Origin of the sequence: Chryseobacterium antibioticum (genome assembly GCF_012927325.1) — a bacterium.
Taxonomy (GTDB): domain Bacteria; phylum Bacteroidota; class Bacteroidia; order Flavobacteriales; family Weeksellaceae; genus Chryseobacterium; species Chryseobacterium antibioticum.
The window spans coordinates 57,110-114,780 of sequence record NZ_JABBGI010000018.1; the positions used below are offsets into that span (position 1 = coordinate 57,110).

General features: G+C 37.5%; 61 protein-coding genes and 1 riboswitch (2 of these 62 running past the window's edge). Of the genes, 26 read left to right on the top strand and 35 right to left on the bottom strand.

What is annotated here, in order from left to right:
* The 5 genes from thiE to HHL23_RS14665 form a co-directional block, all read right to left on the bottom strand.
* Nucleotides 1-68 carry the 5' portion of a thiamine phosphate synthase gene (gene thiE / locus HHL23_RS14645; RefSeq protein ID WP_169235537.1) on the bottom strand. The gene continues 568 nt to the left of window position 1, outside the view, so the window shows 68 of its 636 coding nt (coding positions 1-68); its start codon is at nt 66-68; the stop codon falls past the left edge of the window.
* Nucleotides 65-862 carry a hydroxyethylthiazole kinase gene (gene thiM / locus HHL23_RS14650; protein ID WP_185194878.1) on the bottom strand — a complete coding sequence of 266 codons (798 nt, stop codon included), beginning with the start codon at nt 860-862 and terminating at the stop codon, nt 65-67. Before thiM ends, thiE begins: the two co-directional genes overlap by 4 nt.
* A 61-nt stretch (nt 863-923) precedes the next feature.
* Nucleotides 924-1,016, bottom strand: a riboswitch (TPP riboswitch).
* 42 nt (nt 1,017-1,058) lie between these two features.
* On the bottom strand, nt 1,059-2,900 hold the full coding sequence (locus tag HHL23_RS14655) for a carbon starvation CstA family protein (protein ID WP_169235538.1): 1,842 nt from the start codon (nt 2,898-2,900) through the stop codon (nt 1,059-1,061).
* 211 nt (nt 2,901-3,111) lie between these two features.
* Nucleotides 3,112-3,495, bottom strand: a complete 384-nt coding sequence (locus HHL23_RS14660; protein WP_169235539.1) for a DUF3037 domain-containing protein — start codon at nt 3,493-3,495, stop codon at nt 3,112-3,114.
* Nucleotides 3,482-4,255: a HipA family kinase gene (locus HHL23_RS14665; protein WP_169235540.1), complete on the bottom strand. Its 774-nt coding sequence runs from the start codon at nt 4,253-4,255 to the stop codon at nt 3,482-3,484. Before HHL23_RS14665 ends, HHL23_RS14660 begins: the two co-directional genes overlap by 14 nt.
* A gap of 145 nt (nt 4,256-4,400) precedes the next feature.
* On the opposite strand from HHL23_RS14665, the gene HHL23_RS14670 reads away from it, so the two are divergent.
* Both HHL23_RS14670 and HHL23_RS14675 read left to right on the top strand, forming a co-directional pair.
* On the top strand, nt 4,401-5,243 hold the full coding sequence (locus HHL23_RS14670; RefSeq protein ID WP_169235541.1) for an alpha/beta hydrolase family protein: 843 nt from the start codon (nt 4,401-4,403) through the stop codon (nt 5,241-5,243).
* A 64-nt stretch (nt 5,244-5,307) separates the two neighbouring features.
* A complete protein-coding gene (locus tag HHL23_RS14675; protein ID WP_169235542.1) occupies nt 5,308-5,820 on the top strand; it encodes a hypothetical protein in 513 nt (170 codons plus the stop codon).
* A gap of 305 nt (nt 5,821-6,125) precedes the next feature.
* On the opposite strand, the gene HHL23_RS14680 is transcribed toward HHL23_RS14675, so the two are convergent.
* The 8 genes from HHL23_RS14680 to HHL23_RS14715 form a co-directional block, all read right to left on the bottom strand.
* Nucleotides 6,126-6,950 (bottom strand): flavin reductase family protein, encoded by an 825-nt coding sequence (locus tag HHL23_RS14680; RefSeq protein WP_169235543.1) that lies wholly within the window; start codon nt 6,948-6,950, stop codon nt 6,126-6,128.
* 62 nt (nt 6,951-7,012) lie between these two features.
* A complete protein-coding gene (locus tag HHL23_RS14685; protein ID WP_169235544.1) occupies nt 7,013-7,420 on the bottom strand; it encodes a GxxExxY protein in 408 nt (135 codons plus the stop codon).
* A 24-nt stretch (nt 7,421-7,444) separates the two neighbouring features.
* Complete coding sequence (gene fahA, locus HHL23_RS14690; RefSeq protein WP_169235545.1) at nt 7,445-8,692, bottom strand: fumarylacetoacetase; 1,248 nt, start codon at nt 8,690-8,692, stop codon at nt 7,445-7,447.
* A gap of 78 nt (nt 8,693-8,770) precedes the next feature.
* Nucleotides 8,771-9,229 (bottom strand): hypothetical protein, encoded by a 459-nt coding sequence (locus tag HHL23_RS14695; RefSeq protein WP_169235546.1) that lies wholly within the window; start codon nt 9,227-9,229, stop codon nt 8,771-8,773.
* Between the two features lie 70 nt (nt 9,230-9,299).
* Nucleotides 9,300-10,430 (bottom strand): 4-hydroxyphenylpyruvate dioxygenase, encoded by a 1,131-nt coding sequence (hppD, locus tag HHL23_RS14700; protein ID WP_169235547.1) that lies wholly within the window; start codon nt 10,428-10,430, stop codon nt 9,300-9,302.
* Between the two features lie 236 nt (nt 10,431-10,666).
* Nucleotides 10,667-11,461: a hypothetical protein gene (locus HHL23_RS14705; RefSeq protein WP_169235548.1), complete on the bottom strand. Its 795-nt coding sequence runs from the start codon at nt 11,459-11,461 to the stop codon at nt 10,667-10,669.
* A 130-nt stretch (nt 11,462-11,591) separates the two neighbouring features.
* On the bottom strand, nt 11,592-12,866 hold the full coding sequence (locus HHL23_RS14710; protein WP_169235549.1) for an acetyl-CoA hydrolase/transferase family protein: 1,275 nt from the start codon (nt 12,864-12,866) through the stop codon (nt 11,592-11,594).
* 27 nt (nt 12,867-12,893) lie between these two features.
* Complete coding sequence (locus tag HHL23_RS14715) at nt 12,894-14,081, bottom strand: homogentisate 1,2-dioxygenase (RefSeq protein ID WP_169235550.1); 1,188 nt, start codon at nt 14,079-14,081, stop codon at nt 12,894-12,896.
* Nucleotides 14,082-14,202: 121 nt separating this feature from the next.
* Between HHL23_RS14715 and HHL23_RS14720 the strand changes: the two genes are divergently transcribed.
* Nucleotides 14,203-16,272, top strand: coding sequence for a TonB-dependent receptor plug domain-containing protein (locus tag HHL23_RS14720; protein WP_169235551.1), 2,070 nt, complete (start codon nt 14,203-14,205; stop codon nt 16,270-16,272).
* Nucleotides 16,269-16,730: a thioredoxin family protein gene (locus HHL23_RS14725; protein ID WP_169235552.1), complete on the top strand. Its 462-nt coding sequence runs from the start codon at nt 16,269-16,271 to the stop codon at nt 16,728-16,730. The genes HHL23_RS14720 and HHL23_RS14725 overlap by 4 nt, the downstream gene beginning before the upstream one ends.
* 152 nt (nt 16,731-16,882) lie before the next feature.
* Here the strand turns inward: HHL23_RS14725 and HHL23_RS14730 are convergent, their stop codons facing one another.
* Both HHL23_RS14730 and HHL23_RS14735 read right to left on the bottom strand, forming a co-directional pair.
* Complete coding sequence (locus HHL23_RS14730) at nt 16,883-17,353, bottom strand: cupin domain-containing protein (protein WP_169235553.1); 471 nt, start codon at nt 17,351-17,353, stop codon at nt 16,883-16,885.
* Nucleotides 17,354-17,356: 3 nt separating this feature from the next.
* Nucleotides 17,357-18,346, bottom strand: a complete 990-nt coding sequence (locus HHL23_RS14735; protein ID WP_169235554.1) for an NADP-dependent oxidoreductase — start codon at nt 18,344-18,346, stop codon at nt 17,357-17,359.
* Between the two features lie 91 nt (nt 18,347-18,437).
* Between HHL23_RS14735 and HHL23_RS14740 the strand changes: the two genes are divergently transcribed.
* Nucleotides 18,438-18,815: a winged helix-turn-helix transcriptional regulator gene (locus tag HHL23_RS14740; protein WP_169235555.1), complete on the top strand. Its 378-nt coding sequence runs from the start codon at nt 18,438-18,440 to the stop codon at nt 18,813-18,815.
* 228 nt (nt 18,816-19,043) lie between these two features.
* On the opposite strand, the gene HHL23_RS14745 is transcribed toward HHL23_RS14740, so the two are convergent.
* Nucleotides 19,044-19,409: a DUF1304 domain-containing protein gene (locus HHL23_RS14745; RefSeq protein WP_169235556.1), complete on the bottom strand. Its 366-nt coding sequence runs from the start codon at nt 19,407-19,409 to the stop codon at nt 19,044-19,046.
* Between the two features lie 67 nt (nt 19,410-19,476).
* Here HHL23_RS14745 and HHL23_RS14750 point away from each other — a divergent pair, with 67 nt between their 5' ends.
* The 3 genes from HHL23_RS14750 (at nt 19,477) to HHL23_RS14760 (ending at nt 20,996) form a co-directional block, all read left to right on the top strand.
* Nucleotides 19,477-20,049 (top strand): Crp/Fnr family transcriptional regulator, encoded by a 573-nt coding sequence (locus tag HHL23_RS14750; protein ID WP_169235557.1) that lies wholly within the window; start codon nt 19,477-19,479, stop codon nt 20,047-20,049.
* A 63-nt stretch (nt 20,050-20,112) separates the two neighbouring features.
* A complete protein-coding gene (locus HHL23_RS14755) occupies nt 20,113-20,544 on the top strand; it encodes a DoxX family protein (protein ID WP_228464776.1) in 432 nt (143 codons plus the stop codon).
* Nucleotides 20,545-20,552: 8 nt separating this feature from the next.
* Complete coding sequence (locus tag HHL23_RS14760; RefSeq protein ID WP_169235559.1) at nt 20,553-20,996, top strand: carboxymuconolactone decarboxylase family protein; 444 nt, start codon at nt 20,553-20,555, stop codon at nt 20,994-20,996.
* Between the two features lie 84 nt (nt 20,997-21,080).
* Here the strand turns inward: HHL23_RS14760 and HHL23_RS14765 are convergent, their stop codons facing one another.
* The 7 genes from HHL23_RS14765 to HHL23_RS14790 form a co-directional block, all read right to left on the bottom strand.
* Nucleotides 21,081-22,052, bottom strand: coding sequence for a cyclase family protein (locus HHL23_RS14765; RefSeq protein WP_169235560.1), 972 nt, complete (start codon nt 22,050-22,052; stop codon nt 21,081-21,083).
* Between the two features lie 76 nt (nt 22,053-22,128).
* On the bottom strand, nt 22,129-23,112 hold the full coding sequence (locus HHL23_RS14770; protein WP_169235561.1) for an aldo/keto reductase: 984 nt from the start codon (nt 23,110-23,112) through the stop codon (nt 22,129-22,131).
* Nucleotides 23,113-23,358: 246 nt separating this feature from the next.
* Nucleotides 23,359-24,033: a type 1 glutamine amidotransferase domain-containing protein gene (locus HHL23_RS14775; protein WP_169235562.1), complete on the bottom strand. Its 675-nt coding sequence runs from the start codon at nt 24,031-24,033 to the stop codon at nt 23,359-23,361.
* Nucleotides 24,034-24,112: 79 nt separating this feature from the next.
* A complete protein-coding gene (locus HHL23_RS14780) occupies nt 24,113-24,400 on the bottom strand; it encodes a putative quinol monooxygenase (protein WP_169235563.1) in 288 nt (95 codons plus the stop codon).
* Nucleotides 24,401-24,402: 2 nt separating this feature from the next.
* Nucleotides 24,403-24,819, bottom strand: coding sequence for a Rossmann-fold NAD(P)-binding domain-containing protein (locus HHL23_RS22540; protein ID WP_228464777.1), 417 nt, complete (start codon nt 24,817-24,819; stop codon nt 24,403-24,405).
* 23 nt (nt 24,820-24,842) lie between these two features.
* Entirely contained in the window at nt 24,843-25,286 is a 444-nt protein-coding gene (locus tag HHL23_RS22545) for an NAD(P)H-binding protein (RefSeq protein WP_228464779.1), read from the bottom strand.
* The gene (locus tag HHL23_RS14790; protein WP_169235564.1) at nt 25,283-25,900 is read right to left on the bottom strand and encodes an NAD(P)H-dependent oxidoreductase; all 618 of its coding nucleotides are present in this window, start codon (nt 25,898-25,900) and stop codon (nt 25,283-25,285) included. Before HHL23_RS14790 ends, HHL23_RS22545 begins: the two co-directional genes overlap by 4 nt.
* A gap of 188 nt (nt 25,901-26,088) precedes the next feature.
* On the opposite strand from HHL23_RS14790, the gene HHL23_RS14795 reads away from it, so the two are divergent.
* The 3 genes from HHL23_RS14795 (at nt 26,089) to HHL23_RS14805 (ending at nt 29,057) form a co-directional block, all read left to right on the top strand.
* The gene (locus HHL23_RS14795; RefSeq protein WP_169235565.1) at nt 26,089-26,835 is read left to right on the top strand and encodes a metallophosphoesterase family protein; all 747 of its coding nucleotides are present in this window, start codon (nt 26,089-26,091) and stop codon (nt 26,833-26,835) included.
* A gap of 222 nt (nt 26,836-27,057) precedes the next feature.
* On the top strand, nt 27,058-27,993 hold the full coding sequence (locus HHL23_RS14800; RefSeq protein WP_169235566.1) for an alpha/beta fold hydrolase: 936 nt from the start codon (nt 27,058-27,060) through the stop codon (nt 27,991-27,993).
* A gap of 143 nt (nt 27,994-28,136) precedes the next feature.
* A complete protein-coding gene (locus HHL23_RS14805) occupies nt 28,137-29,057 on the top strand; it encodes a LysR family transcriptional regulator (protein WP_169235567.1) in 921 nt (306 codons plus the stop codon).
* Here HHL23_RS14805 and HHL23_RS14810 read toward each other — a convergent pair.
* Entirely contained in the window at nt 29,010-29,453 is a 444-nt protein-coding gene (locus tag HHL23_RS14810; RefSeq protein WP_228464782.1) for a GNAT family N-acetyltransferase, read from the bottom strand. The two genes, HHL23_RS14805 and HHL23_RS14810, sit on opposite strands and share 48 nt — an antisense overlap.
* Nucleotides 29,454-29,478: 25 nt before the next feature.
* Nucleotides 29,479-29,913, bottom strand: coding sequence for a GNAT family N-acetyltransferase (locus tag HHL23_RS14815; protein ID WP_262889247.1), 435 nt, complete (start codon nt 29,911-29,913; stop codon nt 29,479-29,481).
* A gap of 279 nt (nt 29,914-30,192) precedes the next feature.
* On the opposite strand from HHL23_RS14815, the gene HHL23_RS14820 reads away from it, so the two are divergent.
* From HHL23_RS14820 to HHL23_RS14830, 3 genes are all read left to right on the top strand, one after another.
* Nucleotides 30,193-31,068 (top strand): aldo/keto reductase, encoded by an 876-nt coding sequence (locus HHL23_RS14820; RefSeq protein ID WP_169235569.1) that lies wholly within the window; start codon nt 30,193-30,195, stop codon nt 31,066-31,068.
* A gap of 115 nt (nt 31,069-31,183) precedes the next feature.
* Nucleotides 31,184-31,894 carry a DNA alkylation repair protein gene (locus HHL23_RS14825; RefSeq protein WP_194306309.1) on the top strand — a complete coding sequence of 237 codons (711 nt, stop codon included), beginning with the start codon at nt 31,184-31,186 and terminating at the stop codon, nt 31,892-31,894.
* Between the two features lie 183 nt (nt 31,895-32,077).
* On the top strand, nt 32,078-33,079 hold the full coding sequence (locus HHL23_RS14830; RefSeq protein WP_228464783.1) for an NAD(P)H-dependent flavin oxidoreductase: 1,002 nt from the start codon (nt 32,078-32,080) through the stop codon (nt 33,077-33,079).
* A gap of 110 nt (nt 33,080-33,189) precedes the next feature.
* Here the strand turns inward: HHL23_RS14830 and HHL23_RS14835 are convergent, their stop codons facing one another.
* The 10 genes from HHL23_RS14835 to HHL23_RS22840 form a co-directional block, all read right to left on the bottom strand.
* Nucleotides 33,190-34,527: a UDP-N-acetylmuramate--L-alanine ligase gene (locus HHL23_RS14835; RefSeq protein WP_169235570.1), complete on the bottom strand. Its 1,338-nt coding sequence runs from the start codon at nt 34,525-34,527 to the stop codon at nt 33,190-33,192.
* Between the two features lie 2 nt (nt 34,528-34,529).
* Nucleotides 34,530-34,970, bottom strand: coding sequence for a hypothetical protein (locus HHL23_RS14840; RefSeq protein WP_169235571.1), 441 nt, complete (start codon nt 34,968-34,970; stop codon nt 34,530-34,532).
* 15 nt (nt 34,971-34,985) lie between these two features.
* Complete coding sequence (locus tag HHL23_RS14845; protein WP_169235572.1) at nt 34,986-35,792, bottom strand: lysophospholipid acyltransferase family protein; 807 nt, start codon at nt 35,790-35,792, stop codon at nt 34,986-34,988.
* Nucleotides 35,793-35,819: 27 nt separating this feature from the next.
* The gene (locus tag HHL23_RS14850) at nt 35,820-36,449 is read right to left on the bottom strand and encodes an NUDIX hydrolase (RefSeq protein ID WP_169235573.1); all 630 of its coding nucleotides are present in this window, start codon (nt 36,447-36,449) and stop codon (nt 35,820-35,822) included.
* Between the two features lie 387 nt (nt 36,450-36,836).
* A complete protein-coding gene (locus HHL23_RS14855) occupies nt 36,837-37,484 on the bottom strand; it encodes a response regulator transcription factor (protein WP_169235574.1) in 648 nt (215 codons plus the stop codon).
* A 229-nt stretch (nt 37,485-37,713) separates the two neighbouring features.
* Nucleotides 37,714-38,184, bottom strand: a complete 471-nt coding sequence (locus HHL23_RS14860; protein ID WP_169235575.1) for an OsmC family protein — start codon at nt 38,182-38,184, stop codon at nt 37,714-37,716.
* A gap of 10 nt (nt 38,185-38,194) precedes the next feature.
* On the bottom strand, nt 38,195-39,121 hold the full coding sequence (locus HHL23_RS14865; protein WP_169235576.1) for a PD40 domain-containing protein: 927 nt from the start codon (nt 39,119-39,121) through the stop codon (nt 38,195-38,197).
* A gap of 197 nt (nt 39,122-39,318) precedes the next feature.
* The gene (locus HHL23_RS14870; protein WP_169235577.1) at nt 39,319-40,878 is read right to left on the bottom strand and encodes an Rne/Rng family ribonuclease; all 1,560 of its coding nucleotides are present in this window, start codon (nt 40,876-40,878) and stop codon (nt 39,319-39,321) included.
* Nucleotides 40,879-41,246: 368 nt separating this feature from the next.
* Nucleotides 41,247-41,537, bottom strand: coding sequence for an HU family DNA-binding protein (locus HHL23_RS14875; RefSeq protein WP_002984212.1), 291 nt, complete (start codon nt 41,535-41,537; stop codon nt 41,247-41,249).
* 138 nt (nt 41,538-41,675) lie between these two features.
* On the bottom strand, nt 41,676-42,347 hold the full coding sequence (locus tag HHL23_RS22840; protein WP_169235578.1) for a LuxR C-terminal-related transcriptional regulator: 672 nt from the start codon (nt 42,345-42,347) through the stop codon (nt 41,676-41,678).
* A gap of 180 nt (nt 42,348-42,527) precedes the next feature.
* On the opposite strand from HHL23_RS22840, the gene tssO reads away from it, so the two are divergent.
* The 12 genes from tssO to HHL23_RS14940 form a co-directional block, all read left to right on the top strand.
* The gene (gene tssO, locus HHL23_RS14885; protein WP_169235579.1) at nt 42,528-43,061 is read left to right on the top strand and encodes a type VI secretion system TssO; all 534 of its coding nucleotides are present in this window, start codon (nt 42,528-42,530) and stop codon (nt 43,059-43,061) included.
* A gap of 16 nt (nt 43,062-43,077) precedes the next feature.
* On the top strand, nt 43,078-43,602 hold the full coding sequence (locus HHL23_RS14890; RefSeq protein WP_169235580.1) for a type VI secretion system transmembrane protein TssO: 525 nt from the start codon (nt 43,078-43,080) through the stop codon (nt 43,600-43,602).
* Nucleotides 43,603-43,651: 49 nt separating this feature from the next.
* Nucleotides 43,652-44,560, top strand: coding sequence for a PKD domain-containing protein (locus tag HHL23_RS14895; RefSeq protein WP_169235581.1), 909 nt, complete (start codon nt 43,652-43,654; stop codon nt 44,558-44,560).
* A gap of 45 nt (nt 44,561-44,605) precedes the next feature.
* On the top strand, nt 44,606-47,005 hold the full coding sequence (gene tssR / locus HHL23_RS14900) for a type VI secretion system protein TssR (protein WP_169235582.1): 2,400 nt from the start codon (nt 44,606-44,608) through the stop codon (nt 47,003-47,005).
* 410 nt (nt 47,006-47,415) lie between these two features.
* Nucleotides 47,416-47,820 (top strand): type VI secretion system tube protein TssD, encoded by a 405-nt coding sequence (gene tssD / locus HHL23_RS14905; protein WP_185194879.1) that lies wholly within the window; start codon nt 47,416-47,418, stop codon nt 47,818-47,820.
* 323 nt (nt 47,821-48,143) lie between these two features.
* Nucleotides 48,144-50,639, top strand: a complete 2,496-nt coding sequence (locus tag HHL23_RS14910) for an ATP-dependent Clp protease ATP-binding subunit (RefSeq protein ID WP_169235583.1) — start codon at nt 48,144-48,146, stop codon at nt 50,637-50,639.
* A gap of 88 nt (nt 50,640-50,727) precedes the next feature.
* Nucleotides 50,728-51,606 carry a lytic transglycosylase domain-containing protein gene (locus HHL23_RS14915; RefSeq protein WP_169235584.1) on the top strand — a complete coding sequence of 293 codons (879 nt, stop codon included), beginning with the start codon at nt 50,728-50,730 and terminating at the stop codon, nt 51,604-51,606.
* 355 nt (nt 51,607-51,961) lie between these two features.
* Nucleotides 51,962-52,372, top strand: a complete 411-nt coding sequence (tssD, locus tag HHL23_RS14920; RefSeq protein ID WP_175550372.1) for a type VI secretion system tube protein TssD — start codon at nt 51,962-51,964, stop codon at nt 52,370-52,372.
* A gap of 225 nt (nt 52,373-52,597) precedes the next feature.
* On the top strand, nt 52,598-54,772 hold the full coding sequence (locus HHL23_RS14925) for a type VI secretion system Vgr family protein (protein WP_169235585.1): 2,175 nt from the start codon (nt 52,598-52,600) through the stop codon (nt 54,770-54,772).
* 4 nt (nt 54,773-54,776) lie between these two features.
* Complete coding sequence (locus HHL23_RS14930) at nt 54,777-55,838, top strand: LysM peptidoglycan-binding domain-containing protein (protein WP_169235586.1); 1,062 nt, start codon at nt 54,777-54,779, stop codon at nt 55,836-55,838.
* Between the two features lies 1 nt (nt 55,839).
* Entirely contained in the window at nt 55,840-56,409 is a 570-nt protein-coding gene (locus HHL23_RS14935) for a hypothetical protein (RefSeq protein ID WP_169235587.1), read from the top strand.
* A gap of 43 nt (nt 56,410-56,452) precedes the next feature.
* Nucleotides 56,453-57,671 carry the 5' portion of a hypothetical protein gene (locus HHL23_RS14940; RefSeq protein WP_169235588.1) on the top strand. Its footprint extends 125 nt past the window's final position, so only the first 1,219 of its 1,344 coding nucleotides appear in the window; it begins with the start codon at nt 56,453-56,455; its stop codon lies beyond the right edge, outside the window.

Sequence of the window (57,671 nt, forward strand, 5' to 3'; positions counted from 1 at the left end):
TTTCTCCCCTTACAGTCAGCTTCGGAAATAACCAGATAAAGGTGATAGGGAAAAGGATTTAAGCTCATTTTCGCTCTATCTTTAAACGGTTGAAGAATTCCTGTTCAGTAATATTGTACAGTTTATCGATGAGGTTGATCTGAAGACTTCCCGGGCCTTTGCTTTCTTCAGCGGCTATTTCCCCAGCGATACCAATTAACGCCATTGCAGCAGCTACGGCCAGTACTCTATCTTCTGCAATTCCTATAAATGCACCAATTAATGCTGTAGCAGAACATCCTAGGCCTGTAACTTTAGTCATGAGCGGATGCCCGTTTTTAATAAAAATTTCCTGTTGGTTATTGAGAATAATATCTGTTTCACCGGAAATACAGACAATCGTACCGTATTGGCTCACAAGACTGCGGGCAGCATCAATAGCTTCGTTACTTTGCGCAGTGCTGTCTACTCCTTTGGTAGCGGTCGTGTTGACTTTTGCCAGCGCAATAATCTCAGAAGCATTTCCTCTGATGACCGCAGGTTGATAGGGTAAAAGTTGATTTAAAACCTGATCCCTGAAAGAAGTAGCTCCGGCGCCAACAGGATCTAAAACCCACGGCTTCCCGGTTGAATGGGCTGTTTTAGCTGCCAGGATCATAGATTCTGACCAATATTCATCCAGAGTGCCAATATTGATCACCACCGAATGCGAGATGCCAATCATTTCCTGAATTTCAGATTTTGCATGCGCCATAATAGGAGAGGCTCCTGCAGCCAAAAGAGCATTGGCCGTATTGTTCATCACCACATAATTGGTGATATTATGAACAAGAGGAGATTTCTGTCTGACAAGCTGTACCAGTTCCCAAAGAATTTTTTCCATTATTATCATTTAAAATAAAAATAGCTTCAGGAAAAATCCAAAACAAAAAGTACACTGCGAACAATGTCATTTTGCTTTTCCCTACGTCGGTGTTAGCCGTATCAGGTTCAAAGGGACTCTCTCAATTCTTTTCAGAATACCCCTAAAGCAAAACAAATGTATAAAAATTATCAGAGCATGCAAAAACTCACAAGGATTATCTTTCTACAAGCTCTTTCACAGGCTCTCCGTAATAATCTGTTACTGTGGTTTTGATCTGCAAGAGCTGATACCACTTTATAAATGCTCCAATGAATACAATCAACATCAGAACCATAGCTGTTACGGCTAACGCTGCCAGCAGATATTGTTCTTTGGGAAGATAGATTGCAGTGACCTGGATATAACCCGCCCAAAAGGTGATTCCAGCCATAAAAACTCCTGGAATTGCTGAACATAATGCATATTTCCCCCTGTTCATTCGGATCAGCATCGTTGTACAGACAATAAGTCCGCAGGCTGCCAGTAATTGATTACTGATTCCAAATAATGGCCAGATACTGCTTACATTACCAGTAAATACCAAATATCCCCAAGCAAAGGTAAATAAGAGACTGCTGATAATAATTCCGGGAATCCAGTTTTTATCATTGAATTTAGGAATCACAGAACCCAGCATTTCCTGTAAGAAGAAACGGCCTACTCTTGTTCCGGCATCAATAGCAGTAAGAATGAACACCGCTTCAAACATGATGGCGAAATTATACCAGTAAGCAGTCAGTTGATCCATGTACGGGATTTTATTGAAAATATGGGCCATTCCCACCGCTAAGGACACCGCTCCACCTGTTCTTCCGTGAAGTTCAATGCCTATTTTTTGTGAATAATAATCGATGTCTACCCCGTGCAGAGCAGGATGGGCTGCCAGGAAGGCGTCATAAGATTCCTTCGGCGTATTGATGGCAAAATAATCACCGGGCATTAAGGTACATGCTGCGATCAAAGCCATTAAAGCGACAAAGCCTTCTACAAGCATCGCTCCATAACCCACAAAAAGGATTTCTTTTTCTTTGTTAAGCATCTTAGGCGTTGTTCCGGTTGCAATGACTGCGTGAAACCCTGAAATCGCTCCACAGGCAATCACGATAAAAATAAAAGGAAGTACAGGACCGCCGATAACGGGTCCTCCACCATTCACGAATTCTGTAAGGGCAGGCATCTGGATCGTTGGATGAATGACAATTACACCCACAGCAAGCATAATGATCGTTCCTATTTTCAGATAGGTTGAAAGATAATCTCTCGGTACAAGAAGCAGCCAAACAGGAAGTACAGAAGCCAGGAAACCATACAATGGGATAGCAATCGAAATGGTTTTTATATCCCATGTAAACAGGTTATTCATCGTTTCGTTTTGCATTAAACTGTGGCCACCAATGATTCCGGCAATTAATAGTATACCTCCCAAAATACTGGCGAAAAGCACACTGTTTTTTCTATATCTCATGATGAGCCCCATGATCACTGCAATAGGCATTGTGATCACAACGGTAAAAAGAGACCAGGAAGCCTCATGCATTGCATTGATACAGGCCAATGATAAACCGGCCAATGTAAGAATCAGAATGAATAATATAGCAAAACCGGCAACCGTTCCTGTAGTCTTTCCAATTTCCTTAGAAGCAATAGTAGCAAGGCTCTGTCCTTTATGTCGTACAGAAGCGAATAAAACGACCATATCATGTACACCACCGCCTAAAACACATCCGATAAGGATCCACAGTGCGCCGGGAAGATACCCAAACTGAGCAGCCAGAACGGGTCCAACTAGTGGTCCGGCTGCGGCAATGGCAGCAAAATGATGCCCAAAAAGAACATTTTTGTTGGTGGCTACATAATCTTTTCCGTCTGCAAATTCTACGGCAGGCGTTGTATTTTGATCGTTAAGCCGGAGTACTTTATTGGCAATGAAAATACCGTAAAAACGGTAAGCGATCGCAAAGATCAGTACCGATACAAATATTAGAGTGAGTGCATTGGTGTTATTCAGAAAATCCATACCATTTGTTTTTTAAGAATGAATAATTAAAAATATTGGATATTTTGTTAAGAATAATTTAAACAAAAGCCAAGTTAATTATTTTAGGCATAAAAAATGATGATATGTATACTAATTTAGCAAATTTGTGTTTTACAGTTTATTTTTATAATGTATGGTGTTGATTTATAATTTAATATCGTATTGTGTGATTATAAATGTATATTAAATGTTATTTTACTAATTCATCAAAAAGTTTATCAAAAGTCTTTTCCAGGTCTTTGGATTTTCCCGGATGAGGTCTTGAAGTCTGAACTACAGAACTTCTTACGGCCGTCAGCCATCGGAAACGCTCCGGAATATCCATCAGGGCGATGGGACCTCCTTCTTTGTCACCGTTTGCGATTTTTTGGAAGCTTTCCAAGTTCTGGATAATATCATCATAATCAATTTTGCTGTGCATCAGCCTGAATTTATCCTGACACAAGTAGAATTCCACGCGGATAAATTTCTCTTTTTTGGAGAACATCACGAGTCCGATGTTGAAAAATTCTTCTCTTTCAACTTTCGGTACCAAGCGTATGACGGCGTATTCGTATATTTTATCCTCTTGCATTTTTCGCTTCGTTTACAAAGATTTGAGAATTTTCTAACCTGGTTTTCATGAACTGGAAATAGACCTCACGGATCTCTTCCGGTGTTTCGTCTGCATCATTCCATTGGAGCCAGTCTTCAGGAATTAAATTGACGATTTCCCTGAATAATGTATCATTCAATACTTGGTGGGCAAACTGATCAGCTTCATCCAACCTATTGGCTTTTGGAAGCAGGACGTGATCTTTCACATATTTGAAAGGTGTTTTGGCTGCTGCATCAAAATTCTGCCACGAATGGTGGAAATAAAATGATGCTCCATTGTCGATGACCCAAAGCTCCTTATGCCACATCAGGAGATTCGTATTTCTGAAAGTACGGTCGATATTGGTGATGAATGCATCCAGCCAGACAATCTTTGAGGCCAGAACCGGATCAATCTTTACGCCAGGATCATAGGTGATAGAACCTGAAAGATAATGAAGTCCCAGATTCAGTCCTTCTGAAAATTTCAGCAATTCCTGGATTTCCTCATCAGCTTCCGTTCTTCCAAAGTCAACATCCAGGTTCACGAATACCAACTCCGGGATCTTCAATCCTAAAGCTTCTGTGATCTTACCACCCAGAAGTTCGGAGATCAGCATTTTTACTCCGTGGCCTGCGCCGCGAAATTTCAGTACATATTTAAAATCATCATCAGCTTCTGCCAAAGCAGGAAGAGATCCACCTTCCCTCAGGGGCAGGATGTAACGCATGACGGTTACCGTTCTTAAATCCAGCATACCGCAAAATTAAGGTTATTTTTTGATAACTTGTGATCTGTGCGAGCGGGAACGAAAATAAGATTAAAACAAAAGGGCTAAGGATTTTTTCATTAATTTAGATTCGTATGAAATACCACAAACAGTACATAAAAGTTTTAATTGTATGAAATTGATAAAAGATAGTAACATAAAGCTTGAAAACCCTGAGACCAGAGATTTTCTGGCTGATGCATTGTATCCTGAAACTGATGAAAAATTACCGTTGGTGATCTTTGTTCACGGTTACAAAGGTTATAAAGACTGGGGTGCCTGGAATCTGATGGCAGAAAAGTTTGCGGAAGCTGGCTTTTTCTTTGTGAAATTTAATGCTTCCCATAACGGAACTACTGTTGAAGATCCGAATAATTTTGCTGATCTGGATGCTTTCGGGAACAACAATTATTCTAAGGAACTTTCCGATCTTGGTGTTGTCATTGATCATTTTGTGAAAAATTCTCATGTAGATGATCAGAAAATAATTCTGATCGGGCATAGCAGAGGAGGAGGAATCTCCATTGTAAAGACATCTGAAGATGAAAGGATCAATGGTTTGATTACACTGGCCAGCGTAGATAGTCTGGAACGGTTCCCAAAAAATGAAGCTCTGGAAAACTGGAAAAAAGAAGGCGTCTATTATGTGCTGAACGGGCGTACCAAACAGGAGATGCCACATTACTATCAGTTTTATGAAGATTTTGAGAATCATATTCACCGTTTTGACGTGGAAAGAGCGACAGAAATGGCAAAAGCTTATGTATTGATTATTCATGGAACCCAGGATGAAAGTGTAAGTGTAACAAATGCAGAACATCTTCACCTTCTCAATCCCAATTCAGAATTGTTCTTAGTTGAAAATGCAGATCACACGTTTGGATCAAAAGAACCGTGGACGGAAAAAGAACTTCCGGAAAATTTGAAAATCGTAACTGAAAAATGCATTGATTTCATCAATAAAAATTTGAAGTAAAGTTAATAATGGAATAAATTTTGAGGATTAACGTTCTAATTATTAATCACATTTTTAAATTATTATGAAAAAATTGATCGTAGGCGCATGTGCGTTCTCATTATTCGCTGTAATCTCATGCAAAAAGGAAGCAAAAGCGGACGTATCTTCTACCGGTACAGATTCTTTGGCGACAACAATGCCTAAGGATTCTGTAACCACACCAAAAACAGACTCCGTAACTTCAACACCTGCAACAGCTTCCACAGATAATATCCTGACTAAAAATACGGGGAAATATCCTAATGATATTAAACTGTTTGAAGATAAAAGTTTTGCCAACAGAGTTAAAAAACTTACCGGAGCACAATATGATGAAATGCTTAAAAATTTCAACGTAGAATCTCCTATTGTATCTGAAAATGGAATCTATAAAGTAACAGGCTGTAAACAACACGACTGCCCCGGATATTTAACATCAATCTTTTATGATTCCAAAAATGACAACCTGAATGTGTCTATTGATAAAAACGGGAAAGTAGCGGATTTTGCTGAGAAAGGGAAAATTACAGTTACTGAAGCATTAAAGTCTAAGTAACCCCAAACAAGAAAAACTGTGTTATCATTGGGAGTATAAAACCCTGCAAATTGGATAAACGACAAAGAACCAGACTTCTACTTAAAACAGTTAGATTGTAAGTTTAGCGTCTTTGCGAATTCCAACACTATAAAGTAGCAGATTTTTTTTTAACGCAAAGTTTTAAGATCAGGATTACTTATTTAGGAAAGCAAAGGATTAATCAACAAGTTGATTGGATGAAGCGAACTGACGAGTAGTTACATTTTACAGCTAAGAAAATAAATAAAAACCAGCCTACGTTAGGCTGGTTTTGTTTTGTGGAATTATTGTATAGTTAAAAGCGTCCAGGCTTCATCAATCTTACTTTGCAACAGTAATTTCTGAGCGTTTGTATGAACGTTTTCATCTGCATGGAAATCTCCTGCGGGAAGTACCTCTACATTGGCAAGCATTCCCAAATCATTTCCTGTAAATATTTTACTGTATTTGATGGAGTTAGGAAGAAGATCAAACCCGATTCCTTTTGTGACCAAAGGTTTCGGAACCTCAAAAAGGCTGTTCTCATTGCTTCTCGAATATAAATTGCCTCCTAAACGGGCCACCATATCCAGTTTTTGCTGATCTAAATTTCCTGCTTCATTCAGATATTCTTCCCTGATATGAATTTTCTGAACCTCACAGATCACCAGATTTCCTGCTCCGCCCTGGTCTCCCAGAGATTTTACTTCTAACACTTTGCATTCAAAGTTTACGGGACATTCTTCAATCAGTTTGGGCTGTACCAGATCCGCATCTTTCATGGTCAGTCCGGATTTGATGAATTCATTCACTCCGGTTTCGTATTCTGTAGAAGCTAAAGAGATCTGCTGTACAATGGGAAAATTCACTGTTCCAATGACTACTTCAGGAACTTCCAGAACATTTTCCAGAGTATGTTTAGTGGTATTGTCACGTACTCTCCTGGATGGTGAAAAAATCAAAATCGGAGGAACCGTACTGAACATATTAAAAAAACTGAATGGTGATAAATTAATAGTTCCGTTTTTATCTACCGTAGATGCCAGGGCAATCGGACGCGGCGACACGGCAGTCTGCATAATGGTCTGAAGCTGTACGGGGGATAATTCGGATGGGATAACTGTTTTCATTGTTTATTATTAACCACAAAAGTCACAAAAGTTTTTTAAGTAAAATCAATAGTTTTTAAAGTTCAAAAAAGCATATTGTAATACTTATTTATAATAGTTTCCTGGCCTTCATGATACAAGTTTTTTACATTAAAATTGACTAAGATTCCTTTGGGTTTCTTCATTAAATTAATATAATTTAGAATTTGAGAGCGGTGAATATCATTGAATTCCACAACCGATTTTAATTCGACAACAATTAGATCTTCAACAAGGAAGTCACAAAAAAAGTCGCATTTTATTTCTTTTCCTTTATAGACTACAGGAACTTTCAGTTCAGATTTAAAATTAATGTTTCTTAATCTGAATTCTTCTTCTAGACATTTATGATATACACTTTCTAATAAACCGGCGCCTAAAATTTTGTGAACTTCTATGCAGGCGCCGTTTATTTTGTATGTCAGATCAGTTAAATATGACTGTGTGACCATGTAAATCTTTTGTGACTAAAGTATTTAAACCGTTGGAATAATTTTACCGGAAACTTCACCGAAACCTACTCTTATACCGTCTTTTTCAGACCATGCTTTCATGGTAACGGTGTCGTTATCTTCGATGAATTTTCTTTCCTGACCGTCTTTCAACTGTAAAGGATTTTGGCCTTTCCAAGTCAGTTCCAGCATAGATCCGAAAGATTTTGGATCGCTTCCTGAAATAGTTCCGCTGGCATATAAATCTCCAACTTCCACATTACATCCGTTGATCGTATGATGTGCCAGTTGCTGAGTCATGTTCCAGTACATGAATTTATAGTTACTTTCTGAAATCAGGTTCTCTTCGCCGTTCTCAGGTTGTAAATACACTTCAAGATTGATGTCATAATTTTTATCGCCTTCAAACTGTAAATAGTCTAAAACTTCAGGATCCTGTTTTGGAGAAGCTGTTCTGAATGGCTCCAGTGCTTCCAGTGTAACTACCCATGGAGAAATAGATGAACCGAAGTTTTTGCCAAGGAAAGGTCCCAGTGGAACATATTCCCAAGCCTGGATATCTCTTGCTGACCAGTCATTGAATACCACCATTCCGAAGATCGCCTCTTCAGCATCCTTTGTGGAAATACTTTCGCCCATATCCGAATTTCTGTTTAGAATAAAGGCCATTTCCAGTTCAAAATCCAGTTGCTTGCTTGGTCCGAAAACTGGTTTTTCTGCATCTGCAGGTTTTGTCTGACCTTTAGGACGGTTAATGTCCGTTCCTGAAACTACAATGGAGGAAGCTCTTCCATGGTAACCTACCGGAAGATGTTTCCAGTTGGGAAGTAAAGCATTTTCCGGGTCGCGGAACATTTTTCCTACGTTTGTTGCGTGTTCGATGCTGCTGTAAAAATCTGTGTAATTCGCGATGTGTACAGGCATCATCATTTTTACTTTGTCGAGATCATAGAATGCATCTACAATAGTTTTTTCGTCTTTAGACAAAATTGAGCCTTCTTGCAGAAGCTCCTGGATTCTGGTACGTACTGCGTTGGTAACCGGTTTTCCAAGTTCGATAAACTCGTTGAGTGTATACGCTTCAAAAACATTATCGTCTAATCCTTTAATGTTTTCAAAATAGCCAAGATCGTACAGAGTGGCAAGATCTACTACCTGATCTCCGATTCTTGTACAGCATCCGATATATTCTTTGTTAAAAACTGTTACTCCGAAAGGAATATTATGTATAGAAAAATCTGAATCCGAAGAATATTCTACAAATGATTTCATAAAGTTTTAGAATTAAATTAAGTTGTAAGATAACAAATCTACAGAGATCTGCTATCCTGATTTGATGTCTGTGGGAATTTATTTCGCTTTGGAATAAGAAGCCTCATCTATCCATCTGTCTTTTGTATTGACATCAATAAGATACAGAATATCGTCTTGCTTGGTGAGCAGTAAAGTTTTAGTCACAGGCATCGGAACTTTTTTGTTTTCAAGCTTATCTGCCCTAAGGGAAACGATATTTTTTCTTCTGACAATGTCGCCGGTAAAAACGTTTGAACTGCTTTCTCCGGTAGCTTTATCATCAAAAACTTCTACATAGGTAGCCTGGTTTCCTTTAATAACAATAAAATCTCTTTCCGTGTGATCTTCTGCATCTTTAATGAAGACAAACTTCTTGTTGTCAATATTTTCATTTTCAAGATGTTGATTGATACCTTTTCTTTCTTCCAGGCGGTTAAGGATTTCATTAAGGCTTCCATATTGAGCATTAAGTCCCAATGTTCCAAAAAATAAAATCCCCATTAAAATTTTTCTCATAATATGTGTTTTTAAAAAAAAGTTTTGTCAAGACTTTTCATCCTGACAAAACTCGTACTGTATTGTAAAATTAAAGATTTCCTCTTCTGTCTTGCTCTCTTTCCAGTGCTTCGAACAATGCTTTAAAATTTCCGGCACCAAAACTCTGTGCACCGTGTCTTTCAATGATCTCGAAGAACAGGGTAGGACGGTCTTCTACAGGCTTCGTAAAGATCTGAAGTAAGTATCCTTCTTCATCATGATCAATAAGGATGCCTAAGTCCTGTAATTTTTTAAGATCTTCATCAATATGGCCAACTCTTTCAGGAACCATATCATAATAAGCTTCTGGTGGAGCTGAAAGGAATTCTACACCACGTTTCTTCAATTCAGTAACGGTGTGGATGATATCCCTTGTCGCTACAGCGATGTGCTGTACACCTTCTCCTTCATAGAAATCAAGATATTCTTCTACCTGAGATTTCTTTTTACCTTCTGCCGGTTCGTTGATCGGGAATTTTGCAAATCCGTTTCCGTTTGACATTACTTTAGACATCAATGCAGAATATTCCGTATTGATTTGCTTGTCGTCAAAAGAAAGGATGTTCACAAAGCCCATTACTTTTTCGTACCATTCTACCGTAGGGATCATTCTGTTCCAGTCTACATTTCCTACACAGTGGTCTACATATAATAAACCAGCGTCTTCAGGATTGTAAGCACTTTCCCATTTTTCATACCCGGGCATGAAAGCTCCTTTGTAATTTTTTCTTTCGATGAACATGTGGATTGTCTCTCCGTATGTATAAATTCCGGACATTCTTACCTCACCTTGCTCATCTGTTAAAGTTACAGGCTCCAAATAGGGTTTTCCGCCTCTCTTGGTAGTTTCTTCAAAAGCTTCGTAAGCGTCATCTACCCAAAGTGCCAAAATTTTCACTCCATCACCGTGTTTTTTTACGTGTTCGCTGATAGGTGAATCGGATTTAAGCCCTGTTGTTAATACCAATCTTATCTTCCCCTGTTGAAGAACATAAGAAGCGCGGTCCCTTACTCCTGTTTCAGGACCAGCATATGCTACAGACTGAAAACCGAAAGCGGTTTTGTAATAATGAGCAGCCTGTTTAGCATTTCCTACATAAAACTCAATGTAATCTGTACCGTTGATCGGCAAGAAATTCTCAGCTTGAGCAATTTTTTCGGCAAATGTAAGTGTTGACATATTTCTATTTTTACTTTTATTTTAATGGTATGCAAATTACAAAAATCTTATAAATAGCGAAAGTATTCAAATGGATTCCTTGAATATACTTAACATAAAGTTAAAGAAGAGTTCATTTAAGTATATTTAAGTTTAATTATAATGAAATTGGATGTCTACATTTGTTAATACAAAGAACAAGTGGAAAAAAAATATTTTCGAAAACAGGAAAGCCGTAGAATTTTCTACGGCTTTTCTTATTGTTCTGTATCTACTTTTCTGTTAAGTCTTCCTGCATCAGGATTATAATTATCCCAAATCTTCCAGACATTGTCTATTTTACGGATAAAATAGATCTGGGTATTGAGCTGATTAACGAAATGTTCTTCGCCCGTTTCGCCTACTTTGAACAAAAGATTCCAGAATTCCTGGGTCTCCAGTATTTTCTTGTCTGGCTCATCTGTAACAAGATGAATATCAAAAACTTCATAGTTTGAACGGTTGTTTTTGGTCACCAGCTGAAAGTCTCTTTCACATAATTCTCTGCTGAACTGTGAAGTTCTTTCTAAAAATGGAGAACCGTTAAATACCAGTTCTTTAAAAAATTCCGTTTTATGTTCCGGAAAATGTTTGTAGAATTCAAAAGCGGTAGCGCAATAGTCATACACCATTTTCGTGAGAAATTCAAGACCGTCTCCTAATTCCTTCTCGTTATTTTTAAGTTTTACAGATTGTATGTAGTTATTTAAATCTTTGTAACCGAGGAAAATGCAAATTTTGTCCAGTGTTTTCAGGAACCGGAGATCATTATGGGTTTTGTCCTGATAATCATTTTCGAAAAAGCGTTGCAAAGTAACGTGCGATATCGTATTTCCTATTTCAAATTTTTTCCCGCCTTTCAGTTCTTCAGCGTCAGATAATTCATCTTTTATAATTTCAGAAAGAATAATATAATGGCTTCTTTTCCATTCACTTACATTCCCCAAAACAGAATTCCTTACTTTTAAATGCTTTTCAACTTCTTCCCGTATCGAATTATATATCGTTTTCAATTTCCCTTGGTTTTAAATGAGTTTATCAAAAACACTGCCAAAATGTTAAAGCTTTTTTAAGATTTGTATTGTTTTCGTTAATAACGTCTTGGCTAAATTCATGAAAAATAGTCACCGTGAAACCATTAGATTATTGTTTAAAACGTTCATAGGCAGCTCTCTCCAGCATTTCCCTGTCATCAGGATGTGCAATGCTGATCAGTTCCTGAGCTCTCTGTCGGAGGTTTTTACCGTATAAATAAGCCGTACCATATTCTGTCACTACATAATGAATATGTCCTCTTGTGGTCACAACTCCGGCGCCCTGTTTAAGATAAGGAACAATTCTTGAGATTCCTTTTTTAGTTCTCGACGTGATGGCGATGATCGGTTTTCCGTCTTCACTCAACGCTGCCCCTCTCATAAAGTCCATTTGGCCTCCGATTCCACTGTATTGTAACGTTCCGATAGAATCCGCACAAACCTGACCTGTAAGATCAATTTCAATGGCAGAGTTGATGGCTACCATCTTTTTGTTTCTCATGATATTGATCGGGAAGTTCACATTGCTCACATCTTTAAAATCAAAAACCGTATTGTCATCTACATAATCATAGAGCTTTCTGGTTCCAAAACAAAAACTTGTGATTGTTTTATTATCATTGTAGCCCTTGTATTTATTGTTAATAACGTCATTTTGAATCAGATCAATCACTCCGTCACTCAGCATTTCGGTGTGTACACCCAGGTCTTTGTGATTTGTTAAGCACTTTAAAACAGCATCAGGAATCGTTCCGATCCCCATTTGAAGAGTAGATCTGTCATCAATCAGTTCAGCTACATTTTTACCAACAAGCATTTCTACTTCACCCACTTTTGAACCATAATCTACGGTAGGAAGTTCTTCTTCATGCCACACCAGCTTATGAATTCTGCTGATATGGATCATTCCGTCTCCATGCGTTCTTGGCATCAGAGGGTTTACGATAGCTACGATGAGTTTTGCCGTGTCCACTGCTGCTCTTGCTACATCTACAGAGGTTCCAAGGGTACAGAAACCATGTTTATCTGGCGGCGAAACGGTTACTAAAGCCACATCCAATGGCAATATATTTTTTCTGAATAAAATAGGGATTTCGCTTAGGAAAACAGGAACAAAATCACCCCTTTCTGAATTCACCGCATCCCGCACAGGAGTTGATACGAATAGAGAATTAACAAAGAAATTATCCTTGTATTGAGGTTTGGCAATTTCCACATTTCCCTGCTGGGTAATGGAAACCATTTCCACATTTTCCAGACGGTGAGACTGTCTTGCCAGCTCATCAATAAGATAATTCGGAGTACATGCACTTCCGTGGAAAAATACGCGGTTTCCGCTTTTTACAGTATATATGGCTTCTTCTGCACTAATATAATTGTACATAATGAAATTTTTTTATGAATGATTTTTTTATTCCTGAGAACGGTCTTCCATGGTTTTGTCTGATTCTTCCAGCCATGAAGTTTTATAGGAAGGATCTTCCACTTTTAAAGCTTCTTCCGTAATTTTCAATGGACGGAAAGGATCTACCATTACCGCATATTCTTCAGTGAATTTTTTACCGATACTTCTTTCCATAGCGCCTGGGTGAGGTCCGTGTACGATTCCTCCCGGATGTAAAGTGAAGTCCATCAAATCGATGTGGTTACGGCTCATGAAGTCCCCTTCCGTATAGAACAGAACCTCATCAGAGTCAATATTGGAGTGATTATAAGGTGCCGGAATAGCCATTGGATGATAGTCGTACATTCTTGCACAGAACGAGCAGACTACGAAATTATGACCTTCAAAATTCTGATGTACAGGAGGCGGTTGATGAATTCTGCCTGTAATGGGTTCAAAGTTTTTGATATTGAATTTATAAGGATAAAAATATCCGTCCCATCCTACAACATCAAACGGGTGCGTTGCATAGATGAAATCCGTGATCTGGTTTTCCTTTTTTACTTTAATTAAAAATTCCCCTTTTTCATCTTTAGGTTCTTTAAAAACGGGTGCGATCATATCTCTTTCGCAGAACGGAGAATGTTCCAAAAGCTGTCCGAATTCGTTTCTGTAGCGTTTTGGAGTGTAGATAGGAGAGTGGCTTTCAAGCACGAAAAATACAGTGTCATCAGAGTTCAGTTCCACCTGATAGATAGTTCCCCTCGGAATAATAAGATAATCACCCGTAACAAATTCCAGGTCTCCTACAAAGGTTTTCAGAACCCCGGTTCCGTTGTGAACGTATAAAAGTTCGTCACATTCAGCATTTTTGTAGAAATAATCCATAGACTTTCTGGGTTTTGCCAATCCCATTTTCAGGTCATTGTTCATCAGAAGGATCTTTCTGCTATCCATGAAATCATCTTCAGGGGTTACATTCATTCCCTTAAACATTCTCGGAGCAATATTTTTTTCTACCGCGATTTTAGGGGTCACATCTTTCGGTTCTCCGATAGATTTGATCTGTGTAGGACGGTGGGTATGATAAAGCAGCGATGAAATCCCATGAAAACCTTCCGTTCCGAAAAGCTGTTCATAGTAAAATTTATCTTCCGGTGATTTGAAAATCGTATGTCTTTTTTGTGGGATGTTTCCCGCCTGATGATATCTCATAGTACTTTTATATCTAGTTTCTCAAATTTAATCATTTTTCATGAATTGATTCTAACAACATTTGTCATGGTGTTTTGTAATTCAAAAATAATTGTTAGATTTGTCTAACAATTTTAATTTCATGAAGCGAATACTATTTTCTATTATCCTTTTATCCTCCTATTGCTTTTCTCAGGAGACCGACAGCCTGAGTTTGCAACCCCATATAAAACAAGATTCATCTGCGGCTCCCAAAGCGAAAATCAAGATGAGTACCATTGATGATGTGGTCCTTACCGGAACTATAAAACCTTTCAGCAGATCAAAAAGTCCTGTAGCCGTAGAGGTTTACAGCCAGAAATTTTTCCAGAAAAATCCCACTCCGAGTATTTTTGAAGCCATTGCCATGGTGAATGGGGTAAAACCTCAGCTGAACTGTTCGGTATGTAATACGGGAGATATTCACATCAACGGTCTTGAAGGACCTTATACGATGATCCTGATTGATGGAATGCCTATTGTAAGCTCACTGTCTACGGTCTACGGACTGAGTGGAATTCCTAACAGCCTTGTGGACAGAATTGAAGTGGTAAAAGGTCCTGCTTCTTCTATCTACGGTTCTGAAGCGATGGGCGGAGTGATTAACATTATCACCAAAAATGCCCTGACAGCCCCGAAACTGAGTGTCGATATGATGACAAGCACCTGGAGTGAGAACAATCTTGATGTTTCAACGAAATTTAATATGGGAAAGAATGTTGCTTCTTTATTAAGTTTAAATTATTTCAGTTTTAAAGAAAAAATAGACCAGAACAAAGACAATTTTACGGATGCTGCCTTGCAAAGCAGAGTTTCAGTTTTTAATAAATGGAATTTCCAAAGAAAGGAAAACCGTCAGGCAAGCTTTGCCATGAGATATTTATATGAAGACCGTTTTGGCGGGGAAATGCAGTGGAACAAATCCCATCGTGGAAGCAGTGACGTCTATGGTGAAAGTATTTATACGAACCGGGCAGAAGTTTTTGGATTGTACCAATGGCCTTTAAAAGAATATATTGTTACTCAGTTTTCGTATAATTATCATGACCAGAATTCTTTTTATGGCAGTAACCCCTATAATGCCCTTCAAAAAGTAGCTTTTGCACAGACGTACTGGAGTAAAAAGCTGGGGAAACATGATCTGACAAGTGGAGTTACTTTCAAAAGAACATTTTATGATGACAATACACCCGGAACCTTGTCCGGAGACGGAATCACCAATGCACCGATGAAATCTCCTATCTGGGGAGCTTTTGTTCAGGATCAATGGGAAATTAGTGATACGCATACTTTATTGATAGGCTACCGTTTTGATTATGACAAAATTCATCATGAAGTACATTCACCAAGGTTTGCATGGAAATTTTCCCCGAATCCTTACCATACGCTGAGGTTCAATTTCGGAACCGGATTCAGAGTGGTAAATCTGTTTACGGAAGACCACGCTGCATTGACAGGCTCAAGAGAGGTGCTGATCAAGTCTAATCTTAAACCTGAAAAATCCGTGAATGGAAATTTAAACTACGTCTGGAAAATTCCGGTAGGAAGCCGTTTGTTACAGTTGGATGCATCTGCATTTTATACGTATTTCAGTAATAAGATCGTAGGGGATTTTGATACAGATCCGGATAAGATTATTTATGACAATCTTAATGGCTACGGAATTTCAAGAGGGGCTTCCATGAATGTGGATTTCAGCTTCAGCTTTCCTTTGAGTGTTAACTTAGGAGTGACTTACCTCGATGTTTATCAGAAGTTTGATGGCGATAACAAAAAATCACAGCAGCTGCATGCCCCGAAATGGAGTGGTACCTACAATCTTTCATATAAGTTCGCGAATGATCTGGCTGTAGATTTTACAGGACAATTTTACGGACCTATGAGGCTTCCGGTACTGCCGAATGACTACCGTCCGGAATATTCTCCGTTCTATTCTTTAGCCAATATTCAGGTTTCAAAAAGTTTCAAATCCGGTTTTGAGGTGTATTGTGGGATTAAAAACCTGTTCAATTTTACACCTAAAGATCCTTTGATGAGGCCGTTTGACCCATTTGACAAATATGCGGACGACCCGATAAGCAACCCGAACCATTACACTTTTGATACCTCTTACGGTTATGCGCCGATGCAGAGGATCAGAGGTTTTCTGGGAGTAAAATATACTTTGAAATGAAAAATTTTATTTTATTTTTAATGTTAGTGCCCTGTTTTTATCTGTCTCAGATGAAGACAGGCACTTTTTCTGATCTTGAAATATCTATGAAAAAAGATCCGAAACCCATTATTATCCATTTGTATACGGACTGGTGCTCGGTTTGTAAAATGGAGAAACATGCATTAAACAAAGACAAAGAAACCGTTGATCTGATCAATGAAAATTTTTATATGGTCAATTTTGAACCTGAAAAAACGAAAGAAAAGATCCATTTTCAGGGAAGAGAATTTGGATACTTGTCCAATGGAAGTGCCGGGATTCATGAGCTGGCACTGGCTTTGTCTAAAAATAAGAGCCAGCCTGTTTATCCGCTGTGGATCGTTCTTGATAAGGATCAAAAACTGGTATATTATCATGAAGGGCTGTTGGCACCTGAAACCATGAAGCAGAAACTTTTGGAAATTTCTGCTTTATAGTTGCTATCTTTTTGTTGAGATTGCTTCACCTAAAGGTTCGCAATGACAAACGGTTTCCCGCACATGGCACGCATGACACAGATTTTTTCTTGTTGTTAAAAATTAGTAATGCGGAAAAATCTTTTAATCTTTAAATTTTTCAATTTTTAAATCTAATTCTCTGCATCAATAAGTACCGCAAGCTGAATACATGGCTCATCAGAGCGGTTACTCCATGCATGATTGGTCCCTCTTTGAATGACGATATCTCCTGGTTTAAGAAGCGTTTCCCCTTCTTCCATGATCAGATGAAGTTCTCCTGAAAGAATAATAATGTAATCCAGAGTTTGAGTCTGGTGCATCATGGGATGAGGTTCTCCCGCTTTGAATTCTACTCCGAGATCTTTATCCGGTGGAATAACGACGTAACGGAAATAGGTTCCGTTTTTAGGAGTCTGTGGGAATCCTGTATTGGGGATTCGGGTTTCAAGATCCAATCCTGCCGGCATTTTCTGAGTATTCCATATATCTGAAATAATCAGGCCTGGAAGATGTTCTACAACATTTTCTGTTTGCTGATCTTCTATGATGACGGATTTTCCGTTTTTAATTCCTGTGACGATACGTCTGGGTATTGTATTCATAGTTTAATGTTTCATGATGAGTTTATGACCTTGAGTCTGATTGTTTTTAAGTATGGAATGAGCTTTTAAGACCGTGTCCAGAGAAAGATCTCCTATAGTTTTATAATTGGGTGGACTGATCGTTCCGTTCTCAATAAGTCTTGCAATTTCTTCAAGGCTTCCTTTGTAATACTGATAGTCTTTGTTCATGCTGTAGGAATAATTGGAGATATTCATGATCACAGTTCCTTTATTGAAAAGGGTTTCGTGGGCATCTTTTGTGACCAGTGCGGTGACATCGGCATAGGTACCGTTGATCTTCAAAACATCCGCTGTGACTTCGGACATATAATTTCCCACAAGATCAATTCCGAAGTCGAAAAACTTATGGTCATTGGCTTTTAAAAGATTGGCTGCAAGATTTTCTTCTTTATAATTGATAATCTGATGATTTTTTAAACCCAGTCCCAGAAGAATCTGTCTGTTTTCTTCACTTCCAACAGTGGCTGTAATTTTCTGAAACTCATTGGCAATTAGAAATTTGATCACAAAGGAACCGACTCCACCTGTTGCTCCGGTAACCAGAACAGAATCATCATGGTTCAGTTTTAAACGGTTAACAATTTGTAACGCAGTAAGTCCTGCTGATGGAATGCCAGCGGCCTGTTCAAAAGAAATACTTTTTGGTTTTAAGGCAACAATAGCTTCGGGAACAGCAACATATTCAGCGTAAGAACCGTTGCTTCCCATGGACCCGCTTCCGCAGTATACTTCGTCTCCAATATTGAACTGATGGGCATCTGCACCTTTTTCGATAACAATTCCGGATAGTTCACGGCCGAGGATGGGTGATTTGAGTAGCTTCCGCTCCAGTTCGTTCTCTATCATCTGATAATCGATAGGATTAAAACCGCTGGCTTTGATCTGGATTAAAACTTCATCATTTTTTGGTTTAGGCTTTTCTATCACAGCCTCTTCAAGCTGGAAATTTTTATTTAATATAATGGCTTTCATAAGAGTAATTTGATAGACAAATGTAAAAAGAGAATAGTTTATATTTGCTACCAGTTAACTATTGGTAACTAGTTACCTTAATGAAACTATTATGGCAAAAATCATAGAAAACGGAATAGAAAGAGAGGCCAACTGTACGGAAGAATTATTTGCAATGCGTGACAGCCTTGATGTTTTGGGTGGAAAATGGAAGCTGATGATTATCAGGTATCTGACCAACAGAACTGACCAGCAGATCCATTTCAAGAAACTGCAGCGTGGTATTACCGGAATTTCGGCAAAAATGCTCAGCAAAGAACTGAAAGAACTGGAAATGAATCTTCTGATTACCAGAACCATTCAGGATACGAAACCGATCACCGTCACTTATGCCGTGACAGAATACGGAAAATCAGTTTTTCCGGTGACGGAAACTCTTGTGAACTGGGGGATTATTCATCGGGAGAAGATCAAAGAGTCGATGGGGTAGCTTGATTTAAAGATTTAAAAATTGAAGAATTTAAAGATTGAAAGATTTTTCCGCATTACTAATTTTTAACAACAAGAAAAAATCTGTGCCATCTGAGCAATCTGCGGGAGACAAATTTTCACCCATTTGTTTAGGTGAAGCAATCTCAAAAGTATTCAAAAAAGAATAGTTCTCATTTCTGAGATTGCTTTGTCTCTTCGATCCTCGCAATGACAATTCTTTATAAACTTACTTTAAAAGAACAGCAATAATCGCTAATATCGCTGGCAGGGCCTGTACGAAAAATATTCTTTTAGTTGCTGAAATTGCCCCGTAAATCCCTGCAATAGCCACACAACTCAGGAAAAACAGAGCGACATAGGTTTGCCACTTCGGATCTTCAATCAACAATGACCAGATCAGTCCCGCTGCAAGAAAACCATTATAAAGCCCCTGATTGGCAGCCAGCCCTTTCGTGGGTTTAAACATTTCTGCCGGTAATGCGGCTTTAAATACTTCTTTTCCTTTGGTTTCCCAGGCAAACATTTCCATCCATAAGATATAGATATGTTCCAGCGCAACGATGGCGATCAGAATTTTAGCAACGAGTTCCATAATTTAATGTTTTTTGACATTGTAAAACTAAAAAAATAAAGTTAAGTTTGGTTACTCAATTGCAAAGATGGATACTTTCAAAGCACATTTAAATAAATTTATTACGGTCACCGATGAAGAATATGCTTCTATATTTTCTTTTTTTAAGGAGATAGAAGTGAAAAAAAAGCAGAGTCTGATGCTTCACGGCGAGATCTGCAGATCGATGTATTTTGTGTCTGTGGGGTGTTTGAGAAAGTTTTTTGTGAATGAGAAGGGCGCCGAACAAACCACGGAATTTGCCATAGAAAACTGGTGGATCACGGATACTTTTGCGTATGAGAGACAGATGAAATCAGATTTCTGTATTCAGGCGGTGGAGCGTTCTACGGTTCTTGTTATAGATCTTCAGCAGCAGGAACTTTTACTGCAAAAGCATCCGATTATGGAAAGGTATTTCAGGATGATCTATCAAAGGGCCTATGCAGCTTCGGAAAGACGGATTCGTTATCTTTATGAAATGTCGAGAGAAGAACTGTATGTTCATTTCAGTACTTTATATCCATGGTTTATCCAAAGAATTCCTCAATATTTAATCGCTTCTTTTTTAAACCTTACTCCGGAGTATCTTAGTGAAATCAGGGCGAAATTACGTTCTTAAACCAGTTTAAGATTTTTACCGATTATAAGTCGGAGATTTGTCATGTTATTAAAAGCCAACATCATGACAGACAAAAATGTTCAGTTTCCACAATTATTTTTAAGACTTGCCATTTCTGTGACGATGCTTTCCGCAGTGGCGGACAGATTCGGTTTCTGGGGCCAAAACTCAGCCTGGGGAAATTGGGAGAACTTTGAAGTTTATACACGGAAACTTACTTTTTTTCTTCCAGAAGGTTTAAGTACATTTTCTGCTTATACCGCGACTTTTTTTGAAATACTTTTTCCACTGATGCTGCTTGTGGGTTGGAAAACCAGGATTGCAGCGTATGGGGCAGGACTTCTTCTGCTGGTCTTTGCTTTGTCTATGACTATTGCATTAGGACCGAAGGCTCCTCTGGATTACTCTGTTTGGGTAGGATGCGCCGGAGCATTTTTACTGGCCGTTCAGCCGAAGTATTCTTTTAGTATAGATCATTTAACCAACAAAAAATAAATAATATTATGAGCGCAAGATTAAATATGGCCACTGTAGATTCAGCAGCTTACAAAGCGATGATGGGATTGGAAGGATACCTTCAAACCATTTCATTAAACCACATTCAAAAGGAATTAATTAAGATCAGAGCATCACAGATCAACAAATGTGCTTTCTGCCTTGATATGCATACAAAAGATGCTATCAAATACGGAGAAACAACGCAGAGAATTTTCATTCTTGAAGGTTGGAGAGAAGCGAAAGAACTTTTTACAGAAGAAGAACAGGTACTTTTGGCGATGACAGAAGAAATTACCCTGATCAGCCAGAACGGACTTTCAGAAGAGACTTTCCAAAAAGCAAAACAGTATTTTGATGATGCACAGATTGCCCAGATCATTATGGCTATTGTAACCATCAATGCGTGGAACAGAATTGCAGTAAGTACGCACTTACCGATCGCGAAATAGTTTTCCGTTTAAAGGTATTTACCAAAAGAGCTCTTCAGTTTGTGAAGAGCTCTTTTCTGTTTATAAAAATTAGAAGAAATAAGTTTAATAAATAGCGACCGGATTAATATTAACCTGAGTAGATCCTACATATAAAGGTTGACCCAAAACAAATAAAAATTCCCAAACTTTATTTTTCACCAACGGACGACTGTCGATGAGTTCCAGATTGTAAATTCCTTTTTTCGTCAGCATAAACTGATTGATGGGAAATTCTTCTTTGGATTTCGGATTGGGATAGACTTCCGATGCCCAGGTATCTCCTCCGAAAGCCACGATTCCCTGCTCAGCAAGCCACTGCGCTGCTTCCATACCGATCCCGGGTTCTGTTTCTAAAAATTTCTGATTGTCTTTACCGATTAACTCAAGCCATCCTGTATTGAATAGAACGATATCTCCTTTTCTGAGGGTAATATTTTGTTTCTTTAAAACGGCTTTGATGTCAGCTGTCGTAAATTCCGTACCACCCGGAACGATCGCTTTTCCGTAATGGGAAGTCATATCTAAAACCACACCGCGGGTCACGAAAGGAGGTACTTTTTCAATGCCTAATTTCTTAACGCCTTCTACCGTTACAAAATCAACTGCTTTATTTCCGTTGTAGTAAACGTTATCAATTCCGATGTGCCCGATGCCGTTAAGTTGGGTTCCAACTCCGGTCCATCCATTCACAAGTTCGTCATTGAAAGTAAATTTATTGGGTCCGATGCTTTTTCCGCCCTGTTCACCAGGCTGGATATTGTACAGGTTAAAACTTCTGTGTCTGAAAGCCGGGAGATTTTTATCAATGGGAACGGCTAAAGGAAGTGTTTTGCCCTGTTTTACTAATCCTATGGCCTGTTTTACCACTTCTGCAGTTAATAGATTCGCAGCTCCTATTTCATCTTTAGCCCCGTAAACAGAAGGGTGGCAGGATTGATCACTAGGATTAATACTGAGGTTTTGAGCTTTTATATTGATGCCGTTGATGGTCAATAGAGTAACCATTCCGAACATTCTGATCAGATTCTTTTTCATTTTTTTATACTGTATGGGTGTAAAAGAGAGAAAATCAGTAAACTTTTCGTTGAGACAGTTTACTGATGATACAAGATTAAATTTCGCTTAGCGCTGTATTGATGAAATTCAATTCATCCTGAGAAAGATCAATAGACATAGATTGGGCATTTTCAATCGCCTGCTGCGCATTTCTGGCTCCTGCTAAAACTACTGTAATAGCGGGCTGTAATGTTGTCCATCTCAGTATCAGTTGGGACAGGGAAGCACCTTTTTCCTGAGCAATGGGCTCTATTTTTTCTAAGAACGTTTTTACTTTGCTTAAATCAAACTGGGAGAAATAACCGTTTCTGTGATCATTGTCCTTTAATTTATCCTCTTTGAAATATTTACCGGTCAAAAGACCTCTTTCCATCGGACTGTAAACAATAATTCCTGAATTGTGTTCCAGTGAATAAGGAACAAGGTCACTTTCAATAGCACGGTTCAGCATGCTGTAAGAAACCTGGTTGCTGGCTAAATGCAGCGTTCTGTTGGCTTCCTGCATCTGTGGAACAGTATAATTGCTGACTCCTGCCGCAAGGACTTTTCCCTGCTGGATCAGAAGTTCCATGGCTTCCATTGTTTCGCCGATAGGGGTGGTGCTGTCCGGCCAGTGAAGCTGTAAAAGATCAATATAATCTGTTCCCAGTCTTTTTAAGCTTTCTTCCACTTCTTTAATCACGTTGGCTTTGGAAGCATATTTGTAGACCGGAAGGGTTTTACCTTCATCTTCTGCATCGAAGAAAAATTCACCTTTTCCGTTATTGCTTCCGTCCCATACCAAACCAAATTTGGTTAATAACTGAATTTTTGAACGGTCTTTTCCTTTAATCGCTTCCCCGATCATTTCCTCACTGAGTCCGAACCCATAGAAAGGTGCCGTATCAATGGAAGTTACCCCGTGGTCTAAAGAAGCGTGAATTGAATTAATGGAATCCTGTTTTTCATTGCCGCCCCACATATTTCCTCCGATAGCGAATGCTCCGTGAGTAATTGCAGATAGTTCCAGTTCTGTATTTCCTAATTTTCTGTATTCCATTTTTTTGTCTTGATTATTTATTAAAATTGTGAACCACAAAGGCTTTTTTCTTGAACCACCCGTCAAAAATTCTTTGAATTTTCACCACCCCTCCACAAGAGGGAAATTCTTGACCGACGAATTTTTGTCATTATGAAAACCGAAGATTTTCATAGAACTTAAGTGATCTTCTTTTTTCCAAGCTTTTAAACTTAAAACAACTAAAGTGTTTAAAAGCTTTTGTTTCTTTTGTGGTTAAAATCTAAATTATTTACTAAGTTCCTTTAAAATCGCTTCACCTACACTTTTTGCAGACTGGGGATTCTGTCCTGTGATCACTCTCTGGTCAGCCACCACATGGTTCTGCCAAAGTCCTGATTTTTCAAATTTTGCGCCTCTTTCTTTCAGTTTATCTTCCAGAAGGAAAGGAACTACATTGGTTAATTTCACTTCAGCTTCTTCCTCATTGGTAAACGCATTGATCTTTTTGCCGTCTACCAGATATTTTCCATTGTTCAGTTTAATATTGACAAGACCAGCAGGACCATGACATACTGCAGCTACGATACCGCCATTCTCATATACTTTGGAAGCGATGTCTGCCAATTCTGTATTGTCCGCGAAATCCCACATGGCGCCGTGACCTCCTGCGTAGAAGATTGCACTGTAATTGTCTGGTTTCACCTGAGAAGGCTGTAAAGAATGATCGATTTTATTTTTGTATTCTTTGTTTTCCCAGAATTCTTTGTTTACAGGATCTTTTAGATCAAATCCGTCTACCGGTGGCGTTCCGCCTTTCGGGCTTACAAAGTCAATTTCATATCCTGCTTTGTGAAGAACTTCCCATGGATGAGAAACTTCGCCCAGATAATATCCGGTATCTTCACCTGTATTTCCTTTTTTATCATGACTGGTCACGACAAATAAAATTTTCTTTTTCATACGTTTAGATTTTTGGTGTTGTGCCTGGATAAATCCTATGGTAAATAGGGTTAAAAATAAAAATGCTAGTTTTTTCATATTAAAGAATGTGGGTCGTATAAAGTTGTGGTTTTTCCTGTAATTTTTCGTCCACGATGGCTCCGAAAGCCTGAATGTATGGCTGCTGGTTATGTTGAGCCAGTCCTTCTTCACTTTTCCAGATTTCGTAGAAAATGAACTGGTTTTTGTCTTCGATTCCCTGATGAAGACTGTACAGTTCGTTTGCGTCTTCTTTTCTGGTTTCTGAGACCATATTTTGAAGAATTTCCAGTACTTCTGCTCTGTATTCTTCTTTGGCTTTTATAACTGCGGTAAGGTAAATTTTCATACTTAAATAAAATTTTCGATGGATTGATATTGGGGATTCCAGCCCAATTCTGTTCTTGCTTTGTCTGCATTACATACACTATTTGAGGCAAATCCAAAATATCCGCCCGCGGGACCAAATGTATTCACTGCTTCTTGTATGCTTACAGACTGTGCGGGCTGTAAATCATATTGTTTGCTTATATTTTCAGCTATATTTTTGATCGTTGAAGACCCGTTTTCGGCATAATAAAGGGAACCTGGTTTTGCTTTTTCCAGGGCGAGTACATAGAGATCTGCCAAGTCTTCAATATGAAGGTTGGACCAGATGTTTTCTCCTTTGCCGAAATAAACTCCAAAACCTTTTTCTTTAGAAAAATGAATTAAGGCCGGAACCTGAATACTGTCCTTTTTCAAACCCAGACCCTCACCATAAACCATGGTAGGTACAATGACGATGCTTCTTATGTTTTTTTAGCAGATTGAAGAACATATTGATTGATCAGTACTCTTGAGGCCATTTCGAGTCTCGGACTGAGGGGGAAGTCTTCCGTGTAAGCAAAATCATTTTTCTCCCCGTTTTCTTTTCCTCCAAAAATAGCTGAGCCGGAAGTGAAAATAAGCGTTTTGCCGGTTCCTTCCAAAGAGGAGATTATACTGTCTGCCGCATAGGCATCATCAGCAGAATCTGCAGTATGAATAATGGCATCTGTATCAGCTATTGCAGATCTTAAGACTTCTTCATCATGTATATTCCCTATTATAGATTCTATACCTAACGATTTCAATTCTTTTATATGGGCGTCATTCCGAACCAAACCTGTCACTTTATAGTTTTTTTCAAGCAGTTTCTTTGCTACGGTTCCGCCGATATATCCTGTGATTCCGGTTATCAATATATTTTTCATGAGGCTAATTGTGGTTTAAGTTCTTTTTCGAAAACATGCTCAAGATGTTCTCTGTAAAGTTTCATGTCACGCTCTATATTGGCGTTTTTTTCTACATCATGGAAATGGAAACTTTCCATTTTTTCTAAAGAAACAAAGGCATTCATTCTATGAAAACCAAATAACGGTCCATTATCTACACTTGTTTCGTTGAAGAATTCTCCGGGAAGTGTGAAGGCTGTTTCGGGGGCGTTCCAGCTGGTGGTGACCATATATTTTCTTCCGCCCAGCATTCCTCCGGTTCCGTAGTTGATGGCAGGATTTTCTGCATTTCTTCCGTCACTCATATAAATTCCTTTGGCGTGTCCGGCTGTAAAAACCTCGTCAATATATTTTTTAAAACCGTTTGGAAGCTGAAACCACCAGATTGGTGTATGGTAGATGATAACATCTGCCCAGACAAATTTCTTAACCTCTTCATCCTTGTCGAAGCCTTCTGAAACCTGAGTGGTCTTCACTTCTATATTACCGAATTTTTTAAGTACCTCTAATGTGTTTTCTGCGATTGTATTATTATATTTTCCTCCGGAATGTCCGAAATTTTGTCCTCCGTTGATGATCAATACTTTTTTCATTTTTATGATTGTTTAAATTTTATGATGCAAAGTTACTTCGCTGTGTTGTATAATAAAAATAGCATAAATCATAACTAACTATTAGAATAATGATAGTTTGAATTTTACCATTCATGTGAAATGTCATACAGTTTGTTGATTTGTTCTGGAGCTTCTCTTGTAAATTTGTTCAGGTCAATTGAATGAATATGATACAGATTGCGATTTTTAGTGATGTGCACGGAAATCTTCCTGCACTGGAAGCAGTGCTTGAGGATATAGAAAGAAGAGGAATTCAACAGAAGTTTTGCCTTGGAGACCTGGTAGATTTTGCTCCATGGGGAAATGAAGTCATCGAAAAAATCAAAGATTTGAATATTCCCTGTCTAATGGGAAATCATGATGAAAGAATCGCTTTTGATATCCCGGTTGTTCCACTATCCAAGCATTCACAAGAAGAAACAGACGCAAGATTCATAGCTATTGATCATTCCAAAAAGAATATTACAGAAGAAAATAAAAAGTTTTTATCAGAACTTCCTTTTCACTTAAAACTCAATTATAAAATAGGGAAGAAGCATTGGAATATTCAACTTGTGCATTCGAGCCTGTCTAGCAATGATACGTATTTGTATGAGGCTGAGAATGATGATATTTTTGTGAATATGCTGCAAGAATCCCAATCTGATACTATTGTGATGGGACATACCCATTTGTCATTTAAAAAATCGTTTGAACATAAAAAGTGGGCCATTAATTGTGGCTCTGTGGGACGTTCCAAAGAAGAAAACCGTCTGGCATCTTATCTGATCCTGACGATGAACGAACACCAGATTCTTCCTGAGATTGTTCAGATAGATTACCCGCTTGAGCAAACCGTTCATGGAATTGAAGAAAGTGGAATTCCCAACTATTATGCTTCTTTTTTGAAAAATGAAAAAGTTTCTATCATATAAAATGCTTTTATCACCTTATTTAAAAATAAACAGAATCAACACTGATTTTGATTATAATAATTTGATTAGTATGTTGTTGTAACTACTCGTACTTCCGGTTGTAAATGGTCGAACCTATTTTAGTAATAAAATGCGTTCGACTTTTTTTATTGAGACTCTTTTAAAAATTCTCTGAAGCATATTTGCATCAGATTATTAACGTCACATAAAAATTCAGAAATCATGAAAAAGATAACCCTTATTATTTTTTTACTCCTGTCAGTATTTAGTTTAGCACAATTACAAAAAGTAAAAATTGATACTATTATCACACCGGAAATTGGCGGTATAAAACAAGCTATAGAAATTAAAACAGATGATGCCAGTAAACCCATACTTCTCTTTTTATCCGGTGGTCCGGGAAGTTCCATGATGAAAAATGCGGATTCTTTTACAAGTATTTTAAAAAGCAGATTTACTATTGTTCAATGGGATCAGAGAGATGCCGGAAAAACATTTGAATTAAACCCTTCACCCGTATCACCATCCGTTGAGTTAATGGGTAAAGATACCTTTGAAGTGATCAATTTTCTTAGAAAGCAACTAAAGCAGGAAAAAGTATACTTGCTTGGAAGTTCTTGGGGAAATGCTTTAGGTTTTTACATTGTCAGAAATCATCCTGAACTCTTACATGCTTATTTTGCGGTCAACCCTGTGATCAGCCAGCTAAAGAGTGAAAAAGAATTACTCAAAACGTTGCAAACTCAATTTAAAGAAGATGCCGTTGCCAGCAAAGAACTGGCGAGTGTACATATTCCTTTTACCAATGATTATGATCTGTTTTATTTAAGAAAGTGGCTTTTTTATAAAGACGGTAAAAAATATGTAACCGGTGATGATTTCAAAAAAGGTTTTCTTCAGTGGTCTAAAACCTGGTCACCAGCCTGGAACGAAGTCATGAAAATTGACCTGCCAAAGACGTTAAAGAAAATTGAGTGCCCGGTTTATTTTTTTGTCGGCAAAAATGATATTCAAACTCTGACGATCATTACCAAAGGATATTTTGAGCAAGTAAAAGCTCCCAGGAAAGATCTTTTCTTGTTTGAAAATTCAGGACATCAAATCCATAAAGATGAGCCTGAAAAGTTTCAGAATACGATCATAACGCTGTTGAAATAGGCAAAGTGGGTAAGGAGATGGAAGAGGAAGATAGAAGGTAGTAAAGACTACATAACGTCTGTCTTCCACGATTAAGCTTCTTTAAACCTATCAGTATTGTAATTATTTTGTAATTTTGTATCAGAATATTTATAATTAAAGTTATGGTCAATCTAGAATGGTACCGCACTTTTAAAGCGATATACAAAACCGGAACACTAACGGGAGCTGCAGATTCACTGTTCATTTCCCAACCCGGAGTAAGTCTTCACCTAAGCTCGCTGGAAGCTTATGTAGGCTATAAATTATTTGACAGGACCGGTAGAAAAATGATGCCGACTGAAAGAGGAAAGGTTTTATTCAATGCCGTGTCTGAACCGCTTTCCAAGCTGGAAGATGTGGAGAAGAATTTTCAGAAGTCGACGGAAAAACTGACGCCTACGATCAGTGTGGGAATGTGTTTTGAAACGTTTCAAACGACTTTGGAGCAGTATGTTTCCACTTTACCTTTTAACCTGATCATCAGTTTCGGACAGTATCCGGAAATGCTGGACCAGTTGGATAAAGGAATCCTTGATTTGATTATTACCCCGAAAAAAGGAGTTTCTCCCAATATTGAACATGAAGCATTTTCTTCCGAACAGATTATTCTCGTAGGTGGAAAAAATGTAGATACAAACAGCTTCCAAAAAATCGTTGAAACCAAAGGAGTAGAACATATTGAGGACTGGCTGAAGCAGGAAAAATGGTACGGAACGACAGGGGATATGGAACATCTGTTTCAGTTCTGGATCATGAATTTCGGGCATAAACCGAATTTCCGTCCCAATTATATCGTTCCCAATTTAAACTCGATCATCCGTTGTCTGAAAGGAGGAACCGGACTTGCCGTGGTTCCTGACTTTCTCTGCAAAAATGAAATAGAGAACGGCGATCTCAAACTGATCTGGGAAGGTGAGAAAAAACTTGAAAACACCCTGTATTTTGGCTGTAGAAAAAAAACAAACTATCAGTCAGAGATTGAGCATATCAAAGGATTATTTCGAAAGGTCATGGGTAAGTATGATCATGTCGCGCATCTGTAATCCGTTTTCATAAATTGGGGCTGCGTAATTTTCTATAAAAAAGTCTTTACGCACTCCCTTTTTTATGAAACCATTCTTTTCATAGAATTTAATCTGCTGAAATCCCGTATCCGAGGTTCCTACGGCTAAAGTTGTATAGCCATTTTCTTTGGCGATTTCTTTAGCTTGATCAATAAGGATAGTGCCGATTCCCTGACTTCTGTAGCTTTCAATGACCGCCATATTTTTGATTTCCAGTTCTGTATTACTGTTTTGATAGAGTGCCATCACAGCAATATTCTGTACATCATGATGTAAAAGATAGATATCGGAGTCAAAAATATATTGATCGATGGCTTCAACGGTTTCATCCGCTAGAAGAAGCAATTCGTACGGAATATCTGAACCCGGATCCATTTTTTTTAAAGTGAATTTTTCCATTTTACAGGCTCATATGAATAATAGGATAGTCTTTTCCGGAACCGTCTTTTTCTGATCTTCCGATCTGTCTGAAACCCATTTTTGTATAAAATCCAATGGCTTGAGGGTTGTGTTCATTGACGTCTACTTTTGTTAAATCTGTTTTGTCTTTCATAAATTCATACAACGTTCTGCCCAATCCTTTTCCGCGGGATTCGTTGTGGATGAAAAGCATTTCCAGATTACCCTCAGCTACAGCAGAAAAACCTTCTGCAATCTCATTTTCTGTCATTACGTATACTTCCAGATCCGGAAGATAATCTCTGGGAATCACTTCTTTGAAATACTTAAAATCTTCTTCAGCGAGGAAATGATGAGTTGCTTTTACGGCAGATTCCCATATCTCCATAATTCTCGGATAATCTTCGGCATGCGCCAGTCTGATTGGATGTGACAATATTTTGGGTTTCTGCAAAAATAGGAAAAATTTGATTTTAGAAACTAGAAGTTAGAAGTTAGAAGTTAGAAGTTAGAAAGATGGGTATTTTGGAGAAGTAGCAATTCCCCTTCTTTGAAGGGGTGGATTTTTGCGAAGCAAAAAGACGGGGTAGTAAAAAACACTTACCAACAGCCTCTGAATACTTTGAAAACAGTAAAAATGGTAAGTACAAATGCCAATTTTTTATTGCAAATTTGTTAGGCTATACATTAATATTAAAATTGAAATTTAAAAATTATGCAAAACAAAACATATACGGGGCAGCCTGTAGTGACATTAAATAACGGAGTGGATATTCCGGCTTTAGGATTTGGGGTTTGGCAGATGGAAAACCTGAATGAATGCGAAAGTGCAGTCGTGAAAGCTATTCAGACAGGGTACAGAATGATCGATACAGCGGCTATTTATCAGAATGAAACAGCAGTAGGGCAGGCGGTAAAAGATGCCGGTGTCAGCAGAGATGAATTGTTTATCACTTCAAAAGTATGGGTTCAGGATCATGGCTATGAACAGACTAAAAAAGCATTTCAAAGAACACTGGAAAGACTGCAGATGAATTATCTGGATATGTACCTGATCCATTGGCCTTACGGAGATTTTCTGGGAAGTTGGAAAGCTTTGGAAGAGCTGTACAGTGAAGGAAAGATCAAAGCGATTGGGGTGTGTAACTTTACGGTAGAGAAATTAGAAGAATTAAAAGCGAATTCAACTGTGCTTCCGGTGATCAACCAGATCGAACTGCATCCGGTTTTCCAGCAGAAAGAACTTCAGGTGTATGATAGAGAAAATAACATCATCACACAACCGTGGAGTCCGCTTGGAAACGGAAATGCGGATCTTCTGAACAATACTCAATTAAAAGCAATCGCTGAAAAATATAATAAAACAGTCGCTCAGGTGGTTTTAAGATGGCACCTTCAGGAAGGATTTGTTGTGATTCCAAAATCGGTGACGCCTTCCAGAATTGAAGAGAACTTTAATGTTTTTGATTTTGAACTGGGAGATGAGGAAATGAATATTGTTCGCTCATTAGATACTGGGAAAAGACTGTTCTTTGATCCGAAAGATCCTGAATGGGAGGAGAAAATGCTTAAAGTGGTAGCAGATATTTAAGAGAATATCAACATATTTTCTCCCGCAGATCAAATGGATACTCCAGATTTTTAAGACAAATATCTGCTGAATCAGTTTCATTTGCGGGAGATTTTTTTAATTTTAAATAAAAACCATGACCGCAGTACAATTCATAGAAAAACTATCGACTTTCAGGAATGAGAAGGAAATGGATAAGGTGGAAAAATTTTTCAAAGGAAATGACGGTGTTACCCGACCTTTCGGCGTGAAATTCGGGGATGTTTTTACTACAGCAAAAGAATTTTCAAAAATGCCACTGAAAGAAATTAATACGCTTCTGGACAGTGATTTTTATGAAGTGAGAATGGGGGCGGTGAGCATTATGGATTTTCAGGCCGGAAATAAAAAAAGCACAGAAGAGAAGAAAAAAGAGCTTTTTGATATGTATTTAAATCGTCATGACCGTTTGAACAACTGGGATTTTGTAGACCGGGGAGCACGGAATATCGTCGGTGAATATTTAGCCGACAGGCCAAGAGATATTTTATATAAACTGGCTGAGTCTGAAAACCCATGGGAAAGAAGAACTGCAGTGGTAAGTACCTATGCTTTTATCAGGAAAAATGATACTGAGGACACCTTTAATATTGCTGAAATCCTCGTTCATGATCCCAATGAATTAGTAAACAAAGCCGTTGGGAGCTGGATAAGAGAGGCTGGAAAGAAAAATCCCAAAAGACTGCATCATTTTCTTGATCAGTATGTTAAAACGATGCCTGCTGCCACATTTTCTTACGCGATAGAAAAACTGGATCCGGACACAAAAAAGCATTACAAAGAACTCCGGAAAAGTAAGGAAATCTGATGCATTTGCTATTAAAACTTCAGACAGAATGATTTTTAAATAAAGGACTTGACCAATATCATGCTTTTCCCAACAAATGTATTCCTGGTTTTTCGTAAATTTTAGATAAAATAATTCCTATGTTGTGGCCAGACACCATCAGTAAAATATTCTCTATCAAATACCCCTGTCATTCAGGCTCCGATGTTTGGAGTAAGCAGCCCGCATATGGCTGCCGCTGCTGCAAGAGCAGGATGTCTGGGATCATTGGCATTGGCCGATCTTTCACCCGATCAATCTGTCAAACTCATCAGGGAAACTCAAAAACTGACTGATCAGCCGTTTGCTGCGAACATCTTTGTTCACCATATTCCTGAAATTACGGATGCTCTGAATGAAAAATATAGTAAAGCTAAACAGTTCATCACCCAGCTGGCGAAGGAAAATAATATAGAGGTTACACTACCGGATCTTGAAGATCTTAAAGTAAATAGTTACCATGAACAGGTAGACGCCATTATTGAAGAGGGATGTAAAATACTCAGTTTTACTTTTGGGAATCTGGATGATAAAAGCATTCAAAAACTGAAAGAAAACGGAGTCATTCTCATTGGTACCTGTACTTCATTGGAAGAAGCATTGGCTTTGGAGAAATCCGGAATCGATTTGATCTGTGTTCAGGGAATTGAAGCCGGCGGGCACAGGGGAACTTTTGATGCTGAGAATATTCCACAGATTGGAGGGATATCCCTGCTTTCTGAAGTTGATGACCATGTAAAAGCCCCGCTGATCTATGCCGGAGGAATTTATAATGGAAAGACTTTAAGGGCGGCAAAAGAACTTGGAGCAAAGGGATTTCAGGTAGGAAGTATTCTACTGGCATCACAGGAAAGCGGACTGCACCCGTTTGAAAAAGAAAGGCTTAAAAATGTGACCGAGAAAGATATCGTACTGACCAGAAGTTTTTCAGGACGGTATGCGAGAGGCATTAAAAATAAGTTTATCGAAAGCCTCGAAAATTCGGATTACGTTCTCCCTTATCCTTATCAAAATAAACTAACGAATGAGCTGCGTAGAGTTTCGAAAACTTTACACAATACAGATTTTGTAGGTATTTGGACGGGACAGTCGATTCATGAGTACAGTATGCTTTCTACAGAAGATATTTTGAAAAAGCTTATTGAAGCGGCTGAAAAACAATCCTAAACCGTAATGATACAAATACCAAAAAGAAAATCCCTTCATCTGCATGAAAGGATTTTTATTTGGAAAATCTAATCATGTTTCTTCATGATCAGATTAATTCGTTTTCAAATTTATTTCGTCAGATCCAAACCTCCGAAGTTACCTGAACTCATCATCAGGAAAACACCATGAGCTTTGTCTAACGTTTCCCAATAAGCATGAAGCTCTTCAGCATTGGTAAATACTCTTAATCCTTCATTCTTAAACTTTTCTTTGATCAGCTCAGGAGAAATAGGATCCATTCTTTTGATTTTTAAAGCATCTTCAGAGTAGAAAACTACCGCTTCATCCAAGCCATCCATGGCATGATCGTATTGTTCAAGAAAAACCGGATTTAAGCTTGAATACGTATGAAGTTCTAAGAAACCATATTTCTTTTCCTTTTTAAACTGTTCACAGAAAGCTTTTACTGCAGCTTTTACCTTACTCGGTGCATGAGCGAAATCTTTATAAAGCGTTCCTTTATCTGCTCTTTCTACTTTTTCAAGACGTTTGGATGCTCCTTTGAAACTCATAATAGCTTCGTAGAAATCCTCATCCATAATCCCCAGCTGACGGCAGATATGTCTTGCTCCCTCCATATTCAGCAGGTTATGCGCCCCAAAAACAGAAAGTGGAACATCGCCCATTTCAGTTTTCAGATAAACTTTTCCGTTGCTGATCTCATATTCAGGGGTTTTATAAGGGATTTTTCTGAAGTAATTTTCAGCTGCTTCCACTACTTTTACGACTTCGGTATCTTCTTCATTGTACACCAGAACACCACCGGGAGTAATGCTTGCTACAAATTTTCTGAACTGCTCGATATAGTCATCAAAAGTTTTGAATACATTGATGTGATCCCATGCGATACCGCTCATTAAAGCAATATTCGGCTGGTACAGAAGAAACTTTGAACGGAGATCGATAGGAGAGGAAAGGTATTCATCACCTTCCAGTACCATAAAATCGTTGTCCTGAGTCAGTTTTACCATACAGTCGAAACCTTCCAGTTGGGCTCCCACCATAAAATCTACATCTTTCTGGTGAAAGTTCAGCACGTGAAGAATCATGGAGGTAATCGTTGTCTTACCGTGTGATCCGGCGATAACTACTCTTGTTTTGTTTTTTGACTGTTCGTAAAGATATTCAGGATATGAATAAATTTTCAGACCCAGTTCTTTTGCTCTTGCCAGCTCAGGATTGTCCTGATGGGCATGCATTCCAAGAATAATCGCATCAATATCGGCCGTTATCTTTTCCGGGAACCAGCCCATTTCCTGAGGCAAAATTCCTTTCTTTTCCAATCTGGATTTTGAAGGCTCAAAAATAGCGTCATCCGAACCTGTTACCTGATATCCTTTGTCTTTTAATGCAATAGCAAGATTATGCATGGCGCTTCCGCCGATAGCAATGAAGTGGGTTTTCAACTTTATTTATTGTTTTTTACATTGTTATTAATGATCTCTTGGAAAGCAGTCAGAATGTTGGTCCAGTTCGTTGTGAAATTGGGCATTATCATGCTTGCATCTGTCTTACTCCCTTCATTAGAACCTTTCTTTATATTGATAGAAGTGGTAATGTTATCATACAGCTTTTTACGGTCTTCCTCTATCCTTCTGAAATTATTTTGAGAAAGGGTCTGGTCCAGTTTCTTCAGGTCTTCATCAGAAATTTTGAAATCCTGCTTGTGCTTTTTCCCTTGCCCCTCAAAAGAGTAATGTGCATTGTTACCTTTAATCAGCAGGTTCTCGTACACAAGACTAAGCCCTCCGTTTCTGGAATAGCTGATATCAAAATCTGAATATACTTTCTGGCTGTTACACGAAACTAATACTATGATCGCGAATAAGATCCCTAATATTTTGTTCATAATTTTTTACTTACTTTAATTATTTGAATCCTTTTGTTCTAATTTTTTAGCTTTAAGTTCTTCATCATAATTGTGTAGTACATTGAAATCTTCTGTCTGCTCAATGGCAGTCATAATTTTCAATAAAATTTCTGGCGCTTTTTCATTGTCATAATCTATATCCAGAGGGGGTTTGAATTCCATGGTAGGTTTTACGCCTGTTACCTTTACCCGGAGGCCTTTCTTGTCAAATGCCCTTCTGAAACCGTTGATCTTGATAGGGATCACGATAGGGCGTTGGTTTTTGACCAGCTTGGCTGTTCCTCTTCGTCCTTGTGCAAAAGCAGAGGTAGTACCTTGAGGGAAAGTAGCTACCCAGCCGTTGTCTAAGGCTTTCATAATATTGTCAACCTCGGTAAGATCTACCATTCTGTTGACGTTCTTACCTTCTGCTCTCCAGGTTCTTTTTACCGTTACAGCACCGGCGATCTTGAAGATCTTCGGAAGAATCCCTTTATTCATGGTTTCTTCTGCTGCGACATAGTAAAAATCGATCTTTGGATTAAGCAGGTAGATCGGATTTTTGATGGTGTCCAGATATCCGTTGTTTACAGCACAGAATGCATGATACATTGCTGCTACATCTGCAAAGTAGGTCTGATGGTTACACACAAAAAGCACATTGGAATCCGGAAGATCCACAAGGTGTTCTGTACCGGTTATCTTCAGTTTATTAAAGCCGTTGAACCTTCTGTAGGATACAATTCCTAAAATAAAAATGATTAACCTTTTTAAAAAATAAGGTGTTCCGAATGCATCGGTGAAAATATTTTTCTTCGCCATTTCTCTATTAAACACGGTAGTGCAAAGTTACATTTTTTTCAACAACTGGCTAAACTCGCTCAATATCATTGCTGTAGCTCCCCAGATTATATATCCGTTGAAATTAATGACCGGAACTTCATGTCCGGCAGTACTTGGTAGCTCCATCATCTCCGGATTATCCGGAAGACTGAGGAAAGAAGTAATAGGAAATTCTATAGTTTCCACTGCCTCGCTTTGCTGGAGAACGAAAAGAGGGTTCTTTTTAGTATATGAAATATAGGGATATACATAAAAATTACTCGGTGGAACATAAATAGGAGACATTTCTCTGATGACCCTAATATAATGCTTATCGATTCCGATCTCCTCCGAAGTTTCACGTACTGCGGTTTCTGCAAAGTCCCTGTCCAATTCTTCACGTTTCCCACCGGGTAGCGAGATCTGCCCGCTGTGCCTGTCATGTTCGTTGATGGTTCTCTGGATCAAGGGGAAATACCATTCATTGTCTTTTAAATACAAGACAATATTAACCGCTGCAAATTTTGGATTCTTTGCTAATACTTCATCATACGTAAATACAGGGCGGGAAGGTGGTGAAAATACACCATGTGCATTGACTCCGGGCAGTTCTACGTTTGTAATTTTACTCAATAAATCTTTTCCAAAACTTTCCATAGCTCAAATTTAGCAATATATACTGAAGAAAAGAATAGCCATTAACATTAATTAACCATTGATGCAGGGTTGAAAATGTAATGAGTAAAAGATTTGATGATTAAAAAATTTTGAAAAGCAGCGAATTATTAGATTGAAAATTAGAATTGTTGTATGTTTTATGTGGAAATAACGGGCGCAGTGTACCGTATTTTTATGTAACTAAAATACATGATTCAGAGGAAACGGTAAACAGTGATTTATCTAAAAATCTTGACTCTTGGTTCTTGAGTTTAAAAATTCGCCATTCATTTACAAAGCGAAATTCACTGTTGAATTCGATTCCCTTCCAAAAAAGTCCAAACCTTAGGTTTGGACTTTTTTGGAAGGGAATCGAATTAGTTTTCATCAATCAATAATGTGGTTTTCTAAGGCGTATTTTACAATTCCTACGGAATTTTTTGCGTTTAATTTTAAAAGAATTCTCTTGCGGTGGGTTTCTACAGTATTGATGCTTATAAATAGTTTTTCACCAATATCTTTGCTGCTGAAACCATCGCATATCAGTTTAAGGATCTCCATTTCCCTTCGTGTCAGCGGTTCTTTGAGGTGAGGATTGGGTTTTCCTTCCTCACTGCTGATAAAATTGATCATTCTTTCTTTTGCATTGTCACAGATGTAGATCTCATTCAAAAGCAGAACATTGATAGATTTCAGAAATTCATCGTATCTGCTGTTTTTGTCAAGATAGCTTTTTATACCTTTGTTAAAGAGCTTTCGGATCTCAGTCATATCATAACTATTGCCTATGACAATAATTTTGATTTTTTTGTTGGTGGAGGTGATGTCTTCTACGAGTCTGAAAATATCTGTAAGCATAAGCATATTCGAGCTTATAACCAGGATTTCAGGGGGATCTTCTTTTAATTGTTCAAATAAGGTTTCATAAGAATTACAAATGTCAATCGCATTAAAAATTTTGCTCTGTGAGAGCAATTTTGATAAACCTTCTGTGTACAGCAGCGGTTCATCAAAAATGGTTAATCTTGGTTTCATCATGGTTAGTTTTGTTTATATAAAAATATAAAAAAAAACTTTACATTTTACATAAAAATTACAATTAATTGTTGTTTTTTACATGATAAATGATTGTAAAATTCAAATTTTATTGATTATTTGGTAAATAATTCTCCTATTGTGGATTTTTGATTTATAATTTTAGAGTTATTATAATTAAAACTCAATGTTAAAAGGGTTTTTTATGAGATTTTATCTGTAATGAAAATTATTTAACTGCCACAGTAGGGATATGTTTTATTGGAAAATTCACCGACCGGGCAATAAAACAAAATTGGTTGGCCTTATGATGAAGTTCCTTTGCTTTATTAATCATTGATTCTTCGGTAACAGTAACTGCAGGATGTAGAGTAACCGATGTAAAATGCCCGCTTCCGTCAGTGGTTTCCGTCATAATTCCGGTAGCTTCGTCTGTGTAATCGGTGACAATAATTCCTTCTTCAGAACAAAAATGAAGATACCAGAGCATATGACAGGAAGAAAGTGAGGAAAGGAACATATCTTCCGGATTGTGCCTGGTTTTATCTCCACGAAAGGCGGGGTCAGAAGAACCCTCAATAACCGCTTTATTTTCAATATTGACAGTATGGCTCCTTTCGTAGGTTCTATAGCTGCTGGTGCCTGTTCCTTTGTTTCCTGTCCAATGGATTGTTGCTTTATAGTGGTGTTCTTTACTCATTGTAGAAAGATTATTTTATTGTAAAAGGTATTTTATAAATTTTACTTAAACCGTTTTCACCTTCGTTAATATATTCCTGAAAATCGGATAGAGTTGTGAATTTTTTTGGAGATACATTATTTCTTTTGCTGGTAAAGTATAAAATCTGGTTTTTTTCATCATAAAAAGGGCAGTATTCCATGAACTTTGTATTGATGGGAATCCCCAAATTCTCTGCTTTCTGCCATTTTCCATCAGAGCCTTTTTGGGAAATGTAAAGATCCCCGCTTCCCTGTCCGCCTTTTTCATTATATTTTGTGAAAAGTATAAAATTTTCCTTTTTAGAAATAAAAGCATTGAATTCATATCCATTACTATTGATGTTTTCATCCAGTATTTTCGGATCAGAATATTTGTTGCTTTCCCATTTACAGAAATAAATATCATCTTTCCCCATGCCTGTAGGTGTTTCCATGGTGAAATATAAATTTTTATTATCGGAGAGCGTAGGGAAGAACTCATTCAGGTCAGAATTGACAGGCTTACCGATATTGATAGGGTCAGACCATTCTGAACTTTTATTTTTCCTTTCTACATACCATATATCAAAATCTTTTTTTTCTGCTTTTGTTCTGTCTAAAGGACGATCAGAAGCAAAATACAATCGGGTTCCATTATCAGCTAAAAAAGGTTCCAGATAAGAGTATTCATTATTGAAAGGTAATAGTTGAGGCTCAGACCAATTGTTTTTTTCTTTTTTGATATAGGCAATTTGGGAAATTTCCTGATTAGGACTTTGTATGGTGAAAAAAGCCTCATTTCCATCTCCGGAAACTGAAAAATCCCTTACATTGAGAAATTGGTTGAGCTTTTTATCAAAGAGTTTTATTGCATTTGAATCCTGAGCATGAAACAAATTGACGATAAGAAGGAATAGAGTTGTGAATATATTTTTCATCTTTAGAAATCAATAGTCTAATTTAATTAAATAATCCAATTGTTTATAATAATTGTATAAAGCTCTAATTGATTGTTTTCTAGTAATCTGAACATTTAATTATGGGGATTGGATTCCTAAGAAAGACAAAGTTTTGTAATATAAAACGGTAAAATATAAAAAAACCTCCAGACAAGCTAGAGGTTTAGAATTTTGTGTTAGTTAGAATATCCTATCAATTCTTCTTTTTTCGAATTGTAAATCTTGTATTCTAAATATTTGAAAGAATCCCGTGGAATAATGGTTACCCATTTTTTATACTTTATAAACCATTTCATCTGGATGCTTTTGATGCCTTTTGTAAGGTAAGCTTCCACGAAAGGATGTACATGCAGATAAAGTTTTCCTTTGTCCTTCTGTATGATATTTCTTATGGTTTCTTCCAGTCTTTCCACAACAACAATCGGAGCTGTGATTTCTCCGTCTTTGTTCGGGTTTTCTTCTTTGGTTTCGATCTGTTTTTCCGGGCGGTTTCTTTGTCTTGTGATCTGGATCAATCCAAATTTGCTCGGGGGAAGAATTTTGTGGCGTGCTTTGTCACGTTTCATTTCTTCTTTCAAATGTTCAAACAAATCTCTTCTGTGGTCGGGGTTTTGCATGTCGATAAAATCAATAACGATAATGCCACCCATATCACGAAGACGCAATTGTCTTGCGATTTCTGTTGCTGCCATTTTGTTCACGTTCATAGCGTGTTCTTTATTGGCTGAATTTCCGGTCGTGATGTTATTTCCGGAATTAACGTCGATCACATGAAGTGCTTCTGTGTGTTCAATGACGAGGTAAGCTCCTTTTGAACTTGGAATATTAACGTGTTTTCCAAAACTCTGTTTGAGCTGTTTTTCAACGTTATAATATTCCAGAAGAGGAATGTGGGAATTATAAAACTGGACAATATTCTTTTTTTCCGGGGCTATGACCTCTACGTAGTTAGTCATTTCCTCTACCATTTGTTCATCGTCGCAGATGATGCTTACAAAATCCTGGTTGAAATTGTCCCTTAAAATAGCGGAAGCTTTGTCTTCTTCACTTAAAACTCTGGCGGGCACCTTACTTTTCTGAATGTTTCTAAAAGTGCTTTCCCATTTCTGGATCAGCTGATTCATATCATTGTGAAGATCTGCTACTTTTTTTCCTTCCGCAACTGTTCTTATGATCACTCCGAAACCTTCAGGCTTGATGCTGTCGATAAGGGTTTTCAGTCTTTCTTTTTCCTCAGTAGTTCTGATTTTTTTAGAAATGGAAACTTTGTTGTCGAAAGGGATCAGAACCAGAAAACGGCCGGTCAGAGAAACCTGGGTAGAGATCCTGGGACCTTTTGTAGAAATGGGTTCTTTGGTGATCTGAAGCAGAACGAGATCGTCTTTTACAATGACTTTCTCTACGGTTCCGTTTTTGTCTATTTCGGGTTGTATCTCGAAATTTTTTAAGCTTGAAGCGCTCTGTTTTTTAGAAATAGTATCTTTTAAAAACTTTTTGTACGTAAGATACTGAGGTCCCAAATCCTGATAATGCAGGAATGCATCCTTATCGTATCCTATATTTACGAATGCGGCATTCAGATTGGGTGCCAGTTTTTTTACTCTTCCTACAAACAGATCTCCAACTATAAATTCGCTTTTGTCCTCTTGTTCATGAAGTTCACATAGTCTTCCGTCTTCCAGTAGTGCAATCTTTGTAAGATCATCTTCATGCGAAACTATTAGTTCTTTCTTCATTTTGTTATAAGATAAAAATTATTAAGATTATAGGGAATTGGCGTATTTTTTAGCAAATAAATAATATTAAATATAAGAATTTAGAATGAAATTGCTCTATTTTTTTTAAAATATCTGCAAGAGCCGCTATTTTTCCCTGAAATCTTATGGTTGCAAACAAAAATATAGTCAGTGATCTTTAAAAAATTAAAACCACCAACTATATTATTATATTGTAAATCTCGAGAAAAAGAGATTATTTTTTCTTATGTCTGTTCGCTCTTCTTCTTTTCTTTCTCTTGTGAGTTGCAACCTTGTGTCTTTTTCTTTTCTTTCCGCTTGGCATAATTTTAAATTTTTTAGTAACTAGTTAATATTCAGTTAATGTTTTATTTTACTGCGACTTTAGTTTTTACTTTCTCTACAAAAGATTTTGAAGGTTTGAAAGCAGGAATGTTATGAGCAGGAATCTCAATTGCAGTGTTCTTAGAAATATTTCTTCCTGTTTTAGCAGCTCTTGTTTTAATGATAAAAGATCCAAAACCTCTCAGATAAACGTTATCCCCATTATACATAGAAGTCCTGATCTCCTGCATAAAAGCTTCTACAACTTTCTGTGTTTCATTCTTTTCTGTTCCCAACTTATTTGAGATGGTGTTTACCAATTCTGCCTTTGTCATTTCCTTTTTTAATTTTAAATTTTAGGTGTGCAAATTTAGTTAAAAAAATTGAATACTAGCAAATTAGTGGTAAATTATTTTTGTTTACAGAGTTAGAGTTTTCATGTTTAGCCTATATTAATATTACATTAAATCTCCCTACATGCTGGAATTGTAGTAACCATTCTCTACACAGAAACGAATAAGATGCAGTTTTGTCTTCAGTCCAAGCTTTTCCGTAAGACGATTGATATAGGTGTCAATCGTACGTGTGCTCAGATTCAGCTTTTCTGCAATTTCCTTGTTGCTATAGCCTTCATAGCAGAATTTCATCAGCTGAATTTCGGTAGGAGAGAGCTCTTCCTGGCCTTTTTTCTGCCGTTCCATATAGTTCTGTACTGCCAGTGGCTGCTGTTCCCATTCTTTAGAATACTGTTCGTAATCGAAGCCTTCAGAAGCAATGCTACCTTTGATAATATCTTTGATGATATTACTCTTTTTCTGGCAGTAATAGATGTTGGGGATTTTAGAAAGGATTTCAGCCATATCTTCCTGGTAGGTATTGGAATAAGTGACAATGGGAGTTTCCTCGTTGTTTTTCCGGATGTACTTGATGGCTTCTATGCCGCTGAGTACCGGCATAAAGAGTTCTATGATAAACACATCTTCCTGTCTCCTGTAAATCCTGTTCACAAGCTCATGCCCGTTGTTACAGTCATTCAGAAGCATATAGAAGGGATTTTCCATAAGCGTTTTGACCATGATCTTCTTAAAGTAGAAATCACTGTCTGCTATGGAAAACCGGACTGTATTTGATAATAGTTTACTCACTTTTAATATCGATTTGGTGTAGGATATTTAAAATTCAGAGGCCTAAATTAAGAAAAACTTATGAAAGTTGAAATTAAACTTAGGTTAAATGGGGTTTTCACGAAATTTCCTTGGGGAAAATACGTATTGTACATAAATTTTTTTTTTTATATTTTCACAGGCCAAACAAATTACAAAAATATGTCTACTACCAGGGAAAAAAAATTAAACAAATCTGACGTCAGAATAGGCATTTGGAAGTTTATTCTATCTTTCGCCGTTCTCTCTGTGGTGTCTTTTACGTGTTTATTTCTCTTTTTTAAGAGTTATAGCATACAAAGAGAAGGAATTACCAAAGAAGCACAAGACTACAAAGATCTTATGGTCCGCAGTGATCTTATGAAGGATCATGTAGAGAAAATCTATGAACTGATGAATCAGCTTAATATCGATAAAGTACAAAATGGTACTTTTCTCCGAACCAAAATTATGGATGATGTAGCTGATGTAAAACTCCTTATGAAAGGAGACAGTACGAGCAATTTCAAGCATTATGCTGTTCTGATGAAACAGATAGAGCCCATGCTGAAGTTGAAGGATGATATTTTAGAGGTAGAATACAACAAGAGAATTGTCCGTAGAGATCTTGAAGAATGCATGTCAAAGGTAGACAGAGCAAACAACCAGCTTAAAAAAGATCCCACAAGAAATTTCACAGGAGGTAAAAGAAGATAATAAAAAAGAAAACATTATGCAGGGACATATTACATTATCCAAAAAAGAAAGGCATTATCAGTTTTTTTATTTAATACTAATGCTTGTAGCAGCCATGATATTCCTTGGAATCATTTTTCTAAAAGGATTTGAGTCTCCATTCTCGGATGAAGACGTAAGAGGAATACAGAGTCTTCAACAGAAAACAGAATTTGAAAGCCAGCAAAAAATCTTGCAGCCTGAAATGGACAGTACCTATCTCAGGATCAGTAAAATCAAAGATAAAGCTCCGGAATCTTTTGTAGAAAATAATATTTTCAATGGGATTAATGGCCTGGCGAGCTATTTTCATAGTACCGATGTGGTGGATATCCGTAAAGATGCCTATCCGCAGATCGCCAAATTCTATAAAATGTATTTTGAAGACAAAAAAGTTATTTCTACGACCGCAGAAGACATTAAAAAATTCAACCAACAGTTGGAAGACTGCAGGATTGGTTTTAAGAGTACACAGGACCGCCTGTATGAGAGGAACAATGCAATGAGGGAGAGGACTCAGTAACCAAAAAAAATAAATATTCAGGGAATAAACACATCACAATCACTTAACTATGAATTATTTTCAAAAAAACAAAAAGAACATTATTATTGGTGTTATCGCAACGCTGCTTATCGCGGCCCTCGTTGCGTTATGGCTGCAGAAAAAGGTCATTCATTCTGCCGATGATATTGTAGGAGTAGTCTCTCCGTCTTCGATATCTGTGGGAGATACACTTATATTCGAGGACATGACCCCGTTCGCTAAAACCAGAAGATGGAATTTTGGGGATGGGAAAACTTCTGACCAAAGCAGAGGAATTCACTTTTACAGTAAACCGGGATATTATGCCGTAAGTCTGATCATTGATAACAAGTATACCAAGACTTTTCCTGTAATGGTTTCGGCCAGATATGTGAAGCCGAAAGACAGCGCTAAAATTGCTACAACCATAGAGGCTCCGGCACAGGCTATGCAGAATGAAAATGTACAGTTCCGTGCCATTTCAGAAGCCTCTCAGTTTGCATGGGAGTTTGGCGAAACGGGAAATACGGATTCCAAAGAGAAGATGGCCATCTACTCCTTTAAAAAACCGGGCGATTACCGTGTGAAATTACTTACCGATGAAAAAGAGGAGCCTACTTATCACATGATCAAAATTCTTCCGGCCTACAACTCTCTGGAGCAGGATGAAGTGCCGATAGAAGATTCCTACAAAAAAGTGGATGACGATTTCAAATACCACTTACAACAGATTGCGAACGGAAACAGTTTTAATATGCATTACAACTACCTGTTGAATAAGTATCTGTGTAACAACGAAAATACGGTAGTAAAAGTGAGCGACAGTAAGGCTAATAACTTTTACATGTATTGCGCAGGACTTCAGTTTGACAAAAACATTGTGATCCAGAGCGTAAAAGTGAACTTAGACGACAAGCAGAACTGTGTGACGAAAGTCGATATCAACCAAAGCAAATAATACAATCCGGTATTCCGGACCCACCAATCATAAAAATAAAATAGGATGAAAAATAAATTTCCTCTAGCAGCATATTATATCGGATTATCAGTATTAATAACGAGCTGTCAGGTGAAGCTGCCGTATAAAAGAACTCCCGAGCCTGCGCAGTACGGGCAGGTAGACAACTCACCGGTAGTGAACGGATACCCTAAAAAATCGGTTCCGTGGATCGTGATTTCAGATAGGTCAAGAAATACAGCTTATCTTGATAAAAGTGACGAGAAATCTTACAAAGAAGTTAAATTTCTTGAACCTTTAATGGTTCTGAAACATAGAGATGGAATGGTAAAAGTAGCGGAATATAATCCGGATGCTTTAATGAAAAAAGTTTCGTCAAAATCCATTAAAACCTATGGCTGGATCCCTGAAACGGATCTTCTTCTATGGAACAATTCTTTAAAAAGCGAAAAAACTGGGTATCCTGTAAGAGTAGCTGTAGTTCCGAATAACAGCGAAGTGATAAGAAGTGCTGAGAGATACTATAAAAATGACTCTATCATGGTGTTCAATTCACCAAGTCTTATAGAAACAGCCAATGTTAAGATTCCAAATGGACAGATGGTATACGTCTATAAGCAGGCGGAAAATAATAAGCGGTTTTTAGTAGGTAAAAAACCTTCCGTTGATATAGACAGTATCAGTACGAATCTTTACGGATGGGTCAACGCAAACGTAATCTCCGCATGGGGTGAACGTTCTGCCGTGAAAATTAATAATAATACAAAAATAACCGATTCTTCTTTGGGGATACATGAAGGATATCCGGGTGCAGCAGATTCAGATAGCAGAACCGCGATTCTTCTTACGGACACGCATAAAAGAACCCCTCTTGAGAATATTTATCCGGTAAGTTTAGCGCTAAATGAAGCCCCGACACCTGATTCTAAAACAAAGTATTTTACCAATGTTTTAGATTACAGTAAAAACTATATATTTAATGTTCTGGGCGAAAAGATTATTTTTGACCGCTACAGAGAGATCACAGAAAGAGATAAAAATATTAATATTGTTTTTGCCCTGGATGTAAGTGCTCCTAATGCACCTTATGCTCCCATTGTAAAATCTCTTCTTCAGGATCTGCAGCTTAGATTTGAGAAGCCTTCTTACTTCAATGGCGTAAAATACGGTGTGGTTCTGTATAAAAACAATCCATGCGGAGAAAACGTTCTGGTTTCAAACTTAAGTCCGGATTACAGCAAAATCACCACATTCATTACTGAAAAGACGAATGAAATGAACTGTACAAGCAACAGCGGGTATCAGCCTGTAGGGGAGGCTCTTACTGCCGCTGGAAACCTTCTCTCCAATGTTCCGGATGAAACCAATATTGTAGTGACTGTAGGTACTTCAGCCAACCAGAGCGGAAATATGTACAGCGTGATCAGTTCTCTTACACAGGCACAGGCCCGATTGATCATGTTCCAGACCAGCGCAAGATCATCTGACACGTATAATGATTTTGTATTGATGGCTGAAAATGTAGTGACCAATACAGCGAAAAATATTGCTGAACTTAAAAAAGAGAAGATCATCAATCAAAGTGATGTTCTTACTAAAAATAACTTCAGCCTTGTGGAAGGCGATGAGGGGTTCTTCTCCTTGGATTATCCGAAACAGAGTATGTCTCAGGGATTTGTTATTTTCCCTAAAAAAGGGGATATTGCAACGCCGGGCTACCTAAAAAAATCACTAGACAGCCTTATTGCACAGGTTACTTTAGATAACCAAACGATTGACAAGTCGCTTAATGAATATTTCCACTCTTCTGTAGGAGCAGGAAGAACAGATGTAGATCTGAAATATAAATATCTGTTCCCGGGTCTTACCAATCCGGTTTCCGCAGGAATTGCAGCACAGCTGATCAATTATGGAAATCCATTCCTGGTAAAAGGATATATCCCGAAAGATTTAAAAGACATTAAACCAAGCATAGAAAAAGGAATCCTTATTTCTGAAACGGAATATGATAACTTAAAGAACTTCTACACGGAAGTTTATCTTAAGACTGAACCTGAAAAAGCAGATTTTAGTCAATCAAGAGCAATTAAAGAATATATCAAGCTCCTGAAAAAATATAATCCTACTTTAACATTCCTGGATAAGTCTGAACTGTACGAAAAACCAATGTCTTATGCAGTTGGATTAAGTACCGGTTTCGACAACTCTGAAGAGGAACTGATGTCTAAATACAAGCTGAAAGGCTGGAAAAAGCCGAAGATTGTTCTAAAGGAAAGGGTTAGAAAGTATTTCAAGGACTATAAAGAATTAGCCGACAGAATGCTTTCCCACAGAAATGATCCTGCAGTGAAAATTCAGCAGAACGGACAAACCTTCTACTGGCTTAATGAATATTTTATGCCAACCACTCAGACTGTTGAGGCACCGGAATACACCCAACATTAATCATTAATTTTATCATACGAAAAGCAGGAGTACAACTTCTGCTTTTTTTATTGATGGGAAATCTAAGACTAAGACTAAGACAATGTGAGATTTACATAATCTTGTAACCGAAATTCTTAAACATTATACTCCGTCAACCTTCAAAATTTATCATCCGAATCCATTTTTAACATTCCAAAATAGAGTCTATTTCTCATTTAAGTGTAAAATCTCTTATTATTTCTATATATCCGCATAATTGCAAATGCCCTGCTAGTGATCTCTGAGGGGGATTTTTAAATCCAAAGTCGTAGAACTACTACAAATTTTGAAATTTATATCCAAATGTTTTCAGAATAGAAATAAGCGCTTTATATTTGTTAAACAATTACCACATCACAAAATATTAATAACGGTTAAAGTTTACCATCATGGCGGGAAATTCAAGAGGAATCTTAAAATTCAATGGCGGAGGAGGACAGAAATTACTGAAACTGAAATACAGTGTATCCAGATCTACAGATGTTTCGGGACGTGTAGCATCAGATCCGTCTAATGCACTGATCAAAATTACAGTTGAAGCTACTGAAAAATCCGATATTTTAGAAAGTTTGCTGAACGGAAAATATAAGCCGACAACAGGAGAAGTTACTTTCAACAAATCCCATGAAGAAGGAACACTTATCACTTTAAAATGGGAAAATGGATATGTAATCCAACATCAGGTAAGTTTCGATGCAGTAGACGAAAACAGTATGCTGATCAGTTTTGTAATAAGCGCAGAAACAATTGACTATGGCAATTCCAAATACACTGGATTTTGGCCATCTAACTAAGACACACTTTACACATCAACATTCATAAAAAAAGATCGTCCCTTAAAGACGGTCTTTTTTGCCTAAAATGTTATAATTAGCGGTTTTATGATGAAAAGAAGAAAAGTGATTTGTGGACATAATATTAAAAATAGACCAGGTAAAATAAAACACATCAAAAAAAACTTATTACTTCTCTAATCAAAGAATTAACTATCTTTAACCCTACATACATTCTACATAAAAAAGATATATTTGTAAGGATGTATTTTTTGACAGATAACACCAAATAATCTGATACACCAATAAAGAACACAGACATATTAATATTAGAAAAATTATAAATGGGAGTACTAGTAACCAACGAAACAGTAAAACAGCTATTTCATATTGCTCAGTCGATAGCGAAGGAAAATTATAATGCGACCTACGGCGGACCACATATTTTACAGGCCTTAATGCATAAAGATATCGGTCTTAATGAATTTCTGAAAAGCATAGATAAAGATCCCGGCTACTTTTATGAGTGGGCAGATGTCCGCATTGAAGATTACCCAAAGACAGCCCATCTTCCCGATGAGGTGCGTCAGGATGAGGCAGTAGACACTCTTGTTGAAGAAGCAGACGATATCCGTTTAAAATTGGGGCTGGATGAGATCACACCCATCTGTATCCTTACCGCTATTGTAAAACCTCAGGTTGTTTTTTCACTGCAACAGCTGAAATCACTTCCGTTGAGAGAACATGAAATTTTCAATTTATATAGAAAAGATACCCCTTTTGCCGTATCTGAAGACGGTGATTTTTCTTCACTTTTTTCAAACGGATCAGATTTTACAGATTCATCATTTCCTTCCATTAAAAGCTATTGTGTAGACAGAACTGCACAGGCTAGAAAAGGAGACCTGGAAAATATTATTGGTAGAGACAAAGAACTCAGAATGCTTGTTGAAATTCTTTGCCGGAGAAGTAAGCCCAATGTAATCATTATTGGTGAGCCCGGTGTTGGGAAAACAGCTCTGGTAGAAGGCTTTGCTACTGAAATCACCAAAGGAAATGTACCTGAAATGCTTAAAAATGCCACTCTTCTCGAACTGGACACGGGCGCATTATTAGCAGGGACTTCTTATAAAGGTGAAATTGAAGACCGTCTGAAAAAAGTTATCAATGAATGCAAGAAAATTGAAAAAGCAGTTCTTTTCATTGATGAAATTCATACCCTTCTAGATCCAAAAGGAAGTATAGGAAACGTGGCCAATCTCCTTAAACCGGAACTGGCAAGGGGTGAAATTACCGTAATCGGAGCTACAACCCAGGAAGAATACAGAAAAATCATTGAACCTGAACAGGCTTTCAACCGTCGTTTTGAAGTATTGACTGTCAATGAGCCCGATGAACAGACTTGCGTAAAAATGATTGACGTGCTTCTTGATGGTTATAAAAAACACCACGGCATCGAAGTAGAAAAAACATCTATTCCGGAATGTGTACGTCTGGCCAAAAGATATGCAAAAGGTAAAAAGTTACCTGATGCTGCAATTGACCTGTTAGACCGAACCATGGCTGCCATTAAAATGCTGGATGAACTTTCAGAAAAAGAACTGGCAAGCTGGAAAGAAACCTATGAAACAATTTTAAAAGAAGAATATACAGACACCAAAGATCAGGCGAATGAGCTGATCTGGAACTATAATCTTCTGAGAGATAAAATAAGTCCAATTCTTTGGGGATCATTAAGTGAGCAACCGTCTATCGACAATTCCATGCCTGTTGATCAGATCCATAAAATCATTGATGACACTTATGCAGAGCTTTTACAGCATGCCGCCAAAAAAAGAGAAAAAGTAGACCGTCTGGAACTGGCAGCAGTAATGGCGGCAAAAACAAATATTCCGATCGGAAAAATCCAGGCTCAGGAAAAAGAAAAACTTCTGAATATGGAATCCCTTTTATTGAACAGAGTCGTAGGGCAGGACCACGCCTTAAAAATTCTGTCGGATGCCATTGTTGAAAACCGAAGCGGACTTAACAAACCAGGACAGCCTATTGGATCATTCTTTCTTCTGGGACCTACGGGAACAGGGAAAACCGAGCTGGCAAAATCTATGGCAGAATTGCTTTTCAATGATGAGAAAGCGATGGTTCGTTTTGATATGTCCGAATTTAAAGAAGAACATTCAGCAGCATTACTGTATGGAGCGCCTCCTGGATATGTAGGGTATGAAGAAGGAGGAATGCTGGTCAATAAAATCAGACAGCAACCTTATACGGTTGTTTTATTTGATGAAATTGAAAAAGCCCACCATTCCGTTTTTGATGTATTCTTACAGATCATGGATGAAGGAAAAGTTCATGATAAACTTGGAAAAGAGGGAGATTTCAGCAATGCGATCATATTATTTACTTCAAATATCGGAAGCGAAGAGATTGTAAAACAGTTTGAAGAAGGAAAAGTTCCGGAATCATCCTCACTGATGCAGATCATGTCCAATTCCGGAAGATTCAGACCGGAGTTTTTAGCAAGGATTACAGAGATCATTCCTTTCGCACCGATTACAGAATCTATTGCGGAAAGGATTTTCAATATCCAGCTGAAATCACTTCATACCTCACTTACAAGATTGGGGATGAGTTTAAAGATCACAGACGAAGCGGTGAAAAATCTTGCCCTGGGAGGATTCAGCAGCAAATACGGAGCAAGACAGATTTCCGGAGTGATTCGTGCTCAGCTGGCAAGACCGATCTCCAAAATGATCGTGAGAGAAGAAGTGAAATCCGGGCAGACCCTTCACGTAGACTGGAACAGCGAGGAAGAAAAAATAAGCTGGAAGGTAGATTAACAATAAAACAAAGAAAGCTGGTAAGTCCCAAAGCAAATCTGCCTGTAGACTTATCAGCTTCCTTTGATCATAAACATAAGGAATTAAAATGAAAACCACATTGAAAACTACATTCAGAAATATCTTTACAGGATTGATGTTGGCCGGAAGTTTTGTAATGGTAAACGGACAATTTCTTGCTGCCTCCGATACGTCGGAAAACAGTGTGAAAAAATACAATAACATTATAAATGCCAATAAGGAGATCGTTGAATTCATCGAATATTCTTTGGTACAGAAAGGCCTGCCTAAACATTTAAGAAATCTGGCCCTCATTGAGTCGCATTTTAACAGAAATATTACCTCAGGAGCGGGAGCCGTAGGAATATGGCAGTTCATGACTGCACATGCCAACCAATACGGCCTTACAGAGCAGAACCGGACGGACGTATATAAAAGTACCAAGACCGCAGTAGTTTCGCTGGCTAATCTCTACAGAAAGTACGGTGACTGGATTACTGTCGTAGCAGCCTATAACTGTGGCGAAGGGAATATAGCCAAAGCCATGGAATCCGCGGGTTCCACACAATACCATATATTTTCCAAATACCTTCCGGGAGAAACCATTAACCATGTGAAAAAATACCTTAATGCATGCTACGCAACGGGTGAGCTGCAAAGTGTTTTGAGCAACTATAATTCTTCAAGGCTTAATAAAGTTTTCTTTACTGAAGGAGGAAGTGGCAGAAATGCTGGTGTACCTCTTCAGGAAACAGAGATTAATGCGGGATTTAATCTGGGCATCATCGCAGATGAACTGAAAGTACAGGTGAATGAGATCCTGGCCTGGAACCCGGGAATAGAAGATGAGCTGCAAAAGAAAGGCGAGAGTCCTCTTTATCTTCCAACGGATCTTATGCCGGATTTTCTTTTAAGGAAGAATAAAATTCTTTTACGTTCCATAAAAGAAGGCAACCGTGTACAGTAGTAAACCTGAACAAGCATAAAAAAAACTTATAGCCGTACTTTTGTGACGGCTTTTTTTATAGCATCACAGACTTTAAGAATATCATAAATTTGCCCTGAAAAAACTTTGTATATCTCTATTAAGTGTAAAATGTAGGTTTAAATGGGGCTTTTTTAAGAGTTTTAATTTATTTAAATTCAATTATTTACGTGAGTTCATTAAATCTATGATCGTAGAATTACGACATCAAATCGTAGAATTACTACAAATTTTCAGATTTATATCCAAAAGCTTTTTTATCAAAACACGACGTTATATATTTGCTATGTAATCAATCACCAAATCACAAAATATTAACAATTAAAATTTACAAATCATGGCAGCAAATTCAAGAGGAATCTTAAAATTCAACAACGGAGGAGAGCAAAAATTATTAAAGCTTAATTACAGTGTATCAAGATCTACGGACGTTTCAGGACGTGTAGCATCAGATCCTTCTAATGCTCTTATCAAAGTAACAGTAGAAGCTACTGAAAAGTCTGACATCCTTGAAAGTTTATTGAACGGAAAGTATAAGCCTACTACAGGAGAAGTTACTTTCAACAAATCTCACGAAGAAGGTACATTAACTACTTTGAAGTGGGAAAACGGATATGTAATTCAGCACGAAGTAGATTTCGACGCTGTAGATGAAAACAGTATGCTGATCAGCTTCGTCATCAGCGCAGAAGTGATTACTCTGGGTAACTCTGAGTATCGTGGAATGTGGCCTTCAGACGGAAAATAATCTGAACAATCATCTTAGTAAAAATAAATTGGTGCAGAATAGTGTATTCGGAAGAATATACTATTCTGTTTTTTGTCATTTTCAGACAAGAATAACCCTAAAAACTGATTCTGTCGAAGTTCTTATCCAACTTGTTATTAAGAACGGAGAGTTAGCTACAAATCGCTGTAAGCATCGTGGAGCTATCTAAATTTACTATATAATCTAAGCAAAAACACACACATTATGTTTAAGGATGATCGGTCGATAAAAATGCAAAGCCCTAAAGGCAGTATAAAAAATATAGCGGATTCACAACAGCTGAACAATGCTGAAGATATTGCAGTACAAAAAGTAAATGACAAGCTTCAGAAAGCAGATGAAGCCGTTAAAAAGTCAGCAAAAAAGGCTCAGGAAATCTATTCCGGTGCCACACAGAATTCTAAAATGTTCATGAACCAAACCTTGGTTCCTAATAATCCTTCCATTACCGAAAGCAAGGTATGGGCAAAACAGCCTACCTCCAAAATACATAACGCTGCATCTATTCCTGAAAGCTTAATTGCGGGGATAAACCGGGTTGTTAAGCTTGATATTGTGATAGAAGGACAAATAATCAAACATTTTAAGCATTTTAAACTTTCTCAGAGTGCTTCAAAACACCATGAATTCAGTTTGACACTCGCCCATGATACTTTGGGAGGTGCAGAAAATCATAATCTACAGGAGGCACAGAATTTTTTAGGAAAAAGAATTACCGTAGTATTTAAATATAAAGATATTGAACAGGGACCTGAGCGTAATTTTGTGGGAGTTATTACAGAAGTAGGCTTCAGTCAGGAAAAAGGAAATCTTGGAAACATCATTCTTACAGGGTTTAGTCCGACAGTTCTGTTGGATGCAGCGCCACACATCCAGAGTTTTGGAGGCGGACAGGAAGTAAGCCTTAATAGTATTGCCGATCATGTGATAAGAGAAGGCCTTGGACAGAATAAATTTGATTTCAGGGTAGATGCCCAGTATGGAAATGTTCCGTACAGTTCTCAATACGAAGAAACCCACTATAATTATCTGGCCAGAGTTGCCGAAGCATACGGTGAGCAGTTTTATTATGATGGTGAAGTCCTGCATTTCGGGAAACTTCCTCCACAGGAAAAACCGGTTATGCTTACTTATGGGAGTAGCGTAAGTGATATTGCCATCAAAATGAAAGCTCAGCATGTAAGTCCGAGTTTTTATGGCTATAACAGCAGTAAAAATGAAAAACTGACCACCGGAAGCTCAAAGATCAGTCATACTTCAGATATTGCCAAACGAGCCTATGAAATATCAGAAAGGACGTTTAATACCCCTTCTTTAAGAGTTGCCCCTATCAAGGCGACATCCTTTATGGATATTGATGCCTCTCAGAAAGGAACAGCCGGAAGTAAAGCATCGGAGGTTTTTATTACTTCAGGAACTACAACGGTTCCGTTCTTATATCCGGGATGTACCGCAGATATTGAAATGCGTAAAGCAGATACCAGTGATACGGCCTATTTTACCAAATTAATGATCATCGGGGTTACCCATGAAGTAGATGCAAGAGGTTATTATGACGGAACTTTTGAAGCCATTGCAGCGGATACGGGATTCATTCCCCGTCCGGAATTTGAAACCCCGAAAGCAGAACCTCAATTTGCCAAAGTAACCTCCAATACAGATCCTTTAAACCAGGGAAGAGTAAAAGTGCAGTTTGACTGGCAGGCAGGACAGGATACCACAGAATTTATCCGCGTGATGTCACCAGATGCTGGAAGCAGTGATAAAGTAAACAAAAACCGCGGTTTTATGTCTGTTCCTGAAGTAGGGGATCAGATCATCGTCAATTTTGTTCATCAGCATCCCGACCGACCTTTCGTGATGGGTGGAATGTTCCATGGAAGTATTGGCGCTGGTGGAGGAGCAGGGAATAATGTGATGAGTTTTAGCGGAAGAAGCGGAGCCGAATTAAAATATGATAATGGAGCCGGCTCTATGAATCTTAAAGATCAGGGAGGGGCTAATATGTTTTTTGACGGAGCTGGAAACGTAGTCCACAACGCGAATAATGATAGTACGAAAACAGTTGGTAATGATAAAACAGACAAAGTTGGCAATAATAAAAAGCTGGAAGTAGGATGTGATCATATTGCCGATGTCGGAAATACGCATAAAGTTGCTGTGGGAGGTGAAAATAGTGTATTTAAAATGGATAATGCAGGGGTTATAGATTTAACGGGAATTGATAAAATAACTCTAAAGGTAGGAAGTAGCGAGATCGTAATTACAGGAACTAAGATTGCAATTACAAGTACTGAAGTAGATATTAAAGCTGGAAGTGCAACAGCTAATTTTAGAGGTAATACAAAAATAACTGGAACACAGGTAGAGATAAATTAATTATATGAAAGTAATTAAATATGAGATAAAGAAAGGGGATACGTTAGCATCCATAGCAGAAAAATATGAAATAGATATTGAATATTTAAAAACCTTTCATAATTCCCATAGTGGAATAGCAAGCCTAATCATTGGAGATAAGCTACCTATTCAACTTAATCATGTGATAATAAATGCGGAATCATTTAAAGATGTTTTATATAAAAATCAGAATGCTAAGGATTTATATTTCAATTTTAAATCCAGATATCGTTGTGAACAGCTGAATATTACCAGAGTAAATAACGAGGTTATTACGATGTCGGCCAGCACCTATTTAGAGTTTTTAGTTCAAAAAGCTGACTATAGTGCTGTTTTTAATATCAATATGACTGATTTTACGTTTAGTGTGGATCCGGTTGTATTTGAGAAAGGCTTTGAATTTTCCCATAAATTCGAAAAAATAAAAAGTCCTGTCACTGTTGAGATATCAAAATATGGTATAGTTGATAAAGTATATAATAGGAATGATATAGAAAAAAGATGGATACATTTAAGAGATTCTGAACTTGTAAATGATGAGATGTTTAAGCAACTTTCTTCACAGGCACCTGTTCAGGCAAAAGATGTTATTGATACTGGAAATAAAGAATTTTTGGAAGAAGAAAATTTTGCTAAAATGCTGGATAAAAATCTTTTTTACCATATCTTTTTTAGAGCTTATCAGGGGGCCGATCTGGAAGATTATACATTACATCAGTTTTCACAGATCTTTCCCAATATAGATCTATCAACGGATATTGTAAAGTCTTTGGTTAATGAAGATGAAAATTCAGCAACTTACCGTCTTGTAGGAACACTCAATAGAAAGAATTTGTCTGAAGAAGTTCTTAAAGGAATGTATGATCAGATTTATAAACCTACGATCAAATATAGTTATTCTGAATTTGACTTTATATATCGGATAACCTATACAATAGATAAAAAATCTAATTTCATAACAGAAGGAAAGGCTTCAATAGCTGAAAAAGTAAAAAATAATTTTGAAATCATTACTGAATATAAAATTAAAAAGGTAGAATTATAATATGCAGACAAAATATAGAATCGCGAATTTTAAAATTTTACTCCTATCTATGCTGGGAATGGCAATACTGGTATTAGTATTAATTTATTTTGCTCAAAAGTTTAGTTATACTGTTAACCAGACCTATTTTTTAATATTCGGATTGTCTTTACTTACATTTATGATGTTTTATATCAATTTAAAGTTTTCAAAATTAGTGTCATTTAATATTGTAAATAATAATATAAATATACTTGAAAGTAATAAGAATACAGAAATAAAGGGAAGTGATGTTATTGATTATAATTTCTATCTATTGACTCATAAAACTATGGGGCATTTGTTGAGAATAAATACGAAAAATAAAGAATACATCTATTGGATTGTTTGGGTTAGTCTTCAAAAAATTACAGAAGAAGAAACAAGTAATATTAAAGAATTGCAGAAAGATGTATCGGAAGTATTAAGAGCCAAGAAAATTAAAAAAGGAGTAGACTATTGTATCGTATTCTTTTCTTGGTTGCCTTTTATACTATTAGCTTTGGGACTGCTGACTTTATTGTTCGGCTTGTTTTATGTATTCTCTTTATGAAAATAAAAGAGGAGGTATTTAATTTAAATGTTTAAAAAAGATTATGGCAGTTTCATATATTCCACAGGATAAAGTTTTCGCAGTATGTACTTATCAGTTAAGTTCAGAGCCGCAAAAATTTTCTTTCAGTAGAAAAACGGCAGATGTATATTATCAAAATACCAAGCAACCTTTACTGACGGTTGATGATAAGAATATTATGGTTGAATTTACATGTAAATCACCTGCAAATTTAGCGGGTACCTTATTAGCTTTTGGTGCAGGTCTTATTGTCGGAGCTTTATTATTATCAAACCCTTTAGGTTGGGTTGCCCTAGCTGCTGGTGGTATCTTATTGGCTTCTGGAGTTGTTGCAGCTGTAGTTGCGGTTAATCATAAATGTACGGATCCTTTAAACGGAGGGCAATGGTTTTTGGCACATAATAGCGTCAAAATCAACGGAGCTTCAGCTATTACCCGAACTTCTATTTTAAAATGTAAAAAAGATGGCATTCTTACCCCATTTTTTGATGAGGCATCGGCAAAAGCAGCAGCAAGTTCTATTGCCACAAAAAACAAATGGGAATTAGGAATTAATGTTGTTGCTTCATTTGGAGCTGGATTTTTTCTTCCGAGTGCATTTGCTGGATTTGGTACAGCATCAATTGGGATGAAAGCCTGGATGACAGTTGGAAGGTTTGGAGTAGGGTTTCTTGCTTTTAGTAGTTTAAATTATGGGCTTAGAGGAGGAATAAGATGGGGACATGAGAATAATGGCGATTTAAAGGATAATGTTACTTATGATAATATGAATAATCATAAGGAAAATATTGTTGATCCAAAGAACGGAAAACCTGAAGAAACAGATATCGATGAAAATAAGTATTGGGGAGCTCCCGCTAAACCCGATGACTTTACACAAGACTCGGAAGATCTTCTTAAAGTAGAAAAAAACGGAGGAAAATATAATATTACTGTCCTTAGTAAGGTGACCAATATTGTGACTTCTTATTCTATTCATGCTAAAAACAAGGATTTAATGCAGCAACTGGATAAGCTGGAGGGCGTTAGCCGACCCGTTCTAAGAAATAATCCTCTGGCCAAACAATTATTGAATGACTTAAATAGCGGTAAATATCCGGAGTGGAAAAATTCTATAAGATTCTATAATAATGGAAGAATGACTCCAAGTATGGTTGATGATGGAAGAACAGTAGTGGCTGAAAATCTAAAATCAAGTCTTGGAAATCTAAAATCAAATTCTATACAGGGAGGATTATTTT

Bases quoted from the DNA above. Each gene is read 5' to 3' on its own strand.
- HHL23_RS14755 (WP_228464776.1), top strand. From the start codon at position 20,113: ATGACAGACAAAAATGTTCAGTTTCCACAATTATTTTTAAGACTTGCC.
- HHL23_RS14895 (WP_169235581.1), top strand. From the start codon at position 43,652: ATGAATTATTTTCAAAAAAACAAAAAGAACATTATTATTGGTGTTATC.
- tssD (WP_185194879.1), top strand. From the start codon at position 47,416: ATGGCGGGAAATTCAAGAGGAATCTTAAAATTCAATGGCGGAGGAGGA.
- HHL23_RS14695 (WP_169235546.1), bottom strand. From the start codon at position 9,229: ATGAGAAAAATTTTAATGGGGATTTTATTTTTTGGAACATTGGGACTT.
- tssD (WP_175550372.1), top strand. From the start codon at position 51,962: ATGGCAGCAAATTCAAGAGGAATCTTAAAATTCAACAACGGAGGAGAG.
- HHL23_RS14860 (WP_169235575.1), bottom strand. From the start codon at position 38,184: ATGAGTAAAGAACACCACTATAAAGCAACAATCCATTGGACAGGAAAC.
- HHL23_RS14865 (WP_169235576.1), bottom strand. From the start codon at position 39,121: ATGAAAAATATATTCACAACTCTATTCCTTCTTATCGTCAATTTGTTT.
- HHL23_RS14725 (WP_169235552.1), top strand. From the start codon at position 16,269: ATGAAAAATTTTATTTTATTTTTAATGTTAGTGCCCTGTTTTTATCTG.
- HHL23_RS14735 (WP_169235554.1), bottom strand. From the start codon at position 18,346: ATGAAAGCCATTATATTAAATAAAAATTTCCAGCTTGAAGAGGCTGTG.
- HHL23_RS14925 (WP_169235585.1), top strand. From the start codon at position 52,598: ATGTTTAAGGATGATCGGTCGATAAAAATGCAAAGCCCTAAAGGCAGT.
- HHL23_RS14840 (WP_169235571.1), bottom strand. From the start codon at position 34,970: ATGAACAAAATATTAGGGATCTTATTCGCGATCATAGTATTAGTTTCG.
- fahA (WP_169235545.1), bottom strand. From the start codon at position 8,692: ATGAAATCATTTGTAGAATATTCTTCGGATTCAGATTTTTCTATACAT.
- HHL23_RS14770 (WP_169235561.1), bottom strand. From the start codon at position 23,112: ATGGAATACAGAAAATTAGGAAATACAGAACTGGAACTATCTGCAATT.
- HHL23_RS22545 (WP_228464779.1), bottom strand. From the start codon at position 25,286: ATGAAAAATATATTGATAACCGGAATCACAGGATATATCGGCGGAACC.
- HHL23_RS14710 (WP_169235549.1), bottom strand. From the start codon at position 12,866: ATGTACAATTATATTAGTGCAGAAGAAGCCATATATACTGTAAAAAGC.
- HHL23_RS14730 (WP_169235553.1), bottom strand. From the start codon at position 17,353: ATGAATACAATACCCAGACGTATCGTCACAGGAATTAAAAACGGAAAA.
- HHL23_RS14890 (WP_169235580.1), top strand. From the start codon at position 43,078: ATGCAGGGACATATTACATTATCCAAAAAAGAAAGGCATTATCAGTTT.
- HHL23_RS14750 (WP_169235557.1), top strand. From the start codon at position 19,477: ATGGATACTTTCAAAGCACATTTAAATAAATTTATTACGGTCACCGAT.
- HHL23_RS14780 (WP_169235563.1), bottom strand. From the start codon at position 24,400: ATGAAAATTTACCTTACCGCAGTTATAAAAGCCAAAGAAGAATACAGA.
- HHL23_RS14775 (WP_169235562.1), bottom strand. From the start codon at position 24,033: ATGAAAAAGAAAATTTTATTTGTCGTGACCAGTCATGATAAAAAAGGA.
- HHL23_RS14875 (WP_002984212.1), bottom strand. From the start codon at position 41,537: ATGACAAAGGCAGAATTGGTAAACACCATCTCAAATAAGTTGGGAACA.
- HHL23_RS14830 (WP_228464783.1), top strand. From the start codon at position 32,078: ATGTTTGGAGTAAGCAGCCCGCATATGGCTGCCGCTGCTGCAAGAGCA.
- HHL23_RS14855 (WP_169235574.1), bottom strand. From the start codon at position 37,484: ATGAAACCAAGATTAACCATTTTTGATGAACCGCTGCTGTACACAGAA.
- HHL23_RS14870 (WP_169235577.1), bottom strand. From the start codon at position 40,878: ATGAAGAAAGAACTAATAGTTTCGCATGAAGATGATCTTACAAAGATT.
- HHL23_RS14685 (WP_169235544.1), bottom strand. From the start codon at position 7,420: ATGGTCACACAGTCATATTTAACTGATCTGACATACAAAATAAACGGC.
- HHL23_RS14915 (WP_169235584.1), top strand. From the start codon at position 50,728: ATGAAAACCACATTGAAAACTACATTCAGAAATATCTTTACAGGATTG.
- HHL23_RS14795 (WP_169235565.1), top strand. From the start codon at position 26,089: ATGATACAGATTGCGATTTTTAGTGATGTGCACGGAAATCTTCCTGCA.
- hppD (WP_169235547.1), bottom strand. From the start codon at position 10,430: ATGTCAACACTTACATTTGCCGAAAAAATTGCTCAAGCTGAGAATTTC.
- HHL23_RS14790 (WP_169235564.1), bottom strand. From the start codon at position 25,900: ATGAAAAAAGTATTGATCATCAACGGAGGACAAAATTTCGGACATTCC.
- thiM (WP_185194878.1), bottom strand. From the start codon at position 862: ATGGAAAAAATTCTTTGGGAACTGGTACAGCTTGTCAGACAGAAATCT.
- HHL23_RS14655 (WP_169235538.1), bottom strand. From the start codon at position 2,900: ATGGATTTTCTGAATAACACCAATGCACTCACTCTAATATTTGTATCG.
- HHL23_RS14720 (WP_169235551.1), top strand. From the start codon at position 14,203: ATGAAGCGAATACTATTTTCTATTATCCTTTTATCCTCCTATTGCTTT.
- HHL23_RS14820 (WP_169235569.1), top strand. From the start codon at position 30,193: ATGCAAAACAAAACATATACGGGGCAGCCTGTAGTGACATTAAATAAC.
- HHL23_RS14745 (WP_169235556.1), bottom strand. From the start codon at position 19,409: ATGGAACTCGTTGCTAAAATTCTGATCGCCATCGTTGCGCTGGAACAT.
- HHL23_RS14670 (WP_169235541.1), top strand. From the start codon at position 4,401: ATGAAATTGATAAAAGATAGTAACATAAAGCTTGAAAACCCTGAGACC.
- HHL23_RS14910 (WP_169235583.1), top strand. From the start codon at position 48,144: ATGGGAGTACTAGTAACCAACGAAACAGTAAAACAGCTATTTCATATT.
- HHL23_RS14845 (WP_169235572.1), bottom strand. From the start codon at position 35,792: ATGGCGAAGAAAAATATTTTCACCGATGCATTCGGAACACCTTATTTT.
- HHL23_RS14760 (WP_169235559.1), top strand. From the start codon at position 20,553: ATGAGCGCAAGATTAAATATGGCCACTGTAGATTCAGCAGCTTACAAA.
- HHL23_RS14805 (WP_169235567.1), top strand. From the start codon at position 28,137: ATGGTCAATCTAGAATGGTACCGCACTTTTAAAGCGATATACAAAACC.
- tssR (WP_169235582.1), top strand. From the start codon at position 44,606: ATGAAAAATAAATTTCCTCTAGCAGCATATTATATCGGATTATCAGTA.
- HHL23_RS14665 (WP_169235540.1), bottom strand. From the start codon at position 4,255: ATGCTGGATTTAAGAACGGTAACCGTCATGCGTTACATCCTGCCCCTG.
- HHL23_RS14680 (WP_169235543.1), bottom strand. From the start codon at position 6,950: ATGAAAACAGTTATCCCATCCGAATTATCCCCCGTACAGCTTCAGACC.
- HHL23_RS14825 (WP_194306309.1), top strand. From the start codon at position 31,184: ATGACCGCAGTACAATTCATAGAAAAACTATCGACTTTCAGGAATGAG.
- HHL23_RS14810 (WP_228464782.1), bottom strand. From the start codon at position 29,453: ATGGATCCGGGTTCAGATATTCCGTACGAATTGCTTCTTCTAGCGGAT.
- HHL23_RS14930 (WP_169235586.1), top strand. From the start codon at position 54,777: ATGAAAGTAATTAAATATGAGATAAAGAAAGGGGATACGTTAGCATCC.
- HHL23_RS14935 (WP_169235587.1), top strand. From the start codon at position 55,840: ATGCAGACAAAATATAGAATCGCGAATTTTAAAATTTTACTCCTATCT.
- HHL23_RS14660 (WP_169235539.1), bottom strand. From the start codon at position 3,495: ATGCAAGAGGATAAAATATACGAATACGCCGTCATACGCTTGGTACCG.
- HHL23_RS14715 (WP_169235550.1), bottom strand. From the start codon at position 14,081: ATGAGATATCATCAGGCGGGAAACATCCCACAAAAAAGACATACGATT.
- HHL23_RS22540 (WP_228464777.1), bottom strand. From the start codon at position 24,819: ATGGTTTATGGTGAGGGTCTGGGTTTGAAAAAGGACAGTATTCAGGTT.
- HHL23_RS14765 (WP_169235560.1), bottom strand. From the start codon at position 22,052: ATGAAAAAGAATCTGATCAGAATGTTCGGAATGGTTACTCTATTGACC.
- HHL23_RS14675 (WP_169235542.1), top strand. From the start codon at position 5,308: ATGAAAAAATTGATCGTAGGCGCATGTGCGTTCTCATTATTCGCTGTA.
- HHL23_RS14740 (WP_169235555.1), top strand. From the start codon at position 18,438: ATGGCAAAAATCATAGAAAACGGAATAGAAAGAGAGGCCAACTGTACG.
- HHL23_RS14850 (WP_169235573.1), bottom strand. From the start codon at position 36,449: ATGGAAAGTTTTGGAAAAGATTTATTGAGTAAAATTACAAACGTAGAA.
- HHL23_RS14800 (WP_169235566.1), top strand. From the start codon at position 27,058: ATGAAAAAGATAACCCTTATTATTTTTTTACTCCTGTCAGTATTTAGT.
- tssO (WP_169235579.1), top strand. From the start codon at position 42,528: ATGTCTACTACCAGGGAAAAAAAATTAAACAAATCTGACGTCAGAATA.